This window comes from Bradyrhizobium sp. (genome assembly GCF_004799445.1).
GTDB lineage: Bacteria > Pseudomonadota > Alphaproteobacteria > Rhizobiales > Xanthobacteraceae > Bradyrhizobium.
The window spans coordinates 1-42,724 of the sequence record NZ_SSNA01000180.1 but is presented as its reverse complement, the minus strand read 5'-3'; the positions used below and the strand labels follow the sequence as shown (position 1 = coordinate 42,724).

The window sequence follows — 42,724 nt, the reverse complement described above, 5'->3', positions numbered from 1 at the left end:
AGATACATCAAGGGCAGCACCAGGATGGCGAGCATCGCCATCTTGACCTCGCGCGCTTCGATTTTCTTGCCGACATATTCCGGGGTACGGCCGACCATCAGCCCGGCGACGAAGATCGCGAGCACGACGAACAGCAGCATGCCATAGAGGCCGGCGCCGACGCCGCCGACGATGATTTCGCCGAGCTGCATGTTGATCAGGGGAATCATGCCGCCGAGCGCGGTGAAGCTGTCATGCATGGCGTTGACCGCGCCGCAGGACGCCGCCGTGGTGATGACCGCGAACAGGCTGGACGCAACGATGCCGAAGCGGACCTCCTTGCCTTCCATGTTGCCGCCGGTCAGCCCAAGCGCATCGAGCGCGGTGGTGCCGCTGGCTTCGGCCCAATAGGTGACGGCGACGCCGGCGATGAACAGCACGCCCATCACGGCGAGGATCGCCCAGCCCTGGCGCTGGTTGCCGACCATGCGGCCGAACACATTGGTCAGCGCCGCGCCGAGCGCGAAGATCGAGAGCATCTGCACGAAGTTCGACAGTGCCGTCGGATTCTCGAATGGATGGGCGGCGTTGGCGTTGAAGAAGCCGCCGCCATTGGTGCCGAGCATCTTGATGGCGACCTGGGAGGCCACCGGGCCGACGGCGATGGTCTGTTTCGCGCCTTCCAGCGTCGTGGCGTCGACATAGGCGCCCAAGGTCTGCGGCATGCCCTGCCAGACCAGGAACAGCGTGTAGACGACGCAGATCGGCAGCAACACATAAAGCGTGCAGCGCGTCACATCGACCCAGAAATTGCCGATGGTGCGCATCGAGGAGCGCGAGAAGCCGCGGATCAGCGCCACCGCGAGCGCGATGCCGGTGGCGGCCGACAGGAAATTCTGATGCGTCAGGCCGAGCATCTGCACGAGATAGGACATCGTGCTTTCGCCGCCGTAGTTCTGCCAGTTGGTGTTGGTGATGAAGCTGATCGCGGTGTTGAACGACAGGTCCTCCGCGACGGCGGATTGTTCCGCGGGGTTGAACGGCAACACGGCCTGCAGCCGCATCACCGCATAAAGGATCAGGAAGCCGCCGACATGAAAGAACAGCATGGCGATGGTGTAGGTCAGCCAATGCTGCTCGCGCTTCTCATCGACGCCGCCGACCCAGTAAAGCGCTGCCTCGATTGGCCGCAGAATCGGGGAGAGCAAGGTGCGCTCGCCATTGAACACGCGCGTCATGTACCAGCCGAGCGGTTTGGCCAACGCGGCGATGATTGCGCAGAAAAGCAGAATTTGGATCCAGCCAATGGCGGTCATGGTGGTATGCCTTGAGTTTGCTCAGAACTTGGGGTTTGGACGTGTCGAGAACCGGTTGCCGCGAAGCAGGCCTGTTGCGGGTCTCAGAACCGCTCCGGCCGCAGCAGCGCGTAGGTCAGGTAGATCAGGAGCCCCACGGAAACGAGGCCGGCGAGTGAGTAATCGAAGATCATGGCGGTGTTCCTTCCATGCGTGTTCGCGCGCGTCGTGCGCGGAAAACCTTAGAAAATCTAAAGTCGCTCGCAGGCATAGGTGTAGCCGACGGCCGCCACGAAGAAGCCGAGCCCTAGGGCCAGCATGACGATGTCCAACATGGAATGCTCCTGGTCGCTTGCTTGCCTGTACTTATTGCGCATTGCCGCGGACGACGGATTGCGGTGGATCAAGACGGGGGGCCCGCCGCCAACCCGGCCCTTGGCCGTATCAGTGGCGCTGAAGTGCCACTCCACGCATAGGTTTTCGAGGCGACGGCGAAGGCGGAGTTATAGGAATCTTATAAAGACGAGCCGCTCCGGCGCGCCGCCGGCCGCGCTCAGTTGCCGCTCCCGCCGGCTGTTCCCGTCACCCGGTCTTTTACGTCAGCAGAATGACGGTTTGATTTTGAAGCTCCGCCGCACCTGCCGCATGGCATGGGGAAAAGCCCGGAGCCTCGGCCCGCAAGACCAGCTCACGGCTTGCCCGTCTTGCGGATTGCTCTGGCCGCCCACAGAATCCCTATAACAAACCATCCCTGCCCATCCCGAAAATCTATGTCGTCGTCGATAGATTGGCTGCCGGCGCGAAGCGTGCAGCGAGCAAAAGCCCGTTGTTGGCGGGCGTTCATGATCGGCGACCGGTATGAATCTTGCTCGGTGGAATAGCGCAGCCGCGCCGAAAGATATTATTTTTTAACCTCGTGGGATCACGGCGATGCTGGTCAAGTTCGCGAATGCCCTGCCCGCTTCATTCAGGGCGACCACGGCGAAGGCGAGCCTCACTCGCAAACTGACGCTGGCGGCCTTCGCCGCGATCGGGCTTGCCGGAATCGGCTGCGGCGCGGCCCATGCGGAAAACCCCGACATCAGCAGCCGGCGCGCCTCCGAGCGGACCGACTTCACCAACGACGAAATCAGGGACGGCTTTTTCAAGATCGCATTCGGCGCCGAACTACAACTCGACGCGCCGGCCGAACGCGTGCGAAAATTCGACGAGCCGGTCAGGATCTTCGTGGAAAGCCGCGGGACGCCCGACCGGCGTCCGGAGATCGCCGCGATCGTTGACGATATTCGCGCGCATGTGAACCATCTCGATGTCGCGATCACCAATGACCGCCGGGCGGCCAATTTCGTGGTCCGGCTTGTCGCCGACCGCAATCTGGATCGGACCATCCGCGCGCTGTACGGCAACGACAAGGCGAAGCGGATTCAACAATCGCTCAGCCCACAATGTCTGTCCGGTATCGGCAAGGATGAGCGCTATCGCATCCGCCGCGCGGAGGTGATCCTGCCGGTCGACGCCGGCGATTTCACCTTCTACGACTGCGCCTACGAGGAGCTGCTGCAGGCGCTCGGCGCCATCAACGACGACCGCACGGTGCCCTGGACCATGTTCAACGACGAGGTCCAGATGGGGTTCTTCGATATCTACGACCAGTACCTTCTCAATATTCTGTATGACCCGCGTATTCGCCCCGGCATGACCAAGGACGAGGTCAATGCGCTGCTGCCCGAGGTATTGTCGACGGCGCGCGCATGGGTGCGCGACACCAATTTGCCGCGCCATGCGGACGCGCGGCACCGGTCCGTCGAAAGCGACTAGCACATGATCCGGAGAAGAGAGAACCGGATTTGCTGGAGATAGCGCACGACAAGACAATCCCGAGCCATCACACCTGGTGGCTCGCGGGCTCAGCGGTCAAATCGCCGGCGTCAGTGACGGTTTCGTGCCGACGACGACGAGTATTCGGTGATCCCGAAATCGTTTCGCTTGGTGGTCTGCCCTTGATTGGCAGCCAGCTGATTCGCCCGGGTGTATTTCGACGGCGCGCTGGCGGAAGCTCCCGCCTGGGCACTGTTGGATGCCAGGAGCGCTCCGCAGAGAATGGCGAGGGCTCCGGCGATGGCAGCTAGGGATTTATACATTGCAGCCTCCATTTGGTTTGAGACAACCCAAACGAACCGGACTGAACGTTTCCTAGGTCAAATGACCTCTGCTTAACGCCTTGTCGACGTCTTGTTGTCTCCAGCGATAATGATGATCCTAAGCTTGGGTAAGCGCAACAAACAGTAAGCAAATGCATAAACTATCAGCAAAGATGCGCGTTACTCAAAAGCGGGCAATACGGATTGGTAAACGAATCCAACGCGCGTCTTTACCGCAACGCCGCATGAGACTCTCCGTGCGGAGCTTGGCTCGACAAAACAGTCGAACCACGACGGTCGATGCTAGTTTGGCTTATTCGGTGTTTTCGCAGGGTCGGACTGGCGTGCCTGACCCCAGGGATCGTATCCCTGCTTGGGCGTTGGAATTCGATCCAGCGCGGCTTTGTAGGCTTTCTCATCGATCTTGGGGCGGGCTTCGCCGGGAGGTGCATGGCTGCCGCCCTTCCTGCCCATGCCTTGCGCGTACGCGGGAAGGGTGGCCAACGAAATGATCGCCGCAGCGACGATGGGTATTTTGATCGCCTTCGTTCTGCCGCTCATGCGCCTTTCTCCAGTTCTCGACACACCATTGAACCCCAGAGTTTGCAGGGGGACAGCCCTTTCCTCGACCGGCGGGGGTCACGAACCGAGGAGCTGTCCTCCGGACCTTCCGCGGGAACACCGCCCGACAAAGCGTAAGCATGGCTGTCGTTTCGTTCTCCCCATATAAATAAAATAGCCTCTTGCTGCGGTACCGTTACGAAAGATATCCTTTTAGGCAGGCTGCCGCTGGAATGGGCGATACGCGCCAATATGAATCTGAAAGAAAATCAAGCTGATACGGCGAAATCCGATCCCAAACCACCGATGCTTATCTGGGTTGGAGGCGTCGCTTTCCGCACGCTGTTTTTGCTTGTGCTGATCGTGGTGACCGCACGCGTGGCCAGCCCCCAGCTTGAACACCTCCGGTCGGTGCACGAAACACCAGGCGATCTCATCCGCGTGCTGTTGGGTCTCGGCGTTTGCACGTGGTTTGTCGTCAATCTTTTCATCCTGCCCAAGGACGCCGGGGCGTACCGGACCTGGATGTATCTCGGCGTTGCGGTTGTGCCGCTGGCGGTGCTCTGCGCTTTCGTCGTCTGGTAAGTGCCTTCCTCACTTCGATTTTTCGGGCGTGGATGCTTGCGACGATCCCGGCTACTTTTTCTTCCGCAAAAAGAAGTTCTGGAACGCGGCGATGGCTTCCGGCGACCGCATCCGCTCTCCGAAGAAATGATCCTCTTGACCCATTCTCCGGACGAGATCCTCGGTCGGCAGCTTCAACAGGTTGCGAGAGATCGCGACCGCGTCCGCCGGCAGCGCGCAAATCTCGCGCGCCACTTTTCGAGCCTCGACGATGGCATGCCCCGGCGGAACGATGGTGTTAACGAAGCCGGCCGCACGGGCGTCTTGAGCGCTAGTGGGCCGACCCATCACCAGCATGGAGAATGCGAGCTGGTGGCCCACCATTCGCGGCAGCAGCAGGCTGGAGGCGCCCTCCGGTACGAGGCCGTACTGAATGAAAGGAGATTGAAAGGTCGTTGTCGTGCTGGCGACGACATAATCGCAATGCAACACCATGGTAGTGCCGATGCCGATAGCGATGCCGTCGACCGCGGCAACAATCGGCTTCCTGTTGTTGACGAGCGACTGCAGGAAGATGACGGCGTTTCTCGGCCGCGCCCCGTCGTCCTTGGACGTCGCGGCTTGCAGAAAGTCCGAAATATCGTTGCCGGCGGTGAAAACACCCGAGCTCCCGGTCAAGACGAGACAGCGGATCGCGGAATTTGATTGCGTGGTGTCGATCGCATCGCTCATCGCAAGATACATTTCCTGCGTCAGCGTGTTCTTCTTTTCCGGACGCCGCATGGTGATCGTTCGCGTGGAATCTTCGTCAGTTACAATAATGTGCTCGGACATGGTTTTCCCGGATCAGGCGAGGATAATTTGATCGGCGGCGTACTTTCTCAAGTAGCAGATACTCAAACATGTCATTCGACATTGATCGAGATCATTCCTTGTCTGGCCCTTGTCCGGCCTTGGTCGAATCAGACGTGCAACCGCCCATGAGTCTATTGACCGGAGGGCGTACGAACCCCGTGCCAGGCATCCCGCACCTGATGATAATGAACTTCAGGCAAATAGTCCGGCGTCTCCAGCTTCAGGACCTGCACGTCGAGGCGTCCGACGGCGCTCAGCAGCGTGTAGGACGCGATCACGCGGTCACGCTGGCTTTGAATCAACCTTGTGCGCGCGTTGGTCAGATCCTGCTGGGCGTTGAGAACGTCGATCGTGGTGCGTTGTCCTCCGGACGCCTCGCGCCGGACGCCCTGGAGCGCGATGCCGGCTGCGCGCACCTCGGACTCTGCCGCCGTGAGCGCCACCTTGGTTCCTTCATTGCTCACCCATGCGCTGACGACCGCGGTTCGCGTCTGGTTTCTGACCTGTTCGAGCACCAAGCGGCTCTGCGACGTCAACTCCTTTGCCTGCCGGGTTTGCGAAGCCGCGGTGCCGCCGTCGTAAATCGGTACGTTGAGCTGGCCGATCACCGAAGCCTGGTCGGTGTTGGTGGTGGAGAGCGTCGAATCCGACTGAACGGCCCGGCTGGCGCTCGCCTGCACCGACACGGTCGGCAGCAGGCTGCTCTCCGCGACCTTGATGGTGGTTTGAGCGACGTCAACATCGAAAGTGGCGCCAAGAATTGCCGGATGCTCGTGGCTGGACGCCTCCCTTGCCGCGGCCAACGCATTCGGTGAGAAGCCATCGACCGTCGAGGCCGGTACCAATTGCGACGGAGGCTGGCCAATAACCTCGGCATAGGTTGCCTTGCTGATGGCGAGCACGACTTCCGCCGCGTTGAGATCGGCCAATCCCCGACTCAGCCGCGCCTCGGCCTGCGCCGTATCGGTCGGTGTAACGTCACCGGCATCCAGACGCCTTTTGGTGGTGGTCTGTATTTCACGCAGCACCGCAACGTTGGCGCGCTGCGCCTCCACCAGCGCCTGATTGGCGAGCACGTTCATGTAGGCGGTCACGGCATCCAGCAGGACGCCCTGGCCGACATTGCGGAGCGCCTCCCGCCCGGATTTGACCTGAAACTCCGCGACACGAACGCTGTTTGCGGTCTTGTTGCCGTTGTACAGGATCTGGTTGACCGTCACGCCGATGGTCCACGGACGCAGCGTCGCGCCCTGGACGGTATTGTCGGGCAACAGGTTGCGAACCGCCTGCAGCCCAGCACTCAGGCTCGCGACAATCTGCGGCCGATAGCCCGCGAGCGCCTGCGGAACATTTTCGTCAGTGCCGCGTTGCCGCGCCCGCTCCGCGTTGAGTTGCGGATTGACCTGATAGGCCTTCACGAGCGCTTCCTGAAGGGTTTCGGCCGCGGACAGATCGATCATCACCAGATTGGCGACCGCGACAACGCACAGCATCGGCCAAGCGAAGTGGAATCCCTTTCTTCGGGAATCCGGAGCGCATCTGATAGCGACGTCACTCACCACTTACCTCGACCGTTACGATGCCCGTCATTCCGCGGGTGCCAGATGGCCTTCCGAAGCCAGGTCCGACCGGCTCCGGCGCGAGAACATTGAAATGAGCGCCGGCAACGTGATGAGGATAACGGCAGGCGCCAGCATCATGCCCGCCACCACCACGACCGCAAGCGGCTTTTGTACCTGCGATCCGATTCCGGACGACACCGCCGCCGGCAGCAATCCGATGCCGGCGACCACGCATGTCATCAGCACCGGCCGCAGCTGAAGCTCTCCGGTGCGCACGATCGCCCTGCCGCGCTCCATGCCCTCGTCGATGAGCTGGTTATACTGGGACAGGATGATGATTCCGTCCATCACCGAAATGCCAAACAATGCGATGAATCCGATCGCGGCGGAAACGCTGAACGGGATGCCGGTCAAGAGCAGTCCGAGAATGCCGCCGAAGACCGCCATCGGAATCACGCTCATGGTCAGAATAGTGTCTACAACGGACCCGAAATTGAACCAGATCAACATCGCAATCAGCGCCAGACTGATCGGCACCACGATCGACAGCCGCTTGATGGCATCCTGCAGATTGCCGAACTCGCCGACCCACTCGACGCGCGAGCCCGCCGGCAGTTGCACCTGAGCGGCGACCTTCTGCTGCGCTTCCTGGATGGCGCTACCAAGGTCGCGTTCGCGCACCGAGAACTTGATCGGGAGATAGCGCTCCTGCTGTTCACGGTAAATGTAGGCCGCGCCCGATACCAGCTTTATCGTCGCAACCTCGCTGAGCGGAACCTGAGTGATGCCGTTCGGGCCCTGCGCGCCGATCCGCAAATTCTGGATGGCCTCGGCGCTCCTGCGGTATTCCGGCGCCAGTCGGACGATGATCGGGAAATGGCGATCGCTGCCCGGCTCATAGAGGTCGCCGGCGCTGTCGCCTCCGATCGCGGTGCGGATCGTGGTGTTGATATCGCCGGGCGAAAGACCGTAACGCGCGGCGCGCGCGCGGTCGATGTCGATCTGGATCGTCGGCTGGCCAAGCGAGGTGAAAACCGCAAGGTCGGTAATTCCCTGCACCGTCGCCAGCACGGACTTGATCTTGTTGGCGGTATCGGTGAGCGCCTGCAGGTCGTTGCCGTATAGCTTGATGGAGTTCTCCCCCTTCACGCCGGACACGGCTTCGGAGACGTTGTCCTGAAGATATTGCGAGAAGTTGAACTCGACGCCGGGAAATTTCTCCTGCAATTGAGCAAGCAGCTGGGCCGTCAGTTCATCCTTGTCTTCCCGGTCGGGCCATTCCTTCGCCGGCTTGAGGGGTGCGAAAAACTCCGCGTTGAAGAAGCCCGCCGCATCGGTACCGTCGTCGGGCCGGCCGTGCTGGGAAACCACCGAAACAACTTCCGTCCGGGCGGCAATCACCTTGCGCATCTCGTTGACGTAGGAATTGCCCTCCTGAAGCGAGATCGTCGGCGGCAGTGTCGCCCGGATCCAGAGATTGCCTTCCTCGAGTTTCGGCAGAAATTCCAGGCCGAGCAGACGCACGGCGACAACCGTCATGATAACCAGCGCCACTCCTCCCAGAAGGACGATTCGGCGGTTGGCGAGCGAGCGCGCCAGCACCGGCATATAGAGGCGGTGCAGGAACCGCATGATGAGCGTTTCGGTCTCCTCGACATGGGCCGGCAGGATGATGGCGCAGAGCGCCGGCGTGACCGTAAAGGTAGCCAGCAATCCGCCCGCCAGCGCGTACGCATAGGTACGCGCCATCGGGCTGAAAATGTTGCCTTCGACGCCGCTTAAGGTGAACAGCGGCAGGAACGCCGCGATGATGATCGCGGCGGCGAAGAAGATCGACCGGGACACGTCAGCCGCGGCAGTAAGAATGGAGTGCTGCTTCATGTCCATGATGGTCTTGGCGGAACTCGCGGCCTGTTCGCTCTCCGACATCCGGTTGGTGTGCGCCAGCCGCCGGAAGATCGCTTCCACCATGATGACCGTGGCATCGACGATCAGGCCGAAATCGATCGCGCCGACCGATAGCAGATTGGCCGACTCTCCGCGCAGCACCAGGATGCTGACCGCGAAGAACAGCGCGAACGGAATCGTCGCGCCGACGATAACAGCACTGCGCAGGTCGCCGAGGAACAGCCACTGCAGAACGACGATCAGCACAATGCCGAGCACCATGTTTTCCAGCACGGTCTTCGTCGTGGTCTCGATCAGATCCTTTCGATCGTAAATGCGCTCGATCCGGACCCCGGGCGGGAGAATGGTGGAGTTGTTGATGGTCGCAACCAGCTCTTCGACCCTGGAAATCGTCGGCGAGCTTTGCTCTCCGCGCCGCATCAGGACGATACCCTGGACGATGTCGTCGTCCTGGTCCTGGCCGGCGATTCCAAGTCGCGGCTGCTCGCCAACCGTAACGGTCGCTACGTCCTTGACGAGCACCGCGGTTCCTCCGTTCGACGAAACCATGGTATTGGCGAGACTATCGATGGAACGGATCAGGCCGACGCCGCGCACCACCGCGGACTGCGAACCGATGTTGACGGTGTTGCCGCCGACGTTGACGTTCGAATTGCTCACGGCCTGCAGCAACTGCGGCAGTGTCAGCCCATTCGCCACCAGCTTGTTGAAGTCGACCTGGAGCTCATAGACCTTGGTCCGGCCGCCCCAGCTGGTGACGTCGATCACGCCGGGCACGACCTTGAATCGCCGCACCAGGACCCAGTCCTGCAATGTCTTGAGATCGAGCACCGAATAATTGGGCGGACCGACGAGGCGATAACGATAGATTTCGCCGATCGGGCTGAGCGGGGAAATCTGCGGCTGGGCATTGTTCAACAACGGCGCAAGCTGGGACAGCCGGTTCAAAACCTGCTGCAGCGCCTGATCGTAGGTGTAGTCGAACGAGAACTGCAATTTGACGTCGGACAGGCCGTACAGCGAAATCGTGCGAATGACTTTCAGATTCTTGATGCCGGCAACCTGCGTCTCCAGCGGAATCGTGATGTAGCGCTCGATCTCCTCGGCCGACAGCCCGGGGCTCTGGGTGACGATATCGACCATCGGAGGCGTCGGATCGGGATAGGCCTCGATGTTCAACTGCTGAAACGCGACCAGTCCGCCGATGAGAACGACTGCGAACAGCCCTACCATCAGGAACCGGCGACTAACAGCAAAGGCGACAAGACGGTCCATTCGACCCGGATCTGGTTAAGCGATACGTTGAGACGGATTAGGTGCCGGAGGCCGCCCGATCGATGAACAGGCTGCCCCTGGTGACGATTTTTTCTCCGGCCTTCAGATTGGTTCGGACCTCCACCAGATCGCCGTTCGTCAGGCCGGTCTGGATGTTGCGAAGCTCGATCGACTTGTCGTCGTGAACGACCCACAGGCGGACGCGGTCGCCTTCATAGATCAGCGCCTGCTTGGGCACCCCGACCGAGGGGTGATCTCCGCCGGAATAGATCGTCACATTGGCGAACATCTCGGGCTTGAACAGGCCGTCCTTGTTGTCGATGGTGGCGCGGACCAGCAGCCGGCGGGTCGCCGGATCGATCGCGGCCGCGACGTAGTCGATGCGCGCCTTGAACTGGCTGCCTGGCATGGCGAGCAGCGAAAAGGTGATTTCCTGGCCGACGGCGACGCCGGACGCTTCGGTCTCCCGTACAAAGGCCAGCAGCCACACCGTCGAGAGATCGCCGATCACGAACACCGGGTCGCTTGCGCCGCTGCTGATGAACTGGCCCGGGCCGACCTTGCGCTGGACGACCGTCCCTTCGAGCGGGGAATAGATCGGGGTGTCGGCGCTGATTTGCCGGGTTTGCTGAAATGACGAGATCTGTTCTTCGGAACGGCCGAGGATTCGCAGCCGGTTGTGGGCGGCTTCCAGCGCCGTCTCGGCCGAGCGCACATCATTCTGCGCCGTGTTCAAATCGTTCTGTGACTGCTGCCAGTCCTTGAGCGGGACCGCCTTGCCGGCGTAGAGGTCGTTGGCCCGCTTCTCGACAATCTGCGCCAGATTGAGCTTGGAGCGTGCGCTGTTCAAGGCGCTCAGGGCGGCGACGAAGTCGTTCAGTCCCTGCACCGTATCGGCGGCCTCGACGATAAACAGCGGCTGCCCGCGCTCGACCTTGTCGCTTGGTTTTACCAGAAGCTTGGTCACGCGGCCCGCGAAGGGCGAGAATATCGGCGTCGAGCTGTCTTCGTTGACAGCGATCTTGCCTTCGGTGGCGTGTTCGGCCCGAAACACCCGCTCGGTGACCGGCTCAACGGTAAGGCTGGCCCACTCCGCCGCGCTCGGCACGTAGCGCGGAAGCTCGGCCTTGGCGGGACCCGTGGTTTCCAAGGATTTCGCGTGCGGAATCAGCAGCCGGCTGACGCCAAACACGCCCACGCCAATCACTGCGGCCACCGCGAGCGCGACGGCCAGCCGTCGCGGTATCCGATTCGTCGCGGCTGTCATATTGAGTTAGCGCCCATTGACCTAAACGACCTCGTTCGCCTCGTTGAGACATGCCGGTGTCAATTCCCTGATTCTCGACCGGACCGCGCCAAATCAGCGATTTTGCCTCACCATAGTACCGTATCGGTCCAAGCGGTGTCGACCGCTGCCGTGCAGGCTGCACAGCGACTTTTATGGCGTTACCGCACTGCGATTACACCAACCTTACGGGCTTCGCCCCCCAGAAAAGAAATTGCCGAATCTGGAAAGAACCCGCAGATTAGCCCAGATACTCTTCTGTTGCCCCGACCTGGGCAAGCAAAAGCGAAGTTATAGACAAACAGCGGCAACGCATTTTCTGCTTCAACCTCGAAGATCGGCCGTGCGCGGAAACCTTCATCGGTCCGCAAAAAGACCTTCACGCCCCGGAAGGGAATGATCATGTCGGCCGCACGGTCGATCATTTTTCCCGAAACTCTTGCTCCTGGCGCCCTCAAGCGCTCTTGCGGCCCTGCCGCAACTGCGCGTCGCTCACAGCGTTGCGCTACAGATCGAGTGGTTGAGGCGTCTAGTTCTCTGCCGGACCACGCCACATCGGAGATTTCGGGCCGCCGTAATAACGCATCGGTCCGAGCCGGGTGGGCTGTTGGGATGCCAGCTGCACCTGGCTTTCGGAGGCGACGCCACGGGCGTGAAGGCCCCTCTTGTGAGACTTCGCGACAGCGTCGAAACAGATCCCAGCCGTCAGGACTGCAGCGACGACGGTCACGAACAAGATCCGTATATTCCTGGCATTCATGTCAATCGTACCCCCTCCAGAAAAAACTGCTCTGATCTACCCCAAGGCTGATCTACCCAAATCAGCATTCAGTATTTCGCAACAACGGGACCGTCCCAGTGGAATTTGTAGTTGACGCCGACCAGGGCTGTCTGCGCGGTCTGTTTGACACTCAGGACTTCGCCTGGCGGGAGCAAGCCCGCGGCCGCGGTGAAGTGCTGTCCCGACGTGTCTTCGATCCACATATAATTGTACTCGACGAACACCGACCAGTTTGGCGTAAACATCCACTCACCGCCAACGCCGACCGTCATTCCAGGCAACGAGTAGCTAGCGGACTCAGCGAGAGCGCCGCCCGGCTGCAATACTTGATTCTTGTTTTGCATCAACGCCCAGCCGGTCTTCACGTAGCCGAGAAACGACGGCGTCCACAGGTAGCCGATCCTGCCCGTCGCCGTGTAGATGGCCTTGAGACTGTTCGTCTCCGAGAACGTCGGAAAGTCCGTGAGTGCATGCTTGCCGTTGATGTTGCCGAAGTCGAACGTGCCCTGTACGCCAAACACCACGTTGCCGGTCTGGAAGTCGCAGCCGGCCTGACCGCCACCGATAAAGCCGCTGTCGTTTTCACGGCCATAGTTTGCAGCTGCGGGGATGGCGGGATCTTGCAATACCCGCATCGTATCCACTCGGGTCCAGCCACCGCCAACATTGCCGCCGAGGTAGCAGCCGGTCCAGTTGTACAGAGGCGCGGCCACCGGGACAGCCTTGAGCGCCATATCCGCGGCTGAGGCGACGCCCGTCGCTCCCAGACCGATCAAAATACCTGCGACCAAAGCCAATTTCGTCTGTCGGTACATAAATTCCCCCTGCAATCCTAAATCCGATTTTCTCGCCTCAACACGGAAGCAGTCGCTGCTTCCCTCAACCGATGGACCGGCTCTCTCATATGACAGAGCAGGACCCGAAGGACGCGCCAATCACGGCGAACCCTCAGTATTTCGCGACGACCGGACCTCCAAACTTGAAGTCCAGGCCGAGCGTCACAACCGAGTAGGTGCTGTTAACGCTGTAGGGCAGTTGTCCGTTCGGCGTGAGCGGATTGCCTGTTCGATCGAACCTGCCGAAATCGTAGTAACGATATTCGATCTTGCCGATCAGATTGTTGGTGATCGCATAGGCGATACCGCCGCCCGCGGTCAGGCCGCTTTGGTGATTGGTAAACTGATCAACGGGGAATCCGGGAGCGGTACTGGTGTGAAGAATATCGCCGAATGCCCAGCCGCCGGTGAAGAACAACATCAAGCGGTCGACCAGGATGCCACCCCGGCCAACAAGCGAGCCGCCCCAACGCAGGTTGCTCTGATCGATCACGCCGAGTTGCAGGGTCGCGTCATTGCCCTTGATGCCGGACCAGAAACCACTGGCTTCAACACCGACCAGGTAATTGCCGCTTTGCATGTTGTAGCCTACCTCGCCGCCACCGAGCGCTCCCGTCGAGTTGTAGTTGACGGTGAAATCTGCAAAGCCCGCAGGGCCGTTGGCGTTGTTGTAATTGTGGTTGCCGAGGCCGCCCCCGCCGAACCCGCCGATATAGAAGCCACCCCAGTCATAGACTGACGCAGCCGCCACCGGAGCCTTCGCATACGGAAGATCGGCACCGAGCGCCGGTGACAGCAGGCCCAGCACACCGAGCGAGACGGTGGTGAGAAGAATTCGTTTCATCGTTATCCCCTATCGAATTGTTCTGGCGAAACATCCGGCGGCCGCGGCCGCCGTGACCTTGTCCTGCTTCAGAAGTGAATGATGATGTCCGCCGCACCGACGAGGGCGAAGTTCCGATTGGCCGGAATGCCGAGGTTCGAATTGCCGTTGAAGGCGAACGCATCCAGCGACTTGTAATAGGTAAACTCGGGCCTGATCTCGATCTGGGGCGAGAACCAGTGCTGCCAGCCGAGGCCGGTCTCGACGTATCGCGTCTTGGTGCCGGTGCGCTGCCCCTGCTTGTCGTCATAGAACTCGCCGCGCCAGGAGATATTGTCCAGCGGCGTCGGCTTGTAGTTCAAATAGTAGACGTAGGTCTGCACCGACGCCGTACAGGCGAGCACCACCGAATTGCTGCACTGCGCGAGGCCCGGCGAGTTGAACGGCATGTATTGCGGCGAGAACGGCGTGCCTCCGTTCGACCACAAACCGTTCGTCCCAACAACAGCGGGATTGAGCGCATTGGGCACATTATTCTGGTGCAGATTGTAGGTCTCGAACGAGAGGTGCCACTGATCGTTGAACTTGTGATAATAGGTGACGCCGAACCATTGCAGGTTGTTGTAACCCCACTGGCCGCCGTTGAGGGCGTCGCCCACCACGTATACGTTGTCCTTGCCGTCATCGCTGGTCCAGCGCACGCCGGCGGTAACGCTTGGCACCGCACCCGGATCCTTCGGCATCGTGGCTCCGGGATAGAGCGGGTTCGGGAACGGATTCGGGATCGTCGCGCCGGCATGCCAAGGCATGGTGTCGCTGCCGACCGAGACGCCTAACTGCAACATCCAGTTCTTGGTCGCCGCGAGCGTGGTCTGGATGCCGGTGTTGGTGTAGTTGTCGAAGGTATAGGTCATCGAGTGCGTGTACATGTAGTTGTTCGGTGCGAGCTGCGCCTCGATGTCGGGAACCGAAATGAAGCGTCCGAACCGGATCAAGAGACCTTCGGCAAGCTGCGGAATGAATACCTCGCCATAGGCCATCGGCAGATCGTAGCCGTAGTTCTTGTTCTGGTTCAGAAGCTGATAGCTCCAGAGCCCGAACGCCGTGGTGTACCGGTAGTTCTCGCCGTAGATCGGCGCGAGGCGGAAGCCCCAGTCGATGTGATCCTTCTGAACCGTGTCGGGGAGCCGCTCGATGTAGAGCACGGCCTGATCGAGCTGCACGGTGTTAGGGTTGTAATCATACGCCGCCGGCACGTTGCCGCCGCGCACCGTGTTGGTCGAGAGGTTGCCACCGGCATTGAGCCAGCCATACACCTGGATGTGGTTGTCGTTCATCCACTGACCGGGAGCCGTATTCCCCAGCGCGACCATCAGCGGACTGTCGGCCGAACTCGGTCGCGTCACGCCGAGATTGGTCGATCCGCCATAGGGCCATTCCGCGAAAGGCATCGGAGGCGTGCTCTGTGGCGTTGTCGGCCAGTAGTCGCGGCGACCAGGAGGGGCCTTCGGATCGGCGGGCGCCACGTCATGTCCCCACTCGAGCCTGTAATAATTGACGAAGCGCTCCATGAAGGTGGCGCCGAGGTAAGCGTCGAGGCACGAATAATTCTTGTAGGGATCGACGACGGTCTTGCATCCAGCCGGCGCCTTGGCCGGCACTGAGGCGTCGGCAGCGTATGCAGCGCTTGCAAAGCCCATCGCCGCCAACGAGACGCTCGCCAAAAGAAGTCTTTTCATAGTCTTGCCCCAAGCTGTTGTTACGGGCGCCTTCAGGCGCTCTTGCGAGTCCATTCACCCTCGCGAGTAATCTTTCGTTGGGGAGGCAAGTAAATCGATACGGTTTGCTGCGCCGTTTCATTAAAAAAAAATATCTGAAATTGTGATTTAGGCGACAATCGCACAAAGAAGTATCAGTTGCCTGTTGCGGTGCTGAAATTCACAGCGAAATTTGCCGGATTTCGCCTTTTTCCTTCGATACACGACGTAAGCTACGAGTAATTTTCCGTCTCGTGTGTCTTTTTCGCCATACTCAGCCCGATCACCGCAGAGCTTTTCTCGCGCAATGGGCTTTTTGGATATTTTTTCTCTATTAAAAAAAGCGCGATTGTCCATCGAAACTATATGTCAGGACTCATTATGCTGCGACGCATGAGCGAAACCTGTTCGCTCGGCGCGAGGCAGAACGATGGATGTCGTGGCAGAGGGCGCGAACGACGCGAGTGATGCGGCTGTCGCCGACAAGGTCGAGAACCTGGACTTCAGCTTCTTGCCGAACAGCCTGACCGCACAGTGCCAGAGCCTGATCGAGAGCTACCACGAGCTGCACGGCTACACGTGCCTGCCGGACATTCTGTGGAAGGCCCGGCTCGGGCCCTTCATCGAAACACATCGGGAGTTTCGGCTACTGCTCCGGAAAGCCTCGACGACCCGAAGTGCCAAGAAATCCAACCAGGGCTTCGTGCGGATAGCGACGACTCTATTGTCACTCGAAATCTTGGCCTCCAGCTTCGCAGGCTGGAGCGCGATCTATCCGCAAGCTGCATCCCGGGCTCAGGCGATCCTCAAGCGAACCGCGCGCAGCCCAAATACGCCCCTGATGGAATTCTATTTATATCCGCCAAAATACATCAGCTCAGCCGCGATCGCGACGCTCGCACCGCCTGCGAGCCGGCAAGCCAGCGAAGCGGAGCTGTACCGCTCATCGGCGCCGCAACTCGCCGGCGAAAAAATGGCGCTCAACTACGTCAATGCGATTCAGCACCCGCGGGACGGGAAGCTGCACCATCCGGCCGCGGCATCGTCCGCCTGAAACCCCGCTTGATGGATTAGCCGAAACACCACGCCGGCGCGGGGCGACGCAGGCCTAATTCACCACACTTTTCCGCAGGCAGCGATTTGCGGCCGACGGCAAATGGCGACCGCCGCTGGTCGGCAACCGCCCTGCGCGCGCTTGGTTCGCGTCCACGGCGTATGTCGGGCACACGACCAACCAAAAAATATATGTCTTTTATATTTCTTTCGCCAATGAACGACATAGATTTTCTACGTCGATTTGGAGAATGCTGGCGTTGCCGGGTAGTTGACGACATCGGAGCGACGCGTGATTTGACGGCGATCAAGGCTTGCAGGCGGCGTTCGCCTATCCTGCGATCTGATTTTTCGGCGTTGTGATCTAGTGTTGCTGGGGCGTGATCTTGCTGCGGCTATTTCAGAAGCCATGGTGACGATCATCCGGTGTCTTTCTCTACGAAAGCACGTACCTTTGTATTCTCATCTGCCGATCGTTGAAAAGCTCGCAAGGACGCGGGCAAGCTCGGTGACGAGCAGGAGCGCAAGTCCCTTGCAGCCGGATCACGAGCTGCCATCGCAGGGCTTTCTGCGCACCGACGTCTTGCCGCTGCTGATGTCGCTCGCGTGCGTCGCTCTTGTCACCGCGGTGCTGGTGTTGCTTGACCGGACCGCCGCGGCCAATCTCGTTCCGATCGCCTATCTGATCCCCGTTGTTATCGCCGCCACCCAATGGGGCATCTGGCCGGCAACGCTCGCATCGATCGCAAGCATGGCGGCGGCGGATTTCTTCTTTTTTCCACCGATCTACAGCTTTGCGGTCGAGGACCCGCAAGAGGTCATCGACCTCTTGCTGTTTCTGGTGGTCGCGCTGGTCAGCAGCAATCTGGCCTCTCGCTTGCGACAGGAGACGGAAACGCTGCGTCGGCGAGAAAAGGATATTCAAAACCTCTACGAATTCTCGCGGCGTCTGGCGGCCTGTTTCACCGTGTCGGACTTGATCTCCGCGACTCAGAACTACCTCTCCCGGACCCTTGGACAGCCAGTCGTTTTCTTCGCCGCCAGGACCGATGGTCACTTCGAGCCGCCGAAAGCAGAATCGGTGCCAGAGGTGGTGCGGGAGAGCGTCGCATCGATGATCGCGACAACCGAGGCTCCGGCTCGTTCCATGATCGATGGGCCGACCCAGAACGTCTGGTTGCTGAGGCCTGTGGTTTCCGAGACCGCGGTTCATGGGCTTGTTGCGGTCAATATCGGCGGCGGCTCCGGCGAAACCGTCACGTTCAGGACCCGTCGCGTCGAGGCGATCCTTGAAGAAGTCTCCTTGACGCTGCAACGGATCGATATCGAGAAGGCGATAGAGGACGCCAGGCTGCGCCTGCAGGGCCAGCTCCTGAGAGACGCATTTCAGGGCACGCTTTCGCATGAATTGTGTACGCCTTTGGCGGCCATCCGGGGCTCGGCGAGCGTGCTGGAATCAATGCCCCTGATTCAGCGCGATGATCGGGCCCACTCGCTGGTTGAAGCCATCTCCGACGAAGTCGCAGAACTCGATGGCTTCATCCAAAACCTTCTCAATGCGACGCGGGTCACCGGAGGCGGCGTCGACCCGCATCTCGAATGGGCCGATCCAAGGGACATCATGAACGCCGCGATCAAGACAAGAGCGCGGCGATTGACCGCGCACAAGATCGAGACCGCATTTGCCGAAGACCTGCCGCTGGTCAACGTCGATTCCGGCTTGATCGAAGAATCCTGCGGGCAGCTTCTCGAAAACGCGGCGAAATATTCCCCATCCGGTTCGACGATCTCGGTCAGCGCAACAAGCGAACAGGGAGACGTCATCCTGTCGATTTCAGATCAAGGCGTCGGGATAACCTCGGACGAACAGCAGCAACTTGGCCGAAAATCGTTCCGAAGCCAGCGCCATCAGACCATTCCGGGGTCTGGCCTCGGCTTCTGGATCGCATCCGTCTTTGTCGGGGCAAACGGTGGCAGCATTCGCATCTCGAGTCCCGGGCAAGGACGGGGAACGACGGCCTCCATCACCCTGCCCGGCTCCTCGATCAGCCCTCTGAACTATCGGCCATGACCAATGAATAAACCTGCCAACACCGTGCTCCTGATCGAAGACGAAGCGAAAATCAGGCGATTTCTTCGCGCTGGCTTCGAACTCCAGGGCTTCTCGGTGATCGAGGCCGAGAACGCCGCCGACGGATTGAGGGCCGCCACATTCAGCGCGCCGGATCTCATCATTCTCGATCTGGCGCTGCCCGATCTCCACGGATCGGAAGTTCTGGAGCGGATCCGGTCGTGGTCGAATGTGCCCATCATCATCCTCTCGGTGGTATCGAGCGAGGACGAAAAGGTTCGACTGCTGCAGGCCGGAGCCGACGACTATGTGGTCAAGCCGTTCGGCATGGCCGAGCTGCTGGCGCGCAGCGAAGCCGCGTTGCGGCGATATTTCAAGAGCGCGACCGAGAATCCCGTGGTGGTAGCCGGCCCGCTCTCGGTCGATCTCGTCACGCGAACGGTAACGCTCGACCAGCAACAGATCAGATTGACCCGCAAGGAGTATCGGCTGCTCCATATCCTGGCGACCCATGTCGGCCTGGTGGTGACGCACGACCAGTTGCTCAAGGATATCTGGAGCGGCAACCAGCGGGACAATATCCAGTACTTAAGAATTCTGGTTCGCAAGCTGCGGCAGAAGATCGAAACCGATCCCAATCACCCGCGCCTTCTGGTGACCGAATCCGGCGTCGGCTATCGCCTTCAGGCCCGCCTTGAAGATATTGCGGCGAGCTGACGCGTTCACCTCGTCGGGCTCCTGACCGCGACCGCGCCGAGAAACGCTCTTAAGCGTTCGAGGGCTTCTTCAGCGGATTGTCGGCAGACGCAGGATCGCGATCCTTTTCATGATCGCCGATCCGCGCGCGCGGCGTGAAACAATCCAGGATCGTCACCGTCGCCATTCGATCGACCGTTGGCGCCAATCCCTTGCCGGACGCGGCCCGGCAAGGCCGCCCCCAAACGACGATCGAGACCTCCGCCCCCTACAATAGTATAAAAATAATATAATTTATGTGCCTTTATGCTTATGCTGCCCAAGCAAAGTGCTTGTTCTGCACAAAAAACAGAGAGAGAGAGAGAGAGAGAGAGAGAGGAAGCGTTGCATTTTCTCATTGAACATTTTTCCTTTCTGGGATTCGACGGCCAGTACTGGATGCTGATTGTGGTTGGACTGATCGCCGTTTCTATTCCCTTCGTGCGGAAGAACCGCGATCGGCCCTGAGACCAAAACCGCGCCGAGCAACTGGCTTGCGAAAGTGACGCTCGAGATCACCCCGCCAAACGGCAACGCTTACCAAACGACTTTGCAGGATTGGCTGCCATGGCAGGGACCGCCTCCGCGGCGAGGGCAAGCGTTCCCTGTGCAGTGCGACCCCGCCAATCCGAAAGAATTGCATCTTATGTCTCAGGCCGCCGCGCGAACGGCGTTTTGAACACCGGTGGCAAGTCATAAACGAATGTTCGTGCCGGCGCCGGCGAACTGATCCGGCGCGAGGCTGAGGCCGCATCGGCGCACGCGGGCCTTTATGAAATTCCTATTTTTCGGGCTCCCGCCCCGCCTCGTTTTCAAACGGCGTTTTGATCACATTGCGGGCGACGGCCGCAGGTTGCGACCGCGCGCCAGTTTGAGATCAGACCATGCCGCTGCTTGCAGCATATCGCGACCAAATCGGGATCGAGGACCGGCTTCGTGAGGCGCATGCCGTAACGGCAGAGCTGCTGTCGGACGTCATCAGCGAGGCGTGCTGGTGCTTTCCACCGGTTCGGCGGACCGAGACGACAGCGCGGATCGAACGGCTGATCAAATCGGGCGCCTGGACCGATGCCGTGCTTGCGCTGATCGAGCTGGAGGTGCCGCAATGGCAGGTTCGCCGCATCGTCTATGACGACGGCGAATGGCATTGCGCGCTATCGCGCCAGCGCGAACTTCCCGAATGGCTCGATCAATCGGTCGAAGCCAGCCATGCCGACCTGCCGCTTGCGATATTGAAGACATTCGTCGACGCGCAGCGCACCAGCGCGCCGTCGGCCAGGACAAGCGTCCCCACCGTGCCGCGCGGCGAGAGCCTGCTTTGCGAGCCGGTCTGCTGCGACAATTTCGCGTAAGAAGGATTCTCGACGTGGCGCAGCTACCGAATGTGACGCGACAGGTAAAATCGACCGAGGTGATCGTTCGCTTCTGCCTGCGCATGGTCATTCTAGTGATTTTCGCCGCGTTTGGCAGCGTCGGCTTCGACCGAAGTCTGACCGCGTTACTGTGGATGTCCACCATCCTGAGCGCGGTGCTGGCGACGCTGGAGCACGAACAGCCGCTTGCTGCCGTCCTCAACCACTGGGACGAAACAATGGCTTACGCGGCGCTGTGCTGCCTGGTCAGCGGGTTCGATCGCGCCGTTCCGGTTTGAGACGGCCACCTTCGGGCTTATGCGGTTCCTATGAGATCGCCGCCCCGACGCTCTCGAATTCATATCCGCCCGGGAAGATATTGGCGGCATGAGTCAAGCAGCCTCCCCGGCGACGGCGCCCGTCCAGAACCATACGGCAACTGAACGGTCCGGCGCTCCGGGGCCAGCCTTGCTCGTCACAAGAAGGAATACCAACGTGAAGCTCGTCGAACCTCCCTCGTGCAGCTCAGCATCGACCATCGTCTTTATTGGCAGGAACAGCCGCGGCAACTGGGTCGCGCAGGAACAAAGCGGTCTCTATGGCGGCCTGTTCGTCAACCGCGCGCAAGCCGTCAAATACGCGCTCTTTGAAAACGGTCATCACCCCGAGACCATCGTCGAGCTGTCGCGCGAAATCGAGCTCGACATGAGCGGCCGACTTGCCGCCTCCGATCGCGTCGTCGGCGCCCGGCGCGCCGCCTGAAACGCCGGATAGCCATCGTCCAGGATAGCTGGAAGGAGAGCCAGATGGTTCAGCCTCATTCCGTCGAAAGCCAGGAGCAGGTCGTCGATACCATGATCGGACTCACGCGCCTGTCCAGCCTGCAGCGCGCGATCGTCGCGGGCAGCGACCGGATGGAGCTCTGCCTTGCGCTCCGGCGGCGCGGATTCATGCGGGTGGCCACCCCGGCGAGCTCCCGGATTCCCCGGGGGCAGCACGCGATCGGCCTGATCGCGGGACAGGATTCGCCGCGCGCTATCGAGGCCGCGCTCGCCGAGATATCGCCGTTCCTCAGCACCCATGCGGCCGTAGCCATCCTGATCGACTCCGGCGAAAGCGACGCCAGCCTCAAGATAAGGATGAGGCTCCAGCAAATGGGCTTCCAGATCGAGGCCGGGGTCAGGTGCCGGCAGGGCCTTGTGCTTTCCGCGTACCGGCAAGGTTTCGCCCGGATGGAAAGTGCCGCGTGAACTCCGATGACACCCCTTGCAAATTCCATCGGCTGGCTCACGGGCTACCTGCCCGATCTCCCCACGCCGTTCGATCAAGCCGGCCATATCGATCTGGCCTGCTTCGCGAAGCTTTGCGAGCGTCAGATACGGGCGGGCGTTGCGGCGATCGTCGCCGGTGAGACCACCGGAGAGGCCTCGACCCTGACACCGGCCGAGCACGACGCCATCGTCCGCACCGCCGTCGAGATCGCCAATGGCCGCGTCCGCGTCATTGCCGGAGCAGGATCGAATTCAACCAGCCAGGCCATCGAGCTGACCCGTCGCGCCGAATTGGCGGGCGCCGATGCGGTGCTCTCGGTCGTGCCTTACTACAACAAGCCAATGCAGGCCGGTATCGCCGCGCACTTTCGCGCGATCGCCGATTCAACCAGGCTCCCCATCATCCTGCACGACATTCCCGCCCGAACCATCCGTGAACTATCCGACGACACGCTGGCGAAGCTGGCGCAATCCCGGCAGTTCATCGCTCTGAGGGATGCAACAGGCGATCTGGCGCGCCCGATACGCCTGCGCTCGATGGTCCCGTCGGGATTTCGACTGTTGTCGGGAGACGACACAACCGCGCTCGCCTTCCTTGCCAATGGCGGGGACGGCTGCATCTCGGTGGTATCGAACGTCGCGCCAGAGCTTTGTCAGGCGATTTTTTCGAGCTGCAGGCAGGGACGGTTGCAGTCCGCCCGATATCTGCAGAGCAGGCTGGCGCGGCTTGCCGCTTTGCTCGCCAGGGAAAACCCGGCGGCGCTCAAATATGCGATGGGCCTGCTCGGCTTGATGCGCCCGGACACCCGCCTGCCGATCGTGGAATTGGCGGAGACGGCAAAGGCCGAGGTCGAAAGCGCGCTCGCGGAGATGGGGGAGGAGGATCTCGCCAGCGAAGGTTGGGAAGACGTCCGCTCTCAGACAGATGCGGCCGCTACCTAGCAAGCCTTAGGTCTTGCGGGCTGCGCGGCGGCATGCCTGGCTAGACGCTTCGCCAGCTCAGGTACCGCGCGCGGTCGATGCACGCTGGCGAAAGTTCTTTTCGCGCCATTTCGGTCCGGGACCGCGCATATAATGCTGTTCCGGACGATATTTCCTGAGGTCCCGGAACGGGTTCAGAAAACTCGCCAGCGCGCCGGCCGCATGTCCGAGACGGGAAACCAGAACGGACGCGATGACGGAAAACTGTCGCATGTGACGCTCCTCTAGCAGGCTGACCGGAAAACGGCGGGGGCTGCGTGGTCTGTTTCCACTCCTTGCGAGCGCTCTGCCGGCCGGAATTCGGGGGTTAGGGATTATCGCGCGTCGGAATGCCGCGAAGCTCGAGTTCACGCTCCATCCGCCGCAGTTTCGAATCGGCGATCGCCTCGACCATCCGCCTGAAGGTGCCGCTGACACGGCTGAGCGGGCCGTGGGCGGGCTTGCCATGGGCCCTGGCAAAACGATAATCGCCCGGCGTCTGTCCCCGGTCGCTGCGATGCGACCGCCGGTCGCCATCGTAAATCAGCTCGCGATATCGGTCATCGCTGACAAGAAAATGGGCCATGTTCGATCTCCACCATCGGCTCGGACGCGAGCCGTTGAGCAGAACATGACTGCGACGGCATAGGAATTCGAGACGGCCGCCGGTTCCCCCGCATAGCCGCGTCATAAGCACCCTGCTGAGATCGGAGGGACGGCCTGTGACGTGCCGTATCTTTATATTTTTCCTATGCGATGCCGCATCCGTCTCTCTCGCATTCCTATAGCGTCATCGGCAAATAATGGTTGAGGACTTCGCGATCCGGGGATTCGAGCGGAGGGCGCCATGACCGCAATCATGTTTCTGAACATGCCTGCCGCGCTGCGCAGCATGCTCGACGCGTTGGTCAGCGCCTGGATGCGGCAGACCGCGGCGGCGGCCGAGTACGCCCGCCCGCGCCACCCAAACCATCGATCATCAGCATGATTGCCATGTCGCTAATGTATCCAGATCTTCCGAACCAGCCGACGCCGCGAAGCTCGGCCGATGCGGTCGCGCAGGGCAGCCAGCGCGCCGGCCTGGCGGCTGATCAGCCCGCGACCGCGGCCACGCCGTTTCAGCCACTCGATCCCGGCATCGTCAGTGCGTCGATTCCGGCATTCTTCATCGGCCGCAACAGGGAAGGCTTCTGGCTCGCCCGCGACGTCAAGGGACAGATCGGCGGAATTTTCCTGCTCGAAAGTTCGGCCCTGGCATTTGCCAGAAGGAATTCCCGGCCTTCGGGATGCGCGACGATATTTCCGTCCGAGCGGTTCGAACTTGATCTGGAAAATCAGGGTAATCCGTTGATCGCTTACCTTCGGCAATTGATGCGCGTTGCGATGCGTGGCCGGCGGCGAATGGCTGTCGTGACCGGCAAAATAGCGGAGGCGGTCGAGCGCCGCTTCAGGCATTTTCACGTGCCATGAATCCGACCGAGCGGAGGACTTCCGCGCCCCGCGATCGATCAGTTCGTGATCCCCTTCACTCCGCGGCGGTGCGCATCTCGATGCGCTCGGCTTTGACCGCGCAGAACTTGAATTCGGGAATCTTCCCGAACGGATCGAGCGCCGGGTTGGTCAGCAGGTTGGCCGCGGCTTCCGCGTAGCAGAACGGCATGAACACCATGTTCTCCGGCACGTCGCGGTCGGAGCGCACCTTGATTTCGACCGCGCCGCGCCGCGTTTCCAGCCGGATGAAATCACCGGGGCGCACGCTCATTCGCCGCATGTCCTTGGGCGACATGAACGCCACCGCCTCCGGCTCGATCTGGTCGAGCACGAGCGAGCGCCGCGTCATCGAACCGGTGTGCCAGTGTTCGAGCACACGGCCGGTGGACAGCACCATCGGATATTCGTGGTCGGGCAGTTCGTCCGGTGGCAGCACATGCGCCGGCACGATCTTGCCGCGACCGCTCTCGGTCGGGAAACCCGTGGTGAAGATGATCTCGTTGCCGGGCTTGTGCGGATCGTCGACCGGATAGGTCACCGCGCCCTCGCGCACCAGCCGCTCCCAGGTAATGTTCTTCAGCGACGGCATCACCTCAGTCATTTCGGTAAACACCTCGTCCGGACCGCTGTAATTCCAGGGCAATCCCATGCGCTTGGCGATCTCCTGGATGATCCACAGATCCTGCCGCGCGTCGCCGGGCGGCTTGATCACCTCGCGCGCGAGCTGGACGCGGCGGTCGGTGTTGGTGAAGGTGCCGGACTTTTCCGCGAACGCGGACGCTGGCAGGATCACGTCGGCATGAAACGCGGTCTCGGTGACGAACAGGTCCTGCACCACCAGATGATCGAGTTTGGCCAGCGCCTCGCGTGCGTGCTGCAGGTCGGGATCCGACATCGCCGGATTCTCGCCCTCGATATACATGCCCGTAATCTCGCCGGCATGAATCGCGTTGATGATCTCGACCACGGTGAGGCCGCGAACCGGATCGAGATCCTGATGCCAGAGCTTTTCGAAAGGCGCGCGCAGATCGGTGCGACCGACCGGCTGATAATCCGGCAGGAACATCGGGATCAGCCCCGCATCGGACGCACCCTGCACGTTGTTCTGGCCACGCAGCGGATGCAGGCCCGTGCCGGGGCGGCCGACCTGGCCGGTGATCAGCGCGAGCGCGATCAGGCAGCGCGCATTGTCGGTGCCGTGGACATGCTGGCTGATGCCCATGCCCCAGAAGATGATCGATGCCTTGGCGCGGGCGTACATCCGCGCCACTTCGCGCAGGGTCTCCGCCGGGATGCCGCAGATCGGCTCCATCTTCTCCGGTGTGAAATCCGTGATCCTGGCCTTCAGGTCATCATAACCCTCAGTGTAGCCGGCGATGTACTGCTCGTCGGTGAGCCCCTCGGTGATGATGGTGTTGATCATCGCGTTGAGCATCGCGACGTCACTGCCCGGCTTGAACGCCAGGTGCCTGTAGGCATGGCGCGACAGCGCCTGCCTGCGCGGGTCCATCACGATCAGCTTGGCGCCGCGCTTGGCCGCGTTCTTGATGAAGGTTGCCGCAACCGGATGGTTGACGGTCGGATTGGCGCCGATCACGATGATCACCTCGGCGTCCATCGCAGCCGAAAACGGCGCCGACACCGCGCCCGAGGCCAGACCTTCGAACAAGGCTGCGACCGACGAGGCGTGGCACAGCCGCGTGCAGTGATCGACATTGTTGGAGCCGAAGCCGGTGCGCACCAGCTTCTGGAACAGATAGGCTTCCTCGTTCGAGCCTTTTGCGGAGCCGAAACCGGCGAGCGCCTTGACGCCCTTTTCATCGCGGATTTTCACCAAGCCGCCTGCGGCAATATCGAGCGCCTCTTCCCACGACGCCTCGCGGAAATGGGTAAACGGATTGGCAGGATCGACCTGGTCGTTGGCGTCCTTTTTCGCGTTCGGCAACCGCACCAGCGGCTTTGTCAGGCGATGCGGGTGGTGGATGTAGTCGAAGCCGAAGCGGCCCTTGACGCAGAGCCGGTTGTGATTGGCCGGGCCGTCGCGGCCTTCGGCGTAGATCACCTTCTCGTCCTTGACCTGATAGGTGACCTGACAGCCGACGCCGCAGAACGGGCAGAGCGAATCCACCTTCCTGTCGGCATAGGTGACGCGGGTCTGGTTCTCGTCCAGCATCACCGCCGGCATCAGCGCGCCGGTCGGGCAGGCCTGCACGCATTCACCGCAGGCGACGCAGGTCGATTCCCCCATCGGATCGTCGAAATCGAACACGATCTTGGAATCGTGATTGCGATAGGCCATGCCGATGACGTCGTTGACCTGGACCTCGCGGCAGGCCCGCACGCACAGGCCGCACTGGATGCAGGAATCGAGATTGACGCGCATCGCCGGATGGCTGGCGTCGCCCTGCCAGCGCTCGGCGGCGGGGAAGCGGCTTTCGGTCACCTCGACCTTCTCGGCCCAGTGCCAGAATTTCGAATCGGGATCGTGCGAGGTTTCGCGCGCCGGCTGATCGGCGACCAGAAGCTCCATCACCATTTTCTGCGCCGCGACCGCGCGGCTGCTCGACGATTTCACCTTCATGCCGACGCTCGGCGTACGCTTGCAGGAAGCCGCCAGCACGCGTTCGCCCTCGATCTCCACCATGCAGGCGCGGCAGTTGCCGTCGGGCCGGTAGTCCGGTTCGGGCGAGTAGCACAGATGCGGAATTTCGCGGCCCTGGCGCTTTGCAACCTGCCAGATGGTTTCGCCGTTGATGGCCTCGACCTGCTTGCCGTCGAGTTCGAACTGGATCTTGGTCATTCCGCAGCTTCCTTCGGCACGAATTCTTCCGGGAAATACTTAATAACCGTGGTCAGCGGATTCGAGGCCGCCTGGCCGAGACCGCAGATCGAGGCGTCGCGCATCGCCTGACTCAATTCGTCGAGCAGTTCGCGGTTCCAGACCGGCCTTTCCATCAACAGCGCCGCCTTCTGGGTGCCGACGCGGCAGGGCGTGCACTGGCCGCAGCTTTCGTCCTCGAAGAACCTCATCAGGTTCAGCGCCGCGCCCTTCACGCTGTCCTGTTCGGACAGGATGATGACCGCCGCGGAACCGATGAAGCAGCCGTATTTTTCCAGCGTGCCGAAGTCGAGCGGGATATTGTCCATCGACGCCGGCAGGATGCCGCCGGACGCACCGCCCGGCAGATAGGCATGGAACGCATGGCCTTCCGCCATGCCGCCGCAGAACTCGTCAATCAATTCGCGCACCGTGATGCCGGCCGGCGCCAGCTTCATGCCGGGATTCTTGACCCGTCCTGACACCGAATAGCTGCGCAGGCCGTGGCGTTCGTTGCGGCCATGGCTCTTCCACCAGTCCGCGCCCTTCTCCACGATGTCGCGCACCCACCACAGCGTCTCGATATTGTTGATCAGCGTCGGCAGTCCGAACAGTCCGACCTGGAACGGGTACGGCGGCTTGTGCCGCGGCAATCCACGCTTGCCTTCGATGCTTTCCAGAAGCGAGGATTCCTCGCCGCAGATATAGGCGCCGGCGCCGCGCCGCAGATACAGCCGCGGCCCGCCCGGCGGCAGCTTTGCGATCTCGCATTCGAGGATTTGGCGCGAGGCCGGATATTCGTCGCGGATGTAGATATAGATGTCGGGCGCCTCGACGACATGCGCGCCGATCAGCATGCCCTCGAGAAAACGGTGCGGATCGGTCTCGAGATAATAGCGATCCTTGAACGTTCCGGGCTCGCCCTCGTCGCCATTGACGGCCATCAGCCGCGGGCCGGGCTCGCCGAGCACCGCGCGCCATTTTCGTCCCGTCGGAAAGCCCGCGCCGCCGAGACCGCGCAAGGACGCGTCGTCGAGCGACTTCAGCAGATCTTCCTTTTTCAATTTGCCCGAACGCAGCCGGTTCAACAGCGAGTAGCCGCCGCCGGCCACGTAGGCGTCGTAATCGACATAGTCTGGCAGATGGGCGTGGGTATCGCCGCTGTTTGCCGCCGCCAGCACGCTTGCGACGCTGGCGTGGTCGACAAAGTGATGGCCGACCTCGGCCGCCGGCGCGGTGTCGCAGCGACCGACGCAGGGCGCGCGCACCACGCGGATGCCGGGACCCGCGGCGTTCTGCAATTCATGCAACAGCTTTTCCGCGCCCAGCATCGCGCAAGTGAGCGAATCGCAGACCCGAATGGTCAAGGGCGCGACATCGGGCTCGCCCTCCTTCACCACGTCGAAATGGGCGTAGAACGTCGCGGTTTCGAACACTTCCGCGAACGAGAGCTGCATCTCGTCAGCGAGCGCGGCGAGATGGGCGGCGGAAATCTGACGATATTTGTCCTGGATCAGATGCAGATACTCGATCAGGAGATCGCGCCGCCGCGGCTGGTCGCCGAGCAAGAGCTCAATCTCGTGCGCGGCGGTCGGATCGATCTGGCGTCCCTTGGGGGTCGACTTCGCGCGCTTGCGTCCCTCGCCGGGATGTTCGAACGGGCGGACCTTTTGAACGTCATGACTCATCGAAACGTCTCGTTCCTGCCGTGGCGGTCGGCGGCTAGCTTCTGCGGTGCAATCCTAATCGGTGGCATGCCAGATGCCAAGCGCAATTATGTAGCCGCAGGAAGCATTTAAGGGGCACGCAGCCTCGCTGTCGTGCCCCCTTTGGTGGTCGATTCCAGCAAGCCGCCGGCTTCAGGTCTTGTCCATGCAGTCGCCAATGTAGAACCAGCGGTCATCGCCGACCAGTCCCTTTGCCTTCACCTCTTTGCGACAGGCCCTGAGCTTGCCCTTGTTGGCAAGCCACTTGGCCTTCATCTCTTTCAGCTTCTCGGCCGTCAGCTTCATCCGCGAAGACTTTGCGGCGGCCGGAGCAGCGCCCGCCGCCGGCGCCGGGGTGGTCTGGGCCGAGACAGTGTGAACGCTGCCCGCGACAAGCAGCAGGGCGACGAGACAGGCAATGATGCGAAGCATGGGAATCCCCTTGGGTCATTTCTTCGATTGATTGAAGAGGCAAATGCGCGGGACGCAATCGGTTGGCGTCCCGCGGTGATGGAACGGCGATCAGAATATCTTCATCGCGCTTTCCAGTGTTTTCCACACACCCCAGCCGAGCGGGATGCCGACAAAGGCCCAGAACAGCGCGGCCCTGACGTCCAACCCGCCCCTGCCTATGCCAAATGAGCCATGCTGTATCGCAGCCTCGCTCTTCGCGCTCGCCGACTGCAGCTTCGCCACCTCGTCGGCACTCATGTGCCATTTGTGGTCGACCGGCTTGATCAGGTAGTTGCAGACCAATCCGGCGATCAGCATCGCGCACAGGATATACATGGTGGTGTTATAGAGCTGATCGCGGGGCACGCCGGCCGCGAGCTGGAACTCGCGGATATAATTGACCACGACCGGGCCGATGATACCGGCGGTCGACCACGCCGTCAGCAAGCGCCCGTGAATCGCGCCCACGAACTGCGTTCCGAACATATCGGCGAGATAGGCCGGCACGGTGGCGAAGCCGCCGCCATACATCGACAGGATGACGCAGAATGCGCTGACAAACAGCAGTTTCGAGCCCATGTCGGCGAAGGTCGGCGCCAACGCATAGAGCGCGATGCCGAGCAGGAAGAACACGTAGTAGGTGTTCTTGCGGCCGATATAATCCGACAGCGACGCCCAGAACACCCGGCCGCCAATGTTGAACAGCGACAGCAGGCCGGCAAAGCCGGCGGCGATCGCGGCGATCGCGGCCTTCTGCTCGACGCCAAGTGCGTTGAACTTCACACCTGGCAGACCGATCAGGTTGCCGGCGAAGATCTCCTGCAACATCGGAGAGGCCATGCCGATCACACCGATGCCGGCCGAAACATTCAGGCAGAGCACCCACCAGATCAGCCAGAATTGCGGCGTCTTGTGCGCGTTGTCGAGATGGACGTGGTTCTGCGAAATCATCGCATTGGCTTTCGCGGGCGGCGTCCAGCCTTCAGGCTGCCAGCCGGCCGGCGACACGCGATAGGCAAAGGCACCGATCATCATGAATACGAAATAGATCACGCCCATGGTGGCGAAGGTCTCCCAGACACCGACCGAGGTCGGCGTCTTGAAGTAGTTGATCAGGATATTCGCCAGCGGCGCGCCGATCATGGCGCCGCCGCCGAAACCTCCGATGGCAAAACCGGTCGCCATGCCGCGGTGGTCGGGGAACCACTTGATCAGCGTCGACACCGGTGAGATGTAACCGAGGCCGAGACCGACACCGCCGATGACACCGGCCCCTAACCACATGATCCACAGCTGATGCACGTAAACGCCGAAGGCGCCGATCAACAGGCCGCCGGCCCAGCACAGCGCCGCGACGACGCCGGCCTTGCGGGGACCGACGCGTTCAAGCCAGCCGCCCCAGATCGCGGCCGACACGCCCAGCAGCACGAAGAACAGCGTAAACATCCAGCCGAGGCTCGCCACCTTCCAGTCGCAGGTGGTGGTGAACAGCTCCTGCCATAGCGACATGTCCGGGCACGCCTTTGGGGCCGAGAGCCCGACCGCGCGCGACAGCGGCAGCCAGAACACGCTAAATCCATAGGCCATGCCGATGCACAGATGAATGCAAAGCGCGGCCGGCGGCACCAGCCAGCGATTGAAGCCTGCTTTTGCGATCGTGTGCTCGCGATCGAGAATTCCCGTCCCACCGCCGGACATCGTCCCTGCGCCGCTAATTGTCGTCATCAAGCCCTCCCCTACAGCGACCCTTGCCGGGCACGTCTGTCGTCCACGTTTGCGGTTGTCCTATACTCTAAATTTCCTCGCAGCGTGCCAATCCCGCATTGCTGCTCCGCAGCAATTCTTCAACGCGCCCAGATCGCAAAGGCGCATTGGCGAATTCTGACCCGTGCTGCAACAAGTTATGCCCACTAACAGCCCACTCCGGCGCCCGCTGATTTTCGAGCCACAGCGCCCGCACCCGAAGACACGACTTCACCTCCGCAACCCCTCACGAAGATGACGAATTGGGGCAGAAGCCCGGCCCGATGTCGATAGGCAAAAGGTAGCGATAGCCGCCGTACGAGCCGGTTCCGGGTGCGTCTAACTGTCCCGGTTTCAGTTCGACCCAGCACGCGACGGCCCATTCGCAATCTCAATAGGGCCATTTGCCTTTTCAATCATGAACACGACGCGGTGCTCGGCGCGCTCCGTGATCTCGACCCTGTCGCCGGTCTCCCGGATCAGGTTCGGGATATCGATTACCGACAGCGGATCGGTGCAATGGACCTCCAGAAGGTCCCCTGGCGACAGCGCCTTCAGCGCCTTGCGCGTCTTCAAGGCCGGCAACGGGCATTTGAGGCCGGTGAGGTCGAGTTTCGTCGTGGTCATGACCCATCTTCGGCGAACCGGCGTCGCATCGTCAACGGACAAAGCAGGCGGATGAATCTCACATCAGGCTCGCATAGCTAAGAAATCCAACCGTCTGCCCCGGGGCGACCTGCGTGATCTCCTCGCCAAGCTCGACCAACCCGTCGGTGTCCACCAGCGACGACAACAGGCCGGCGCCCTCGCGCGGGAATTTGGTCGCCTCGAGCCTGCCGTCGTCCATCTTGTGGAGACTGACCCGCACATATTCGCGGCGGGCAATCTTCTTCTTGTAGGTGAACGCGGCGCGCACCGGCATCGGAATCAAAGGCAGCGGCTGGGCGCCCGACAGCGCCAGCACGGTCGGCCGCACCACGTGGACGAAGGTGACAAAACTCGCCACCGGATTTCCCGGCAGTCCGATGAATGGCGTGCCGCCGATGATCCCCATGGCGACGGGACGTCCCGGTTTGATCGCCATCCGCCACAGCACCAGCGTGCCGACATCTTCGACGGCGGCCTTGACGTGGTCTTCCTCGCCGGTCGAAACGCCGCCGCTGGTGAGAATCAGATCGTTGGTTCCGGCGGCTTTCTTCAAGCCCTGCGCCAGCGCCCCGCGATCATCGCGCAAAATGCCGAGATCGCGGACCTCACAGCCCAGCCGTGCCAGCATCGCCATCAGCATGAAGCGATTGGAGTCATACAATTGCGCTGATTGGCGCGGGTCGCCCGGCGACACCAGTTCGTTACCGGTCGAGAACACCGCGACCCGGATGCGACGCCGCACGTCGATCTGCGTCAGGCCGAACGCGGCCGCGAGTGCTATGTCCTGCGGCCGCAGCCGCAGGCCGGCTCCGAGCGCGGCAGCCCCGAGCTGGATGTCTTCGCCCACGGGGCGCACGTTGGCGCCAGGCCTCAAACCCGCCGGCACAACCACCTTGCCGGCTGCATCGACGCGAACATCCTCCTGCATGAACACGGTATCGGCTCCTTCCGGCATCGGAGCGCCGGTAAAAATTCGGGCGGCGTGGCCCGGCTTGACCGGTTCTCCCGCCGAAGCGCCGGCCTGAATGCGACCCGACACCGGGAACGCGGCTTCCTCCCGAAGCGGAAGATCGCTGCTCCGTACCGCATAGCCGTCGACGGCGGAATTGGTGAACGGCGGCAGGGGCAAGGATGCGGAAATATCGCCAGCGAGAATGCGCCCATCGGCCTTCTCGAGCGGCACGGCCTCGATCTCATCTACCGCGCTTACACGGGTGGCGATGATCGCGACGGCTTCATCGACCGACATCATCGGTCCGCCGAAGGCAAAGCAATCGTCGGACAGTTGCGCCATGTGGTCTCTCAGGCCTCGCTGACGCTCGCCGCCAGCACGTCTTCCACTGATATCGCGAACTTTTGCATCATAGCGGCGATGGCCGGGATGTCATCGAGATGGGCAACCGGCAGCGCGGTTTCCAGGGTTGCGTCGGTTGCAATGCCGGCAATGGCGGGGTCGTCAGGGAACAGCAGCGCTTTGCCGTTGGCTATCCGATGCACCTCGATCTTGCGATGCGGCTCGGACTTGAAGCCTTCGACGACAACAAGATCGACCCGCGACATCTTGCCAAGCAGTTCCGGCAGCCGCGGCTCGGCGGCGCCGCGCAGTTCGTGCATCAGGGCCCAGCGCTTGCCGGACGACACCAGCACTTCCTCGGCACCCGACTGCCGATGTATCCAGGAATCCTTGCCCGGCACGTCCACATCGAAACTATGGTGGGCGTGCTTGATCACGGAGATGCGAAGCCCCTGTTTCAGGAAATGCGGGATGACACGCGCCAGCAGCGTCGTCTTGCCGGCGCCGCTCCATCCTGCCAGGCCAATCACTTTCATCACTTTCTCCGAACCGCAGACGGAACCGGGCGATGTTCAGCCCTGACGTGCTTTATATCGGCTAACAGCCGTTGTCATGCTAACCTGCCGTTATGACCAAGATCGACAAAACCCCGGTCCCTCTGATCCTGCCAAATCCAGGGGATCCGCGGCTGACCGAACGCGTCACCGGGACCGATCAGACCGGCGCGACGGTCGAGATCAACGTGCCGGTGGAGCGGCCGCTGACGCTTTACCTGAACGCGCAGGAGATCGTCACCATGATGACGATCGGCGATTACCCGGAATATCTCGCGCTCGGCTATCTGCTCAATCAGAACATGCTTAAATATGACGACGTCGTCACCGGGGTCGAATATTACGACGATCTGCAGGTCGTGGTGGTGCGCACCGAGCACCACACCAATTTCGAACAGAAATTGAAGAAGCGCACGCAGACCTCGGGCTGCGCGCAGGGCACGGCGTTCGGCGATCTGCTGGAGGCGGTGGAAAACGTCGCGCTGCCCAGGGCCGAACTGCGCACCTCCTGGCTCTATCAGATGACGCACGCGATCAACACCATGCCCTCGCTCTATCTTGAAGCCGGCGCCATCCACGGCTGCGTGCTGTGCAAGGAAGGCACGCCGGTCTGCTACACCGAAGATGTCGGCCGCCACAACGCAGTCGACAAGATCGCGGGCTGGATCTATCGCCACGGCGTCGATCCCGCCGACAAGATCCTCTACACCACCGGGCGGCTGACTTCCGAAATGATCATCAAGACGGTGCGGATGGGCATTCCGATCCTGGTTTCGCGCTCCGGATTCACCGCCTGGGGGGTCGATCTGGCGCGGCAGGTCGGGTTGACGCTGGTCGGCCGCGCGCGAGGAAAGCGGTTCATCGCGCTGTCGGGCCAGGAGCGCATCGTCTACGACCAGAATCTCGCTTTCGTCGAAGACGAGTCGGCGCGGCACAAGCGCAAGGGCGCCGAACGTGACGAGTGAATTTCCGCCGACGCCCGGGGTGCTGCTGGCCGGCGGTCTGGCGCGGCGGATGGGCGGCGGCGACAAGCCGATGCGCCGGATCGGCGGCCGCACGATCCTGGAGCGCGTAATCGCCCGGCTCAAGCCGCAATGCGACCGGCTTATCCTCAACGCCAATGGCGATCCGGCGCGGTTTGCAAGCTTTGGCTTGCCGGTCATTCCCGATTCGGTGGCGGATTTTCCCGGTCCGCTGGCCGGCATTCTCGCCGGCCTCGATTGGGCCGCGGCGAACCGGCCCGAAGTTTCCTTTGTGTTGAGCGCGGCGGCGGATTGTCCGTTCCTGCCGCGCGACCTCGTCGCACGCCTGCACCGGGCCCGAGCAGAACAGAACGCGCAGCTCGCGGTCGCAGCCTCCGGCGGACAGTCGCATCCGGTGATCGGACTATGGAGCGTCGCGTTGCGCGAGGAGCTTCGCCACGCGCTGGTGGTCGAAGACGTCAGAAAGATCGACCGCTGGACCGCGCGCTACAAACTCGCCACCGTGACATGGCCGGTCGAGCCGCTCGATCCGTTCTTCAACGCCAACACCGTGGACGATATCGCGGAGGCGGAACGGCTGGCGGCGCTGGACGGGAGCTAGGACTCTTCGCTCGTCATTCCGGGATGCGCCACCGAACTCGGGTTTACCCGAGTTCGGCAATATCATTGTCCAAGTCGGCAACAGCCGACTTGGATGCGCAGGCCCGGAATCCATACTCCCGATTGTGGTTATGGATTCCGGGCTCGCTCGTTTCACTCGCGCCCCGGAATGACGAGCGCTAGACTCACGCCGGCCGAAACCCCGCTTGCTTCAGCGCCGCGCGGGTTTCCTCCGACGCCAGCGCGTCCAGGAACGCCTGCACCGCCGGGCGCTGCTTTCGCGCCGTAACCAGCGCTAAATCGTAGTGCTCTTCGGCGAGCGCAATGAAGCCCAAGCCCGAGGCATGGGCGACCGGCGCGATCGTCATGCCCCAATCGGCGCGGGCTTGCGCGATTGCCGCAGCGACCGCGTTGTGGGACTTCGGCTGGTTCCAGTAGCCGTCGGGGCGCGCCTCGCCGAGCAGCCGGTCGATCAGGATGCGGGTGCCGGCGCCCTGATTGCGGTTGACCATGGTGCAGCCGGGATCGGCGAGCGCGGCGCGCACCGCAGCCTGCGCGCTCAATCCCTCGAACCGCGCATCGCCGGCACGAAACACGATGCCCTGCATCCGCCGCCAGCCCGGCACCAGTTCCAGGCCGTCGCTGAGGAACGGCGTGTTGTAGGTTTCGGACTTTTCGTCAAACAGATGGATCGGCGCGATGTCGCACTCGCCGCGTTTGGCCGCGGCGAGGCCGCCAAGGCTGCCGACCGCGATCGAGCGCACCACAAGACCTGCGCGTGCCAGCGGCGCGGTGACGAGATCGAGCCCGGTGCAATGGCTGCCGACAATCACCAGATCAGGCACCCGCACATGCGGCGTGAACAGCGTCACCTCGGCCTCGCTACCTGCCGCCATCTGGTCGGCCAGCGCATCGATCTTCAGGAATCCATCGGCCTGCGCGAACGAGGTGATGGCGCCGCTTCCCTTGCCGGAGGGATAGGCGATCAATCCTTCCGTGCCATCGACCAGCGACACCATGACGAATTCGGTGCGGCCGAGTTCCGATGCAATCCGCACCGGCACTTTGGCTGTGACCTTGGCATCGGATCGCGGCGGCAGGCCCGCCATCCGCCGCAACACCGGCACGATCATGTCGTGGAAGGTGAACATCGCCGAGGTCGGGAAACCCGGCAGGATCACCACCGGCTTGCCGTCGCAGACCGCAAGACACAGCGGCTTGCCCGGCTTGAGCGCGACGCCATGCGCGATGATGCCGGGTTTCCCCAGCCGGGCGATGATGCGGTGGGATACATCGCCGGCGCCCTTCGAGGTGCCGCCGGAGAGCACCAGCATATCGGAAGTCGCAAGCGCCTTGCGCATCGCGGCCTCTAACTGTTGCTCGTCGTCGGCAATGGCGCCGAGAAATACCGCCTCGCCGCCGTTCTCGTGGATCGCCGCGCTGACGATCGCGCCATTGGTGTCGTAAATCGCAGCCGGGCGCAGCATCTCGCCAGGTTGCACCAACTCGTCGCCGGTGGAGATCACCGCCACGCGCGGCCGGCGCACGACCGACACCTGCGCGATCCCGCAGGCCGCGCACATGCCGATCTCGCGCGAGCCGATCACGGTGCCGGCGCGCAGCACCGCCTCGCCGCGCGCGATGTCGGAACCGGCATAGGATACGAATTGACCGGGCGAGGCGGCGCGGCGGATGTCGATCGCGCTGATACCAACGGGGTGGGTATGCTCGACCATGACGATGGCGTCGGCGCCGCGCGGCAATGGGCCGCCGGTGGAGATCGACGTCGCGGTACCCGACAGCACCGGCCTGCTCGGCGCGGTGCCGCAGCCGATGACTTCGTCGTTCAGCACGAAACGAACCGGGCTCGCTTCGGAGGCCGAAGCGAGATCGGCGGAACGCACCGCAAAGCCATCGACATTGGAGCGATCGAACGGCGGCACGTCGACGTCAGCCACGATATCGCGCGCCAGGGGATAGCCGAGCGCAGCCGCCAACAGCCGCGCTTCGGCGGGCATCGCGCGCGGAAACAGGGCGGCTTCGAAACGCACCAGCGCTTCCTCGCGCGTCAGGATGGTCAGGAACTGGTCCTGATCCCTGCTGTCACGGATTTTCGGCACGGAAACGCTGGTCATGTCGGAACTCATATCCGTCAGTCCCGCATGATATAGGCATCGACCGGCGTGCCCGCAGCGAACCCCTCGGACCCGCCGGGCACCACGAGCCGTCCGTCTGCTCGGGCGATGGCCGCAAGCGAGAGGTCGCCCACCGCGAGCGGCATCCAGCTTTCATCCGCTCTCTCGAGCAGGACCATTTCGGCGATGCCGATGTTTGACGCGATCTTGCGGGCCAGCGGCAACGTTTGCCGCCGTCGGCCCTCGCGACCGGACAACCGGTCCAGCGCGGCCAGCGCCAGCGTCCACCACGCCCCGAGCGCCTGATCCGGCGCGCCCGGCAGCGCCAGAACGGGAGCGTCTCCGATCCGGCCGATCGCCGAGGTTCGTCCGGGCTGCAGCGCGAGGCCATGCGCGACAACCTCGCCCCGCTTCGCCAGCGCCGAGATCACCGCATCGCTGCGGCCGACTCCGGTGCCGCCGATCGTCACCAGCAGATCGCATGCGACTGTATCGAGCGCTCCGGCGATCGGCGCGGCCTCGCGTCCGGTGGCCGCAGAGCAGACGATTTCAGCGCCTTCCGCGCGCGCGGCTTCGCAAATCAATTGCGCGGTCAACGTCTCGCCCGCACGCGCGGGAATATTGACGATACGCAGGCGCGGACGGCGCACGTTCAGTCGATGCAGGCCCGCGGCGCGGGCGATCAAAAGATCGCGCCGGCGAACGCGCCGACCGGCGGCGATCACGGGGGCTCCGTCGGCGATATCTCCACCGGTGCGGCGCACCCCCTGCCCCGGTGTGGCTTCCGTCAGCACCTGGACCATCGGACCTGTCCGATCGACGGAATCGGAATCCACGACGCAATCGCAATGCTCCGGCATCGGCTCGCCGGCCTCGACCCAGACCGGCGACGCAGAAAGCGGCAACGGCGAATAGGACGAAGCGCCGACGAGATCGCGGGCGCGCAAGGCCCAACCGTCGGCGGTTGCGACATCGCGCGACGGAAGCGGCTGCAGCGGCGGCATTTCGGCAGCCGTGCGGCCCAGCGCGTCCACAAGCGCAAGCTCGACCGGCGCGACCGGCGCGAGGCGGTGCAGCAACGCGGCGAGCGCCACATCAAGCGGAGTAAGCGAGGCCGGCAGGCGCTGGGGCGGAGTCATGGCCCGCCTATGTACTGAATCAGCCGCGAAATAGACAGCCCAATGCTGCGACGCATTGCATGGCGCATTTTGTGGAGGCTGCCTGTGTTGACGGTGTCCATCAAATGAAGGCAAAAAGGACGGGCCAGCCGAGCCAGGCTCGCGGCCAACGATACCGCCAATGCGGCTGGCGCCATGGGAGGAGCGAGATGTTTACCAAGAGCATGACCGTGGCTGGTGTCCTCGCCGCCGCGCTACTGTCCTCACCCCCGGCGCTCGCCCAGATCTCGGACGACGTGGTCAAGATCGGCGTTCTCACCGACATGAACGGGCCGGCCTCCACACCGACCGGTCAGGGATCGGTGACCGCCGCGCAAATGGCGGTGGACGATTTCGGCGGCAAGGTGCTGGGCAAGCCGATCAGCGTCATCGTCGGCGATCATCAGGACAAGCCCGACATCGGCGCCGGCATTGCGCGGCGCTGGTACGACACCGAACAGGTCGACTTGATCGTGGACGTGCCGGTATCGGCGGTAGGCCTCGCCGTGCAGAACATCGCCAACGAAAAAAAGCGGATGTTCATCGCGCATTCGACCGGCACCGCCGATTTCCACGGCAAGTTCTGCTCGCCCTATGCGATTCAATGGGTGTTCGACACCCGTGCCCTCGCCGTCGGCACGGCGCAGGAAGTGGTCAAGCGCGGCGGCGACAGCTGGTTCTTCATCACCGACGATTATGCGTTCGGCCACTCGCTCGAGAAGGACGCTTCCGCCGTGATCGTCAAGAACGGCGGCAAGGTGCTGGGCTCGGTTCGCCCGCCGTTTGCCACGCCCGATCTGTCATCGTTCATCCTGCAGGCCCAGGCCTCGAAGGCGAAAGTCATCGGCATCGCCGGCGGCCCGCCCAACAACGGCAACGAGATCAAGACCGCCGGCGAATTCGGCGTATTGAAGGGCGGCCAGCAGATGGCCGGTCTGCTGGTACTGATCACCGATATTCATGCGCTCGGTCTTCCGGTAGCCCAGGGCCTGTTGCTGACGACCTCGTTCTACTGGGACATGGATCAAAAGACCCGCGACTGGTCGATCCGCTATTTTTCCAAGATGAACCGGATGCCGACGATGTGGCAGGCCGGCGTCTATTCCTCGGTCATGCACTATCTCAACGCCGTCAAGGAGAGCGGCACCGACGAGCCGCTCAAGGTGGCAGCGAAGATGCGGGAAAAACCGATCGAGGATTTCTTTGCCCGCAACGGCCGGCTGCGCGAGGACAATCTGATGGTGCACGACCTCATGCTGGTGCAGGTCAAGAAGCCGGAAGAGTCCAAATATCCGTGGGACTATTACACGGTGCTGGCGAAGATCTCCGGAGAGGACGCGTTTGGCCCGCCCGATCCGGCGTGTCCATTGGTGAAGAAGTGACTGCGTAGCAGTCATTCCGGGATGGTCCGAAGGACCAGACCTCAGATGTGCACTTGCACGTCGGGGAATCTCGAGATTCCGGGTTCGATGCTTCGCATCGCCCCGGAATGACTCGTCCCCCTTAGGGGGTGACGAGTCATTTCACCACGCCGATTTCGCGGAAATATTTTATCACGCCGGGATGAATCAGCTCCACACCCGGCACTGCCGCAACCGTATTCGCGGCCGTGGTTTCGCAGGCCTGCGCCAGCTTCTTGCAGAACGTGGCTTCGGCGCCGTGCAGCGTACGCGCCAACCGATAGGCGACATCATCGGGAAGATCGACCCTGGTCAGGATGAAGCTCCACGATCCCATCGAATTGATCGCTGCGTTCTGGCTCGGATAGCTTCCGGCCGGAATCGTCATCGCCTTGAGAAAGGCGTGCTTGGCGCTCATCCGCGCGATCTCATCGGCGGTCGGCGCGATGAACCTGACGCCCGCGGGACTTTTCGCCAGGGTGGTGAATCCGGGATAGCCGATGCCGGCTCCCCACAGCGCCGCGACCCGTCCATCGAGCACCATCTCCGGCGCATCGCCCGCGTGATCGAGGTAGATGGATTTGAAATCCTCGTCCTGCTTCAGTCCGATCCCGTCGAGCATGTAACGCGACAGGATCGGAATGCCGGAACCCTTGGCGCCGAATGCAATCGGCTTGCCGACGAGATCCTGAATGGTCCGGTAGGGAGAATCGCCGCGCACCGCGAACATTCCGGCCGAGGAATAGATTGCGGTCAAAATCCTCAGATTGACGCGTGGCCGACCGATGCCTTCCAACGCCTGATAGAAAGATTCTCCGGCGACCAGCGCGAGATCGAGTTGGCCGGCTTCCAGCATCGGGATGTTCTCGCTGCTGCCTTTGGTGTTGCGCGGTTGAATCGACAAGGCCGGATCGGCGTCCGCCATTACTTCCGCAAAGGCGTTGCCATAAAGCGGAAAGCCGCCACCCTGCGTCGCGGTCCCCAAACTGATCGTGGTCTTTTGAATGGACTTGCCTCCATCTTGCGCTGCGGCACCGCCCGCCAACAGCAGCAGCGCACCGGCACAAACCATATCAGCGAGTTTCATCGGCGATCCTCCGGCATCCGCGTGACAGGTGGAAGACCCATGCAGGAACATGGGACAAAACGCAATGTAGGCAAATTCCGGTTTGTATGAAAGCATGCCGGTGGAGTGGATTTGACATTCGCTAGGAGTTGGCCGCGGGCTCGCAAAGCGAATGTCAAATCCAATCCACCGGAAACTTATGCTTGCTAGTGGTCCATATCATTCTAACATTCGCAAATGTGGCTCCGAAACGGGATGCGAATGTTAGAATCGGACCACTAGACGTTTGTTCCAAGGGAGCGCTCGTCATGAGTATCTTGCGCGCGGCCGTCGTCGGCACGATCTGCCTTTTGAGCCTTGCGGGCGGCGTCGTCCCGGCATCCGCGGTCGACTATCCGAATCGCCCGGTGCGCTGGCTGATCGGCTTTTCCGCCGGCGGCCCGGTCGATGTCGTGGCGCGCATCATGAGCCAGTGGCTGTCCGAGCATTTCGGCCAGCAATTCGTGGTGGAGAATCGCACCGGTTCCGGCGGCAATATCGCGGCGGCAACCGCGATCAATTCGACTCCGGACGGCTATACGCTGTTGTTCGTCGCCCCCAACAACGCGATCTCGGCCTCGCTCTACAAGCATTTGTCCTATGATTTCATCCGCGACACCGTGCCGGTCGCGAGCATCATCCAGCTGACCAACTTGCTGGTCGTCTCCAACGCCATGCCGGTCAAGACCGTTCAGGAATTCATCGACTACTGCAAGGCCAATCCGGGCAAGGTCTCCTATGCCTCGTCGGGCAACGGCACCTCCGTGCACATGTCGGCCGAATTGTTCAAGGCGATGACCGGGGTCAACATGGTGCATGTGCCCTATCGCGGATCGGCGATCGCATTTCCCGACATCATTTCCAACAAGGTGCAGTTGATCTTCGACAATCTGCCGTCGGCGCTTGAACAGTCGCGTTCCGGCACCGTGCGCGCGCTCGGCGTCACCTCGCCGCAGCGCTGGCCCGGCGTGCCCGATGTGCCCGCCATTGCCGAGACCGTGCCGGGATTCGAGTCGGTCGGTTTCTACGGCATCTCCGCGCCGAAGGGCACGCCGCCGGAGATCGTGGAAATTCTCAACAAGGCGGTGGGCGAAGCGCTGAAAGACCCCAAGGTGGTCGAGCGGCTGACTGCCATCGGCGGCATCCCGAAGCCGATGACGCCGGCCGAATTCGGCAAGCTGATAGAGGTCGAGACCGAGAAATGGCGCAAGGTGGTCGAGTTCGCCAGCGTCTCGGTGGATTGAGCCGATGCGGCGCCGGAGATCACTGCGTCATTCCGGGGCACGCCAACGGGTCCGCGCAAAGCGCGGCCCGGTGACAGGCTCCGCGCGAACCCGGAATCGCAGGATTCCCTGATGTGCAAGTGCACGTCTGAGGTCTGGCCGGGAGCCAGTGCCGGAATGAGCTCGGCAGGAACCCGGCATTGCCGGAACGCCCCCCACATTGTAAGGGGTGCCAGCACCGTTGCCTGCCGCCCCCAAGCGGCAGTTCGCGGCGGGGCCTGTAGCTCAATGGTTAGAGCCGGCCGCTCATAACGGTCTGGTTGCAGGTTCGAGTCCTGCCGGGCCCACCA

41 protein-coding genes and 1 tRNA gene are annotated in these 42,724 nt (G+C 62.1%); 18 read left to right on the top strand and 24 right to left on the bottom strand.

The annotated features are described in order from the left end of the window. Both kdpA and E8A46_RS23555 read right to left on the bottom strand, forming a co-directional pair. Window positions 1-1,295: potassium-transporting ATPase subunit KdpA (kdpA, locus tag E8A46_RS23560; protein ID WP_291566382.1), on the bottom strand; the 1,295-nt coding region annotated here is incomplete at its 3' end. 83 nt (window positions 1,296-1,378) lie between these two features. Further along, window positions 1,379-1,468, bottom strand: a complete 90-nt coding sequence (locus E8A46_RS23555; RefSeq protein WP_291566380.1) for a K(+)-transporting ATPase subunit F — start codon at window positions 1,466-1,468, stop codon at window positions 1,379-1,381. A gap of 736 nt (window positions 1,469-2,204) precedes the next feature. On the opposite strand from E8A46_RS23555, the gene E8A46_RS23550 reads away from it, so the two are divergent. Beyond that, entirely contained in the window at window positions 2,205-3,092 is an 888-nt protein-coding gene (locus E8A46_RS23550) for a DUF2927 domain-containing protein (protein WP_291566378.1), read from the top strand. A 110-nt stretch (window positions 3,093-3,202) separates the two neighbouring features. Here E8A46_RS23550 and E8A46_RS23545 read toward each other — a convergent pair whose 3' ends face one another. Further along, window positions 3,203-3,415, bottom strand: coding sequence for a hypothetical protein (locus tag E8A46_RS23545; protein ID WP_291566376.1), 213 nt, complete (start codon window positions 3,413-3,415; stop codon window positions 3,203-3,205). A 303-nt stretch (window positions 3,416-3,718) separates the two neighbouring features. Continuing rightward, window positions 3,719-3,976, bottom strand: coding sequence for a hypothetical protein (locus E8A46_RS23540; protein WP_291566374.1), 258 nt, complete (start codon window positions 3,974-3,976; stop codon window positions 3,719-3,721). Between the two features lie 252 nt (window positions 3,977-4,228). On the opposite strand from E8A46_RS23540, the gene E8A46_RS23535 reads away from it, so the two are divergent. Beyond that, complete coding sequence (locus E8A46_RS23535) at window positions 4,229-4,561, top strand: hypothetical protein (protein ID WP_291566372.1); 333 nt, start codon at window positions 4,229-4,231, stop codon at window positions 4,559-4,561. 51 nt (window positions 4,562-4,612) lie between these two features. Here E8A46_RS23535 and E8A46_RS23530 read toward each other — a convergent pair whose 3' ends face one another. The 8 genes from E8A46_RS23530 to E8A46_RS23495 form a co-directional block, all read right to left on the bottom strand. Beyond that, the gene (locus E8A46_RS23530; RefSeq protein WP_291566370.1) at window positions 4,613-5,374 is read right to left on the bottom strand and encodes an enoyl-CoA hydratase-related protein; all 762 of its coding nucleotides are present in this window, start codon (window positions 5,372-5,374) and stop codon (window positions 4,613-4,615) included. Between the two features lie 152 nt (window positions 5,375-5,526). Continuing rightward, a complete protein-coding gene (locus E8A46_RS23525) occupies window positions 5,527-6,888 on the bottom strand; it encodes a TolC family outer membrane protein (RefSeq protein WP_291566368.1) in 1,362 nt (453 codons plus the stop codon). Window positions 6,889-6,981: 93 nt separating this feature from the next. After that, window positions 6,982-10,140, bottom strand: a complete 3,159-nt coding sequence (locus E8A46_RS23520; RefSeq protein ID WP_291566366.1) for a CusA/CzcA family heavy metal efflux RND transporter — start codon at window positions 10,138-10,140, stop codon at window positions 6,982-6,984. A 37-nt stretch (window positions 10,141-10,177) separates the two neighbouring features. After that, window positions 10,178-11,407, bottom strand: a complete 1,230-nt coding sequence (locus tag E8A46_RS23515; RefSeq protein WP_291566364.1) for an efflux RND transporter periplasmic adaptor subunit — start codon at window positions 11,405-11,407, stop codon at window positions 10,178-10,180. Window positions 11,408-11,586: 179 nt separating this feature from the next. Beyond that, entirely contained in the window at window positions 11,587-11,850 is a 264-nt protein-coding gene (locus tag E8A46_RS23510) for a hypothetical protein (RefSeq protein ID WP_291566362.1), read from the bottom strand. A 403-nt stretch (window positions 11,851-12,253) separates the two neighbouring features. Further along, on the bottom strand, window positions 12,254-13,021 hold the full coding sequence (locus tag E8A46_RS23505; protein ID WP_291566361.1) for an outer membrane beta-barrel protein: 768 nt from the start codon (window positions 13,019-13,021) through the stop codon (window positions 12,254-12,256). Between the two features lie 133 nt (window positions 13,022-13,154). Beyond that, window positions 13,155-13,886, bottom strand: coding sequence for an outer membrane beta-barrel protein (locus E8A46_RS23500; RefSeq protein WP_291566359.1), 732 nt, complete (start codon window positions 13,884-13,886; stop codon window positions 13,155-13,157). Between the two features lie 68 nt (window positions 13,887-13,954). Then, window positions 13,955-15,604 (bottom strand): outer membrane beta-barrel protein, encoded by a 1,650-nt coding sequence (locus E8A46_RS23495; RefSeq protein WP_291566357.1) that lies wholly within the window; start codon window positions 15,602-15,604, stop codon window positions 13,955-13,957. Window positions 15,605-16,052: 448 nt separating this feature from the next. Between E8A46_RS23495 and E8A46_RS23490 the strand changes: the two genes are divergently transcribed. From E8A46_RS23490 to dapA, 9 genes are all read left to right on the top strand, one after another. Beyond that, window positions 16,053-16,676 carry a hypothetical protein gene (locus E8A46_RS23490; protein ID WP_291566355.1) on the top strand — a complete coding sequence of 208 codons (624 nt, stop codon included), beginning with the start codon at window positions 16,053-16,055 and terminating at the stop codon, window positions 16,674-16,676. A gap of 507 nt (window positions 16,677-17,183) precedes the next feature. Then, window positions 17,184-18,746: a DUF4118 domain-containing protein gene (locus E8A46_RS23485; RefSeq protein ID WP_291566353.1), complete on the top strand. Its 1,563-nt coding sequence runs from the start codon at window positions 17,184-17,186 to the stop codon at window positions 18,744-18,746. Between the two features lie 3 nt (window positions 18,747-18,749). After that, the gene (locus E8A46_RS23480; protein WP_291566351.1) at window positions 18,750-19,463 is read left to right on the top strand and encodes a response regulator; all 714 of its coding nucleotides are present in this window, start codon (window positions 18,750-18,752) and stop codon (window positions 19,461-19,463) included. 363 nt (window positions 19,464-19,826) lie between these two features. Further along, window positions 19,827-19,949, top strand: coding sequence for a hypothetical protein (locus tag E8A46_RS23475; protein WP_291566349.1), 123 nt, complete (start codon window positions 19,827-19,829; stop codon window positions 19,947-19,949). Between the two features lie 416 nt (window positions 19,950-20,365). Further along, window positions 20,366-20,833: a hypothetical protein gene (locus E8A46_RS23470; protein WP_291566347.1), complete on the top strand. Its 468-nt coding sequence runs from the start codon at window positions 20,366-20,368 to the stop codon at window positions 20,831-20,833. 14 nt (window positions 20,834-20,847) lie between these two features. Continuing rightward, the gene (locus E8A46_RS23465) at window positions 20,848-21,132 is read left to right on the top strand and encodes a hypothetical protein (RefSeq protein ID WP_291566345.1); all 285 of its coding nucleotides are present in this window, start codon (window positions 20,848-20,850) and stop codon (window positions 21,130-21,132) included. A gap of 196 nt (window positions 21,133-21,328) precedes the next feature. Further along, window positions 21,329-21,595, top strand: coding sequence for a hypothetical protein (locus E8A46_RS23460; RefSeq protein WP_291566343.1), 267 nt, complete (start codon window positions 21,329-21,331; stop codon window positions 21,593-21,595). Window positions 21,596-21,639: 44 nt separating this feature from the next. Then, the gene (locus tag E8A46_RS23455) at window positions 21,640-22,083 is read left to right on the top strand and encodes a hypothetical protein (RefSeq protein ID WP_291566341.1); all 444 of its coding nucleotides are present in this window, start codon (window positions 21,640-21,642) and stop codon (window positions 22,081-22,083) included. Between the two features lie 6 nt (window positions 22,084-22,089). Continuing rightward, on the top strand, window positions 22,090-23,046 hold the full coding sequence (gene dapA / locus E8A46_RS23450) for a 4-hydroxy-tetrahydrodipicolinate synthase (protein WP_291566339.1): 957 nt from the start codon (window positions 22,090-22,092) through the stop codon (window positions 23,044-23,046). A gap of 57 nt (window positions 23,047-23,103) precedes the next feature. Here the strand turns inward: dapA and E8A46_RS23445 are convergent, their stop codons facing one another. Next, window positions 23,104-23,298 carry a hypothetical protein gene (locus E8A46_RS23445; RefSeq protein ID WP_291566337.1) on the bottom strand — a complete coding sequence of 65 codons (195 nt, stop codon included), beginning with the start codon at window positions 23,296-23,298 and terminating at the stop codon, window positions 23,104-23,106. Window positions 23,299-23,392: 94 nt separating this feature from the next. Further along, window positions 23,393-23,650 (bottom strand): hypothetical protein, encoded by a 258-nt coding sequence (locus E8A46_RS23440; protein WP_291566335.1) that lies wholly within the window; start codon window positions 23,648-23,650, stop codon window positions 23,393-23,395. A gap of 261 nt (window positions 23,651-23,911) precedes the next feature. Here E8A46_RS23440 and E8A46_RS23435 point away from each other — a divergent pair, with 261 nt between their 5' ends. Together E8A46_RS23435 and E8A46_RS23430 are read left to right on the top strand one after the other, a co-directional pair. Then, a complete protein-coding gene (locus E8A46_RS23435) occupies window positions 23,912-24,052 on the top strand; it encodes a hypothetical protein (protein ID WP_291566333.1) in 141 nt (46 codons plus the stop codon). 5 nt (window positions 24,053-24,057) lie between these two features. Continuing rightward, a complete protein-coding gene (locus tag E8A46_RS23430; RefSeq protein WP_291566331.1) occupies window positions 24,058-24,534 on the top strand; it encodes a hypothetical protein in 477 nt (158 codons plus the stop codon). Window positions 24,535-24,589: 55 nt separating this feature from the next. Here E8A46_RS23430 and fdhF read toward each other — a convergent pair whose 3' ends face one another. The 7 genes from fdhF to mobB all read right to left on the bottom strand — a co-directional run bounded on the left by fdhF (window position 24,590) and on the right by mobB (window position 33,753). Then, the gene (gene fdhF / locus E8A46_RS23425) at window positions 24,590-27,355 is read right to left on the bottom strand and encodes a formate dehydrogenase subunit alpha (RefSeq protein ID WP_291566329.1); all 2,766 of its coding nucleotides are present in this window, start codon (window positions 27,353-27,355) and stop codon (window positions 24,590-24,592) included. Then, window positions 27,352-29,061 (bottom strand): NADH-ubiquinone oxidoreductase-F iron-sulfur binding region domain-containing protein, encoded by a 1,710-nt coding sequence (locus E8A46_RS23420; protein ID WP_291566327.1) that lies wholly within the window; start codon window positions 29,059-29,061, stop codon window positions 27,352-27,354. Before E8A46_RS23420 ends, fdhF begins: the two co-directional genes overlap by 4 nt. A 171-nt stretch (window positions 29,062-29,232) precedes the next feature. Continuing rightward, a complete protein-coding gene (locus tag E8A46_RS23415; RefSeq protein WP_291566325.1) occupies window positions 29,233-29,511 on the bottom strand; it encodes a hypothetical protein in 279 nt (92 codons plus the stop codon). Between the two features lie 90 nt (window positions 29,512-29,601). Beyond that, window positions 29,602-31,257 (bottom strand): OFA family MFS transporter, encoded by a 1,656-nt coding sequence (locus E8A46_RS23410; protein ID WP_291566324.1) that lies wholly within the window; start codon window positions 31,255-31,257, stop codon window positions 29,602-29,604. A 372-nt stretch (window positions 31,258-31,629) separates the two neighbouring features. Next, window positions 31,630-31,902, bottom strand: coding sequence for a sulfurtransferase TusA family protein (locus tag E8A46_RS23405; protein WP_291566322.1), 273 nt, complete (start codon window positions 31,900-31,902; stop codon window positions 31,630-31,632). A gap of 58 nt (window positions 31,903-31,960) precedes the next feature. Next, window positions 31,961-33,217: a gephyrin-like molybdotransferase Glp gene (glp, locus tag E8A46_RS23400; RefSeq protein ID WP_291566319.1), complete on the bottom strand. Its 1,257-nt coding sequence runs from the start codon at window positions 33,215-33,217 to the stop codon at window positions 31,961-31,963. A gap of 8 nt (window positions 33,218-33,225) precedes the next feature. Beyond that, on the bottom strand, window positions 33,226-33,753 hold the full coding sequence (mobB, locus tag E8A46_RS23395) for a molybdopterin-guanine dinucleotide biosynthesis protein B (RefSeq protein ID WP_291566317.1): 528 nt from the start codon (window positions 33,751-33,753) through the stop codon (window positions 33,226-33,228). A gap of 92 nt (window positions 33,754-33,845) precedes the next feature. Here mobB and E8A46_RS23390 point away from each other — a divergent pair, with 92 nt between their 5' ends. Continuing rightward, a complete protein-coding gene (locus tag E8A46_RS23390; protein WP_291566315.1) occupies window positions 33,846-34,736 on the top strand; it encodes a formate dehydrogenase accessory sulfurtransferase FdhD in 891 nt (296 codons plus the stop codon). Beyond that, window positions 34,726-35,355, top strand: coding sequence for a molybdenum cofactor guanylyltransferase MobA (gene mobA / locus E8A46_RS23385; RefSeq protein WP_291566313.1), 630 nt, complete (start codon window positions 34,726-34,728; stop codon window positions 35,353-35,355). Before E8A46_RS23390 ends, mobA begins: the two co-directional genes overlap by 11 nt. Window positions 35,356-35,539: 184 nt before the next feature. Here mobA and E8A46_RS23380 read toward each other — a convergent pair whose 3' ends face one another. Together E8A46_RS23380 and E8A46_RS23375 are read right to left on the bottom strand one after the other, a co-directional pair. Further along, entirely contained in the window at window positions 35,540-37,489 is a 1,950-nt protein-coding gene (locus tag E8A46_RS23380) for a molybdopterin biosynthesis protein (protein WP_291566311.1), read from the bottom strand. Window positions 37,490-37,506: 17 nt separating this feature from the next. After that, window positions 37,507-38,628 carry a molybdopterin-binding protein gene (locus E8A46_RS23375; protein ID WP_291566309.1) on the bottom strand — a complete coding sequence of 374 codons (1,122 nt, stop codon included), beginning with the start codon at window positions 38,626-38,628 and terminating at the stop codon, window positions 37,507-37,509. Window positions 38,629-38,816: 188 nt separating this feature from the next. Here E8A46_RS23375 and E8A46_RS23370 point away from each other — a divergent pair, with 188 nt between their 5' ends. Next, window positions 38,817-40,028: an ABC transporter substrate-binding protein gene (locus E8A46_RS23370; protein WP_291566307.1), complete on the top strand. Its 1,212-nt coding sequence runs from the start codon at window positions 38,817-38,819 to the stop codon at window positions 40,026-40,028. Between the two features lie 136 nt (window positions 40,029-40,164). On the opposite strand, the gene E8A46_RS23365 is transcribed toward E8A46_RS23370, so the two are convergent. Beyond that, the gene (locus tag E8A46_RS23365) at window positions 40,165-41,133 is read right to left on the bottom strand and encodes a TAXI family TRAP transporter solute-binding subunit (RefSeq protein WP_291566306.1); all 969 of its coding nucleotides are present in this window, start codon (window positions 41,131-41,133) and stop codon (window positions 40,165-40,167) included. Window positions 41,134-41,420: 287 nt separating this feature from the next. Here E8A46_RS23365 and E8A46_RS23360 point away from each other — a divergent pair, with 287 nt between their 5' ends. Further along, complete coding sequence (locus E8A46_RS23360; RefSeq protein ID WP_291566304.1) at window positions 41,421-42,395, top strand: tripartite tricarboxylate transporter substrate binding protein; 975 nt, start codon at window positions 41,421-41,423, stop codon at window positions 42,393-42,395. 253 nt (window positions 42,396-42,648) lie between these two features. Then, window positions 42,649-42,724 (top strand) — tRNA-Ile (locus tag E8A46_RS23355).

Bases quoted from the DNA above. Each gene is read 5' to 3' on its own strand.
- E8A46_RS23555 (WP_291566380.1), bottom strand. From the start codon at position 1,468: ATGATCTTCGATTACTCACTCGCCGGCCTCGTTTCCGTGGGGCTCCTG.
- E8A46_RS23550 (WP_291566378.1), top strand. From the start codon at position 2,205: ATGCTGGTCAAGTTCGCGAATGCCCTGCCCGCTTCATTCAGGGCGACC.
- E8A46_RS23545 (WP_291566376.1), bottom strand. From the start codon at position 3,415: ATGTATAAATCCCTAGCTGCCATCGCCGGAGCCCTCGCCATTCTCTGC.
- E8A46_RS23540 (WP_291566374.1), bottom strand. From the start codon at position 3,976: ATGAGCGGCAGAACGAAGGCGATCAAAATACCCATCGTCGCTGCGGCG.
- E8A46_RS23535 (WP_291566372.1), top strand. From the start codon at position 4,229: ATGAATCTGAAAGAAAATCAAGCTGATACGGCGAAATCCGATCCCAAA.
- E8A46_RS23530 (WP_291566370.1), bottom strand. From the start codon at position 5,374: ATGTCCGAGCACATTATTGTAACTGACGAAGATTCCACGCGAACGATC.
- E8A46_RS23525 (WP_291566368.1), bottom strand. From the start codon at position 6,888: ATGCTGTGCGTTGTCGCGGTCGCCAATCTGGTGATGATCGATCTGTCC.
- E8A46_RS23520 (WP_291566366.1), bottom strand. From the start codon at position 10,140: ATGGACCGTCTTGTCGCCTTTGCTGTTAGTCGCCGGTTCCTGATGGTA.
- E8A46_RS23515 (WP_291566364.1), bottom strand. From the start codon at position 11,407: ATGACAGCCGCGACGAATCGGATACCGCGACGGCTGGCCGTCGCGCTC.
- E8A46_RS23510 (WP_291566362.1), bottom strand. From the start codon at position 11,850: ATGATCGACCGTGCGGCCGACATGATCATTCCCTTCCGGGGCGTGAAG.
- E8A46_RS23505 (WP_291566361.1), bottom strand. From the start codon at position 13,021: ATGTACCGACAGACGAAATTGGCTTTGGTCGCAGGTATTTTGATCGGT.
- E8A46_RS23500 (WP_291566359.1), bottom strand. From the start codon at position 13,886: ATGAAACGAATTCTTCTCACCACCGTCTCGCTCGGTGTGCTGGGCCTG.
- E8A46_RS23495 (WP_291566357.1), bottom strand. From the start codon at position 15,604: ATGAAAAGACTTCTTTTGGCGAGCGTCTCGTTGGCGGCGATGGGCTTT.
- E8A46_RS23490 (WP_291566355.1), top strand. From the start codon at position 16,053: ATGGATGTCGTGGCAGAGGGCGCGAACGACGCGAGTGATGCGGCTGTC.
- E8A46_RS23480 (WP_291566351.1), top strand. From the start codon at position 18,750: ATGAATAAACCTGCCAACACCGTGCTCCTGATCGAAGACGAAGCGAAA.
- E8A46_RS23470 (WP_291566347.1), top strand. From the start codon at position 20,366: ATGCCGCTGCTTGCAGCATATCGCGACCAAATCGGGATCGAGGACCGG.
- E8A46_RS23455 (WP_291566341.1), top strand. From the start codon at position 21,640: ATGGTTCAGCCTCATTCCGTCGAAAGCCAGGAGCAGGTCGTCGATACC.
- dapA (WP_291566339.1), top strand. From the start codon at position 22,090: ATGACACCCCTTGCAAATTCCATCGGCTGGCTCACGGGCTACCTGCCC.
- E8A46_RS23445 (WP_291566337.1), bottom strand. From the start codon at position 23,298: ATGCGACAGTTTTCCGTCATCGCGTCCGTTCTGGTTTCCCGTCTCGGA.
- E8A46_RS23440 (WP_291566335.1), bottom strand. From the start codon at position 23,650: ATGGCCCATTTTCTTGTCAGCGATGACCGATATCGCGAGCTGATTTAC.
- E8A46_RS23435 (WP_291566333.1), top strand. From the start codon at position 23,912: ATGACCGCAATCATGTTTCTGAACATGCCTGCCGCGCTGCGCAGCATG.
- E8A46_RS23430 (WP_291566331.1), top strand. From the start codon at position 24,058: ATGTCGCTAATGTATCCAGATCTTCCGAACCAGCCGACGCCGCGAAGC.
- fdhF (WP_291566329.1), bottom strand. From the start codon at position 27,355: ATGACCAAGATCCAGTTCGAACTCGACGGCAAGCAGGTCGAGGCCATC.
- E8A46_RS23420 (WP_291566327.1), bottom strand. From the start codon at position 29,061: ATGAGTCATGACGTTCAAAAGGTCCGCCCGTTCGAACATCCCGGCGAG.
- E8A46_RS23415 (WP_291566325.1), bottom strand. From the start codon at position 29,511: ATGCTTCGCATCATTGCCTGTCTCGTCGCCCTGCTGCTTGTCGCGGGC.
- E8A46_RS23410 (WP_291566324.1), bottom strand. From the start codon at position 31,257: ATGACGACAATTAGCGGCGCAGGGACGATGTCCGGCGGTGGGACGGGA.
- E8A46_RS23405 (WP_291566322.1), bottom strand. From the start codon at position 31,902: ATGACCACGACGAAACTCGACCTCACCGGCCTCAAATGCCCGTTGCCG.
- glp (WP_291566319.1), bottom strand. From the start codon at position 33,217: ATGGCGCAACTGTCCGACGATTGCTTTGCCTTCGGCGGACCGATGATG.
- mobB (WP_291566317.1), bottom strand. From the start codon at position 33,753: ATGAAAGTGATTGGCCTGGCAGGATGGAGCGGCGCCGGCAAGACGACG.
- E8A46_RS23390 (WP_291566315.1), top strand. From the start codon at position 33,846: ATGACCAAGATCGACAAAACCCCGGTCCCTCTGATCCTGCCAAATCCA.
- E8A46_RS23380 (WP_291566311.1), bottom strand. From the start codon at position 37,489: ATGACCAGCGTTTCCGTGCCGAAAATCCGTGACAGCAGGGATCAGGAC.
- E8A46_RS23375 (WP_291566309.1), bottom strand. From the start codon at position 38,628: ATGACTCCGCCCCAGCGCCTGCCGGCCTCGCTTACTCCGCTTGATGTG.
- E8A46_RS23370 (WP_291566307.1), top strand. From the start codon at position 38,817: ATGTTTACCAAGAGCATGACCGTGGCTGGTGTCCTCGCCGCCGCGCTA.
- E8A46_RS23365 (WP_291566306.1), bottom strand. From the start codon at position 41,133: ATGAAACTCGCTGATATGGTTTGTGCCGGTGCGCTGCTGCTGTTGGCG.
- E8A46_RS23360 (WP_291566304.1), top strand. From the start codon at position 41,421: ATGAGTATCTTGCGCGCGGCCGTCGTCGGCACGATCTGCCTTTTGAGC.